Below are 42248 nucleotides of genomic sequence, written 5' to 3'. Positions count from 1 at the left end.
GGTTCCACTACTTACGTCGACCGTCAGGAGCCGCCCTTGTCCTGGAAGGCCTGTTGCCGTTTTTCCTCCACACCGGCTTCCGCACGGTGCTTCTCGGCTTCGGCTTCCTTCTGGGCGGCCTCGCGCTGCGATTCGGCGCGGCTCTGCTGAGCCTTGCCCTCCTCGCGCAGCTCGTCCTTTCCGAATACCTGACCGGCGGCCTCCTTGGCCTTACCCTTCGCGCCTTCCACGACGCCTTCGAGACCTTCGCGGCCTCCGCCCTTCTCGTGCTCCGACAAGGGATTCACCTCCAACACGTCGAAATCACTGACATCGGGCGCGATACCCGGCGACCCCGGCACGAAACGCCCGCCGACCGCTATTTCGGGCCGCTGTGGGCGCCCTCACCGCGTCTGGGCGCCGCGCCGCCGCTCCCGCCACGGATGGGCGAACCAGGTCAGGATAAACAGCACCGCGAAGCACACACCGATGACGGTGGCGGCGACCGCACCGGCCACCGTGTCGAAGATCAGCACCGCGACCCCGGTGAGCGCGATGCCGAGCAGCGCCAGCCCGACCAGCGCGAAGGTGTGGGCGGTGCGCACCACGCTGCCCAGACGATGCTGCCGGAACAGGATGCGGTGGGCGGCGACCGGCGCGATCAGGAAGACCGTCGCCGCGATCGAGGCGGTCACGACCGCCAGGTACAGCCCGCGCATCGGGGTGGACACCGTGGTGAACCTGGCCTGGAACGGCAGCGTCAGCAGGAAGCCCGTCAGCAGCTGCACACCCGTCTGCACCACCCGCAATTCCTGAATCAAACTGGTCAGATTGCGGTCCAGCTGTTCGGTTTCCGTCTCACCACGGACCTCGCGGTCCCATTCCCGATCGCGGTCTTCCCGGCCGCCGGCGGACTGCGCCTGCTCCATCCGACAACCCTATCCCGGGCGGATCGTCCCGAGAGATCAATAGTTTCGGCCATAATGGTGCCATGCACACCGTCGAGGCGCCCGAGGTCCGCACCTGGAATTTCCCCCGCGGGATCGCCAGCGTCGCGGTGATGATCGAATTCGCCACCGAACACGGGGTCGACAGCGCACGGCTGCTCGCCGGATCCGGTATCGCGCCGGCCACGCTCACCGACCCCGGGGCACAGATTCCGGCCGAGGCCGAACTGGCGGTGGTGCGCAATCTGGTCGCCGAACTCGGCGACATCCCCGCCCTCGGCGTCGAGGTCGGGCGGCGGTACCGGCTGAGCACCTTCGGCATCTTCGGCTTCGCCTGTGTCACCAGTCCCACGCTGCGCGAGGCGATTTCGCTGGCCATGCGGTACTACCGGCTCGGATTCGCCTTCTGCACACCGATCGTCGAGTATCGGCGCGACGATGTGATCGCCTGGATCCATCACGAGCTCATCCCGCCGGATGTGCAGACCTTCCTGGTGGAGCGCGACATCGTCGCCATGCATCGGGTGATGGCCGATCTGCTCGGCCACGACTTCTCCTTCGCCCGCATGGAATTCGGCTACGACGAACCGCCCTACGCCGACCGGCTCGAAGCCGTGCTCGGCGCGCGGCCGCGCTTCGGGCGCGCGCACACCATGTTCACCGTCGCACCGGAGATCCTCGCCCAGCCGCTACCTCAGGCGAATCAGCAGACGTGGGCGGTCTGTATCGCTCAGTGCCGGGATCTGGTGCAGCGCCGCAGCGCGCGCACGGGTATCGCGGCCGAGGTCCGGGAACGACTGCTGCCCGGCAGCGGCGCGACCGGTATCACCACGCCGCCGCCGATCGAGGCGGTGGCCCGGGAGCTCAACATGAGTGTGCGGACGCTGCGCCGCCGCCTCACCGAGGCCGGGACCAGTTACCGGGCGCTGCTCGACGAGGTGCGCCGCGCGCTCGCGCAGGAAATGCTCTCGGGGACGCCGCTGACCATCGACGACATCGCCATCCGGCTCGGTTACGCGGAGGCGACGCCGTTCATCCACGCCTTCAAGCGCTGGACCGGAACGACTCCGGCCGCCTACCGGCGTGACCGGAAGTATTGATTTTCTGGCCGTCGATCTCTGCGCCCACCCCCTGATCTGCCCATACGGTACGAGGGGACGATCGGGACCAGGAAAGGGCGCGGCGATGGGGTTCGACTACGACGTGGTAGTCATCGGGTCGGGATTCGGCGGCAGCGTGAGCGCGCTGCGCCTGACCGAGAAGGGCTACCGGGTCGGCGTCCTCGAGGCCGGCCGCCGCTTCGCCGACGACGAATTCGCGAAGAACTCCTGGCGGGCGCGGCAATTTCTGTGGGCGCCGCAGCTGGGATGTTTCGGCATCCAGCGCCTGACCCTGTTGAAGGACACCTTCATCATGAGCGGCGCCGGTGTCGGCGGCGGCTCGCTGGTGTACGCGAACACCCTCTACGAACCGCCCGCGAAATTCTTCGCCGACTCGCAATGGGCCCATATCACCGACTGGGGCGCCGAACTGGCACCGCACTACGACCAGGCCAAGCGCATGCTGGGCGTCACCACGAATCCGGCGACCACGGCCTCGGACCGGGTGCTGCGCGAGGTGGCCGAGGAACTGGGCGTCGGCGCGTCCTTCCGGCACACTCCGGTGGGAGTCCTGTTCGGCGGCAACGGCACTCGCGCCGGACAGGAGGTGCCCGATCCTTACTTCGGCGGTGTCGGCCCGTCCCGGCGCACCTGCACCCACTGCGGCGAATGCATGACCGGATGCCGCCACAACGCCAAGAACACGCTGGTGAAGAACTACCTGTATCTCGCCGAGAAGGCCGGGGCCACCGTGCATCCGCACACCACCGTGGTCGATGTGGTGCCGCTGCCGTCGGGCGGGTACCGCGTCGACACCGTCCGCACCGGACGCTGGGTTCGCAAGGCGCGCCGCAGCTTCACCGCCGAACAGGTGATCTTCGCCGCGGCCGCGCTCGGTACGCAGCGGTTGCTGCACCGGCTGCGCGACCGCGGGTCGCTGCCGCACATCTCCGCGCGGCTCGGCTATCTGTCGCGCACGAATTCCGAAGAGCTGCTGTCGATCCGGAGCCGGCGATCCGACACCGATTTCACCAAGGGGGTGGCCATCACCTCCTCGATCCATCCCGACGCCGACACCCATATCGAACCGGTGCGCTACGGCAAGGGCAGCAACGTGCTGTCGCTGATGACGACGGTGATGTACGACGAGGACGGCCGCACCTCGCCCGCCCGGCTGTGGTTGCGCGAGAACTGGCGGCGCCGCCGCGATCTGGCGAAGGTGCACAACCCGCGCCACTGGTCGGAGCGGATGATCGGCCTGCTGGTGATGCAGTCGGTGGACAATTCGCTCACCACCTACACCGAGCGCGGCCTGTTCGGCCGCCGGATGACCACCAAACAGGGTGAGGGACAACCGAATCCGACGTCGATCCCGGCCGGGCACGAGGTCGCCCGCCGCGTGGCCGACAAGATCGACGGCATCGCGACCGCCGGCATCACCAGCCTGTTCGGCATTCCGATGACCGGACATTTCATCGGCGGCTGCGTGATCGGCGATTCCCCGGAGACCGGTGTCGTGGATGCCTATCAGCGCATGTACGGCCATCCGGGCCTGCACATCGTCGACGGCTCGGCGATTTCGGCGAATCTCGGCGTCAATCCGTCGCTGACCATCACCGCACAGGCCGAACGAGCGCTGGCGCTGTGGCCCAACAAGGGTGAGCCGGATCAGCGGCCGGCGCTGGGTTCGCCCTATCGGCGGCTGGCCCCGGTCACCCCCAAAGCGCCCGTGGTTCCCGCCGACGCCCCGGGTGCGCTGCGGCTGCCGATCGTCGACATCACCTAGTCCGCGGCTGATCCGGCCGATCCGTACTCGCCACTACCGCCTCCGACGGCAGTTCGGGCGCGAGCGGTCCCAGTCGCAGCGAGGATTCCAGCAGCATCGCGTGCACGAACGCCTGGGGCAGATTGCCGCGCAACTGCCGCTGGGTGACATCGAACTCCTCGGCGAACAGCGCCGGGGTGCCGCACGAGGAGCGGTTGCGTTCGAAGAAGCGCATCGCGGTCACCGGGCGGTCGAGCTGGGCGGCCGCCATCGCCATCGTGAAACCGCACAGGAGGAACGCGCCTTCGCTCACCTCGAGCGGGCGATCGTCGTGGCGGTAGCGGTAGACGCAGTAATCGGTGGTCAGATCCCGCTGCACCGCGAAGAAGGTGGCGGCGTAGCGCGGATCGGAGACCGGGATCGCACCGCGGATCAACGGCAGCATCAGCGCGGCGTCCACACCGGGCTGATCGGGGGCGCGCTGCCAGCGGCCGGTCGGATGCACACCCGTGCGGGCCGCCTCGGCCACCAGCGTATCGGCAAGCGCACTGCAGTAGGCGGTATCGGCGCCGGTGTCCGGGCAGGCCGCGACCGCGCGCAATCCGGCCGCGCAGATCAACCGGGAATGAGTCCACAGCCGATCCTCGATCTCCCAGATACCGGCGTCGGGGCGGCGGTAATTGGCCGCGATCGCGGAAACCGCGATATCGACCGCGCGGCGATGATCGCCGCCGAGCCGGCCGTGGCGCGCGGCCGCGGCGAACAGCAACAGCGTCTCACCGAAGGTGTCGAGCTGGAACTGCCCGCGCACCCGGTTGCCGATCACCGGCCGGGCGCCCGGATATCCGGGGAGATCGATATCGCGCACCGCCGGCACGCTCTTCCCGTCGACGGTATAGGCCGGGGCCAGTGCGGGACCTTCGGTGAGCAGCCGGGCGGCGGTGAACCCGACCGCGTCGTCGAGCAGCGGATGCGGACCGGCGACGGCGATCGCCTGCCCGGCCAGGCATTGATCGCGGATCCAGACGTAGCGGTAGTCGTAGTTCTCGCCCTGGTCGGCGCGTTCGGGCAGGCTGGTGGTGGCGGCCGCGACCATTCCGCCGGTATCGGCGGTCATCCCGCGCAGCACCGCGAACGCGTGGGCGCTGTCGCGGGGCGCGGCGCTCGCACCGAAATCCGGGCGGTCGCGCCGCCACGCGTTTTCCGTTGCCTCCCAACAGGTATCGGGGTCGGGCAGCTCGCCGGGCAGGCCCTGGTCGGACAGTTCCAGAATCAGATCGTGACAGCGCCCGGCCGGAATCTGGAGGTGATCGGTCCACCCGCGGTCGGGTCCTCTCGGATCGAGTTCCGCCTTCGGCGCGCCGGTCCACCGCATCCGCAGCGCGCCCGCATGGGCGGTCCACACCCCGTCCTCGCAGTGCGGCCGACGGACCGATTCCGCGCCGAATCGCGCCATCGGCCGCAACACCACGTCGACCTCGGCGTCCTCCTGGACCGCCACGATCCGCCGCATCAGGATCGCGCGATGCCGGTCGCCGGGAAAGGCCAGCGCCTCCCGGCATTCGATCACCGCCGACCCGGACAGCCAGCGCGAGCGCCAGATCAGCGTGCCCTGCTCGTAGTAGCCGCCCCACACGAACCGGCTCGCGGGGGTGACGGCATACATTCCGGAACCTCCGAGCAGGGACGCGAAGACCGCGTCGCCGTCCCAGCCGGGCAGGCACATCCACGAGATGTCACCGCGCGGCCCGACCAGGGCGCCGCGCTGACCGTCGGCGATGAACGAGTACTCCCGCAGGACGTGGGGGGCGGCAGCGGAGTTCGCGATCATGGTTGGGAAATACCACGATCGCGGACGGTTAACCGCCCGCTCGCTCCCCTCGGCCCGGGCGGCTCCCGGCCGAGGGGGCTCGTGTTCGTGCGGACGGTCCGGTCAGGCCTTCCGCTGCGCGGAGGACCGGGCGGGATTGCCCTGACCGGCCGCTTTCGGATCCTTCTCGTCCTGTTTCGCCCGGACGCCGGATTCCACCCGGTCGCCCAGATCCTTGTCCACATTGCGCCAGTATTCGAAGGCGCGCGCCAGGACCGGCTCGGACACACCGTTGAGGAGATGGCCGACGATGTTGTCCACCAACCGTTCTCGTGCCGCGTCGTCGAGCACCTGGCGGACCAGTGTGCCCGCCTGACCCCAATCGTCGTCGTCGCGGCGCAGCGTGTAGGCCTCGCGCACCATTTCGCCGTCGGTGTACCAGCCGGCGGTCGGACCGGCCCGGCCGGGTTCGGCGTGCGGTCCACCCTTGGAATTCGGCACGTAGACCGGGTCGCCCGGATTGTGGTGCCGCATGTGGCCGTCCTTGGTGTAGGAGTGCGACGGCGACTTCGGCGCGTTGACCGGCAATTCCTTGTAGTTCGCGCCGATCCGGTAACGGTGGGCGTCCGGATACGAGAACCACCGGCCCAACAGCATCTTGTCCGGGCTCGGTCCCGTTCCCGGCACCGCGTTGCTCGGCTCGAAGGCGGCCTGTTCGATCTCGGTGTGATAGTCGGACGGGTTGCGGTTCAACGTCATCCGGCCGACCTCGTAGAGCGGATAATCGCCGTGCGGCCACACCTTGGTCAGATCGAACGGGTTGAACCGGTAGGTTTTGGCCGCCTCGAACGGCATGATCTGCATCTTCAGCGTCCAACTCGGGTGGTCCCCGCGCTCGATCGCCTCCCACAGATCCCGGATGTGATAGTCGGTATCCATCGAGGCCATCTGATCGCCCTCGTCCTGGGTGAAGAACTCCACACCCTGGTCGGTGATGAAGTGGTACTTGACCCAGTGCTTCTCACCCTCGGCGTTGACCCACATGTAGGTGTGGCTGGAGTAGCCGTTCATGTGGCGCCAGGTGCGCGGGATACCGCGATCGCCCATCAGCCAGGTGACCTGGTGCGCCGACTCCGGCGACAGCGTCCAGAAGTCCCACTGCATATCGTGGTCGCGTAAGTTGTTGTCCGCCCGGCGTTTCTGCGATCGGATGAAGTCCTGGAACTTCATCGGATCGCGGACGAAGAAGATCGGGGTGTTGTTGCCGACCAGGTCGAAATTGCCGTCCTCGGTATAGAACTTCAACGCGAATCCACGCGGATCACGCCAGGTGTCCGGGCTGCCCCGCTCACCGGCCACCGTGGAGAACCGGGCCAGCATCTCGGTCCTCGCCCCGGGCTGGAACACCTTCGCGCAGGTGTAGGCGCTCATATCCTGCGTGACCTCGAAGACGCCGAACGCGCCGCCGCCCTTGGCGTGCGGCTGACGCTCGGGTACGCGTTCGCGGTTGAACGCGGCCATCTTCTCGATCAGATACGCGTCGTTGAGCAGGATCGGGCCATCGGGGCCTATCGTCAGCGAGTCTTCGTCGCTGGCCACCGGAATTCCGGCGTCGTCGGTGGTGAAACCGCCGGCGCGAGTCTTCTCGACCATCTCTCTCCTCTCCCGAATCGGATCGGTGCGGCGGTCTCGCCTCCGCGGCGGGCCCGCCGCGTTCACACGCTGATCAGTGCCCCTGTCGCTGGTGCGGCTCCCACTGGTCGCGCGCCTGCGTGCGCTTGCTCTCCAGCGCGATCCACGTCACGCCGCCGATGAGGCACACCGCGCACACCACGCCGGCCACGATCGCCCACCCGCCGAAGCCGTATCCGGCAGCGGTCAGCGCGAGCGCCAGCGCGACGAAGCTCAACGCACACAGGATGATGCCCGGAATGTTGTAAGTGTCCTCGATTCCCTCACCGGCATGCTTGCGCGGTGCTCGCAGCATCCGTCGCCGCTGCGCCTGCTCCTGCGATGTGCTTCCACGCGCCATCCGCGGGTCCGTCATCATGGGCACCTCCGTTTCCCGGTTGCGGCCGCACAGGGCACACTCCTCCCTGCTTGCAGGCGTACTACCCGGGTTGGGCGGTTCGAATCAGGCGAATCCCACCGGACCGGGGCCGTTCATCCGATGGATTCGACGATCTTGACCACGACCAGCACGACGGCCACCAGCAGATATCCACGCAGGGCGAGCATGCCCGCGGTGCGCAGCGGGGTGAACGACGGACGCTCGAGGGTGTGCAGCGCCGGAGTGCGGAAGGTGTCGCGGTCCCCGGCGAGTTCGGCGCGTTCGGAGCCGCGGTCCAGTTCCTGCACCTGACCGGGGTCGAGGTCGCCGAACCGGGCCGCGGTCGCCGCGGCGGAGCGGCGCCGCGTTCGCCCGTGGGCGAGCAGGGCGACCGCGCCCCCGGCCAGACCGGCGAGCACGCCCGCACCCAACCCGAACTCGAGGGTCCGGGTGCTCAGGCCCGGGAAGAACGTGGCGGCGGTGAGCGCGGCCGAGAGCAGCACCAGCGCCCAGACGATGATCGCGGCGCAGATGTTCTGCCGCAGCGTATTCACCCACGGGCCGAGTACGTCGCGGTCGTTGCACAGCAGCACCAGGAATACCGTCGCCGAGGGCAGCAGCACCCCGGCCAGCGCCTGCACACCCTGCGTGATCAGGCCCAGCACGTGGTCGGGGCTGAACGAGATCGCGGCGGCGACGGCCAGCAGGGCCGCGTAACCGGCGTAGAAACCGGGTGCCTCGGACACCTTCCAATGCAGTGAATGCCGCCGCCCGAGCGTATCGCCGAGGGTGTAGGTCGTCGCCAGACCGACCGCGTTGGCGCCGATCAGCGAGGCGTCGAGCAGGACGATCGCGAACAGCGCGCCGACCACCGGGCCCGCGTGGGCGCGCAGGCCCGCCGCGACCGCACCGGCGTCGGTGAAGCCGCCGACCGGACCGGTTCCCGACAGTCCGTAGGCGGTCGCGGCCATGATCGCGATCGCGCCGGCCATCACCACCACGATTCCCAGCCACAGGTCGATGCGCTCGTAGCGGATCCAGCGCGGGGTGATGCGCTTGTCGACGATGTTGGACTGCTGGAAGAACAGCTGCCACGGTGCGACGGTGGTGCCGACGATCGCCACGATGATCAGCAACAGGGTCGACGAGAGCCCGCCCGGCAGCGACGGGATCAGCCCGTGCCCGGTGCCCGACACGCTCGGATGGACCAGCAATGCCATCGGGAACAGCACGATGTTCACCGCGATGAGCGTCATCATCAGGCTCTCCCACCGCCGGAACGACCCGCCCGCGACCACGGCGAACAGTGCGACCGCCGCCAGCGGCACCGATACCGCCTTCGGCAATCCGAAATAGCTCAGAGCCATTGCCACGCCGATGAATTCGGTGACGATGGTCAGCGCGTTGACGACGAAGAGATCGCCGACGCTGAACGCGCCCCAGAACTTCCCGAATCGCGCGAAGATGAGCCGGGCATGGCCGACCCCGGCCACCGCACCGAGCCGCACCACCATTTCCTGGTTGACGTACAGCACCGGAATCAGCAGCACGAGCGTCCAGAGCAGAGCCATGCCGTAGTTCTGACCGGCCTGGGCGTAGGTGGCCACGCCGCCGGCGTCGTTGTCGCCGACCATGACGATCAGGCCGGGCCCGATCACCGCCGCCAGCATGCGCAATCGCTGCATCCGGCTGCGGCCGGCGAGGTCGTCGTGCTGCCGGATCACGCCCAGCGCGCCGACGATATCGCCGACGTGGGCGTGATCGGCGACAGCGCCGGGCGGTGTGGCCGGGGTTCGGGTGTCGTCGGAGTAGGTGGTCATCGCCGCGCTCGCTTCCTGAAACTCTGTGCTCACCAGTTGTTTTCGAGTTCCGGGCTAGTGGAGTGCGCCCGGGCGGCGTTCGAGGTGAGCGCCGAGCGCGGCGGTGTGCACGGGCGCCGAGGGACGGCAGGAACGCAGGTTGTGGCGCTCGAATTCGGTCAGGCGGCGGCCGGTGAGTCGACGGAAGACAGTGCGGTACATGGGTTCTCCTCAGAGGTGAAACCCGGCTGCGGGCAGCCCGCGGCACCCCGGAACCCCGCACCGGCGACGCCGATGCGGTGGATCGGGGGTGAGTTCAGGCGGACAGGCAGCGAGCCGGGGACGATACGGTTCGCGAACTCGGATACGGACTATCTCCGGATGGCATCGCCCCTCACCTCCTCGCTGCCGGGACGCACGCGCACGTCGTTGTTCTGGTGATCGGCACCACGCGAGAGGGAGACCCGCCCGAACGGCGGATACGCACCCCTCTCGTCAGAGCTTCGGCACTGTACGACGTATCCCCTTGCGGGAGAAGCCACTTCGGATCATCCCTTAATCCGGGAAGATCTGTCCTAACCCTGGGCGTCTCTCGACGTCGTCGGATCAGTGGCCTGTGTTCGTACAGGAGCCTCGCCTAGCGAGGTGCTGACTGCAAAAGAGTGAACCCGGAATTCGCGATTGTCAAATCGGCGGCCACCGGCGGGGTTGCCAGGATCCGATAGGCGGTGTTCACTTCCCTCCCGGCGCCGCTGGCCGGCGCCGTTCTACGCGGGTCGTGTCCCGGAAGGAGGTGGTCGCTGTGCCCGACGACAGTCATATACGTCGTTTTGCCAAGAATTCACTCGGCGACCATTCTCGTGTCGACGCGACCGTGCCGATGTCGCGGTAGCCTGCGCGCGCGAGTTCTCGCCCTCCATCGAAGGGTTGTCTCATGTCGACTTGGGAGATGCTGCTGCGCCTGGCCACCGGTGTCGGTCTCGGTGCGGTGATCGGTTTCGAACGGCAGTACCGGGCCCGGATGGCCGGATTGCGGACCAACGCCCTGGTCTCCGCGGGCGCGGCGTTGTTCGTGCTGCTGTCCGCGCACGGCTTTCACGGCGGCGCCGCCGATCCGACCCGGGTCGCGGCCCAAATCGTTTCCGGTATCGGCTTTCTCGGCGCGGGTGTGATCATCCGCGACGGATTGAACGTGCGGGGGCTCAACACCGCCGCGACACTCTGGTGCGCGGCGGCGGTGGGCGCGCTCTCCGGCGCCGGGATGTACGGCACCGCGGCGGCGGGAACGGTCGCGGTGGTCATCGTCAATATCGCGTTGCGGGCGGCCGGGCGAGCGGTCGACCGCCAGCCGGAATCGGGTAACGAGCAGCCAGCGCACTACGCGTTCACCGCCGTCACCGACGACGCGCACGAAGCGCATGTGCGCGCGCTGCTGGTCCAGGCGTTGACGCGCACGGACTTCCGGCTCGTGTCGGTCGCCAGCGCCAACGCCGAGGATGCCGGCCGGGTGGAGGTGCGCGCGGATCTGGTCGGCGATCAGCGCGACGACCGGCAGATGGAATCGGCGGTCAGCCGGCTGAGCCTGGAACCGTCGGTGACCAGCGTCGGATGGCGCACGGTCGAACCGGTCGCGCCCGGGCTGTAGCTCTGACCTGCACCGATGCCTTCGATCACTATGCTGACGCCGTGAGCAGTGTCGCCCCGATGGTTCCCGTACCCGCCGACCCGGACACCGTGACCGCGGTGGGCCCCGAGGACGACCCCACCGTGGTGGGTCTGCGCCGAGGCGACGTCGAGGCGGTGTGGGAGTCGGTCCGCGCGTGGTACCGGATGGGAACCACTCCGGCGATCCAGATCTGCCTGCGCCGCCACGGCGCGATCGTGCTGAACCGGGCTATCGGCCACGGCTGGGGTAACGCCCCCGGCGACGGACCCGACGTCGAACGCATACCGATCACCGTCGACTCTCCGTTCTGCGGTTTCTCCACCGCCAAAGGCGTCGCCGCGACGGTGACGGCGATGCTGATCGAACAGGGCGCCTTCGCGCCGGAAGACCGGGTGTGCGACTACATTCCGGAATTCGCCGCGCACGGCAAGGGCCGCATCACCATCGCCGATGTGCTCTCCCACGCCGCCGGGGTGCCGTTCATGCCGGCGGGCTACCGCGGCTTCGACGCCGTCGTCGACGAGGAGGTCGCGGTGCGGGCGCTGACCGAGTTGCGGCCGAGTTGGCCGCCCCGGCGGTTTCGCGTCTATCACGCATTGACCAGTGGATTGATCCTGCGTCTGCTGGTCCAGCGCGCGACCGGCAAACGGATGCGCGACCATCTCGCCGAGCAGGTGCTGAATCCGCTCGGTTTCCGGTGGACGACCTTCGGGGTGAGCCCGGAGGACGTCGACCGGGTGGTGCCGAGTGTGCGCACCGGACCGCGACCCTCCCGGGCCTGGTCGGTGGTGGCCGGCAAGGCACTCGGCGGTGGAATGAGCGCCTCGACCTCGGCGGATTCGGTGCGCGCGTTCCTCACCGCGGAGCTTCCCTCCGGCAATCTCGTGACCACTGCCGCGGAACTCTCGCGCTTCTACGAAATCCTTTGTCGCGGTGGGGAACTCGACGGCGTGCGGATCCTGTCTCCCGACACTCTGCACAGCGCGATCGCACCCGCTCCCCGGATCCCCGGCATCGCCGGCCGGGTCAGTCGAGCCGGCTTCGAGCTGGGCGGGCGGCGGTCGAAATTCGGCGCCCACACCGAAAAGCATTTCGGCCGTAGCGGATTGACCACCCAGTACGGCTGGGCCGACCTCGACCGCGGACTGTCCGGCGCGATTCTGACCAGCGGTAAGTCGACCGTGGACACCGAGCGGCCCTGGCAGTTGTGCGCACAGATCTCGGCGGTCGTTCCCCGCTCGCCCGTCGCCCGGCCGTAGCGGCGGCATCCTCGCGGCTCCCGGCCGTCCGGCCGCTCCGGGTCTCAGCCCTGCGGCTCGGGAAGCCGAAGTCGTTTGAGCGACACCGCGTTCAGCGCGACGATGATACTGGATCCCGACATGGTCAGTGCGGCGATCTCCGGGCGGAGGGTGAATCCGAAGGCCGGTTCGAGCACGCCGGCCGCGATCGGGAGTGCGACCGCGTTGTATCCCACCGCCCACGCCAGGTTCTGATGCATCTTGCGCAGCGTGCCGCGGCCGATCCGTAAGGCGGTGGGCACATCGAGCGGGTCCGATCGCATCAGCACGACATCCGCGGTGTCGATGGCCACGTCCGTGCCGGCCCCGATGGCGATGCCGAGGTCGGCCCGTGCCAGCGCGGGCGCGTCGTTCACGCCGTCGCCCACCATCGCGACTTTCCTTCCGCCCGACTGTAATTGCGCGATGGTGTCGGCCTTGTCGCCCGGCAGCACCTCCGCGATGACGGTATCGATGCCCAATTCGGCCGCGATACGATCGGCCGTGGCGCGATTGTCGCCGGTCAGCATCACGACTTCCACACCCAGATCGTGCATTTCGCGCACCGCCGCGGCGGCGGTCTCACGGGGTTCGTCGGCGATCCCGACCACCGCGACCGCCTTGTCGTCGACCGCCACCAGCACGGCGGTCTGCCCGCCGTCCGCGATCCGGGCCCGAGCGTCGGCCAATTCGCCGAGTTCGATCCCCTCCCGATCCAGCAGTCGCCGGTTGCCGACCACGACACGCTGCCCGTCGACCGTCGCGACGGCGCCGTGTCCCGGCACGTTCTCGAACTTCTCGGCCCGCGCCGGCGCGGCGCCGCGCTCCTGCGCGTAGCGGACGATCGCCTGTGCCAGTGGGTGTTCCGATTCCCGTTCGACCGCGGCCAGCGCCGCGAGCAGCCGGGGCGAGGGCTCCGCCGCCGCGGTCACGAATTCGGTGACGGCCGGTTCGCCCTTCGTCAGCGTGCCGGTCTTGTCCAGCACCACCACGTCGACGCGCGCCGCCGTCTCCAGGGCCAGCGCGTTCTTGAACAGCACGCCCCGGCGAGCGCCCAGTCCGGTGCCGACCATGACGGCCGTCGGCGTGGCCAGGCCCAGGGCGTCGGGGCAGGTGATCACCACGACGGTGATGGCGAACAACATGGCCGTGGCGAAGGTGGCTCCGGCGAGCAACCATCCCGCCAGCGTGACCGCACCGCCGATCAGTGCGACCAGTACCAGCCAGAACGCCGCGCGGTCGGCCAGTTTCTGGCCCGGCGCCTTCGAATTCTGCGCCTGCTGAACCAGATTCACGATCTGCGCCAGCGCGGTGTCGGAACCGACCTTGTCCGCACGCACGCGCAGGGTGCCGTCGACGTTGATGCTCGCGCCGATCACCGGAGCACCCGGTTGCTTGTGCACCGGCAGACTCTCCCCGGTCACCATCGACTCGTCGACGTCGCTGTCGCCGTCTTCCACGACGCCGTCGACCGGGATCTTGGCGCCCGGCCGCACCAGCAGCAGATCACCGACGGCGACCTCGGCGGTGGGAATCTCCACCTCCTCGCCGTCACGCACCACCACCGCGCGCGGTGGCGCGAGGTCGAGCAGCGTGCGGATGGCGTCGGTGGCGCCGCCCCGGGCGCGCATCTCGAACCAGTGCCCGAGCAGCACGAAGGTGGCGAGCATGGTCGACGCCTCGTAGAAGACCTCGCCGCCGCCGGTCAGCGTGATCGCGAGCGAATACAGCCATCCCGCCCCGATGGCGACCGCGACCAGCACCATCATGTCGAGGGTCCGCGCCCGCAGCGCCTGCCACGCACCGGTGAAGAAGATCGTCGACGAATAGCCGATCACCGGCAGACTCAGGATCAGCGCCCACACATCCTGGCGTAGCCCGAACGGCACCGGCAGGTCGATGCCGAACATGTCCGTCGCCATCGGTGACCACACCATGACCAGCACCGAGAACACCAGCGCGACCAGAAATCGGTTGCGCATGTCGGCGGCCATCGCGGCCATCGACATGTCGTGGTGGTCGTGGGTGCCGTGGTGATCGTGCCTGGGCTCCGCGGGTTCGTGCCGGTGCGCGCCGTCGGGACGAGACGGGCCGGACGGCTCGGCCAGCGGATCGCAGACGTGCCGGGGAACCGATCGGCCGGAGCAGTGGATCCCGCAGTCGCGCAACCACTCCCGCAAATCGTGGACCGAGGTCCGGCCCGGGTCGAAGCTGACCGTCGCGGTCTGGGCGGCGGGATTGACCGTGGCCTCGAGCACGCCGGGGCGGCGTTGCAGGACCCGGGTGGCGACCTGCCGCCGGCTCGCCCAGTGCAGGCCGTTCAGATCCAGTACCACGGTTTCATGGCCGTTGCCGTCCATGTGCACGACTCCTCTCGACAGGCCGAGCGATTACCACGACCATATACCCACAGGGGGTATATGCCAAACGAGGCCCCTTCACCAGCCCTGGAAGGTCGCCGCTCGCCACCCACACGGGCCGTCGTTAACATGGTCGGCTCGGGGGCGACTATTCGGCGATGGACGTTTCGGGCGGCGGAGGTTCCGGTGAGGATTTCGAACTCCCGCGGCGGGCGCGACACCGTCGATATCGCGCTGGTGGTGCCCGGTAGCGGACCGGCGGGCCTGTTCGGCCCCTCCTGTGAGGCGTGCGCCGCGCTGGCGGTGGAGGACATCAATCGCGCGGGCGGAATTCTCGAGCGGCCGGTGCGATTGCACACGGTCGATTCGGGCGCACCGCTGCCACTGCTGGCCGAACGAATCGATCGCATGATCGGCACCGGCGCCGTCGACGGCGTGGTGGGCTGGCACCTGTCCAATGCCCGCCGGGTGCTGACGCCCCGCACGGCAGGGCGGGTCCCGTACGTCTACACCACGTTCTACGAGGGCGGCGAGAATTCCGACGGCGTGTACATGGTGGGCGAGACGCCCGATCATCAGCTCTTTCCCGCGCTGCGCTGGCTGCGCACGGAGCAGGGCATCCGCCGCTGGTGCATCGTCGGCAACGATTACGTGTGGCCGCGCGAAACCGCCCGGGTCACCCGCGAGGCGGCGGCATTCGGCGACATCGACATCGTCGGCGAGGCATTCGTCCCGCTCGGCAGCCGCGCCTTCGGTCCGGCCCTCGACCTGATTCGCCACTCCTCGGCGCAGGGGGTGCTGCTGTTGCTGGTCGGCGCCGACTGCGCGGCGTTCAATCGCGCCTTCGCCCGCGCGGGTCTCGACGAGCACCGGTTGCGGCTGAGCATGATGATCGGCGAGGACGTCCTGTTCGCGGGTGGCCCGGACAGCACCCGCGGATTATTCACCGCCTCAGGCTATTTCGAGAGTGTGGTCTCGCCCGAGGCGATGGATTTCGGCAGCCGCTACACGGCTCGGTACGGCACCTTCGCACCCGCGCTGAACAATATCGGCGAATCCTGTTACGAGGGCCTGCTGCTGTTCGCCTCGCTGGCGGAGGCGGCGCGCAGCCTCGACGTGCGCGCCATCGAACGCCATGCCGCCCGGGTTCGCTACGGCGGCCCGCGCGGTGAGGTGAAGGTGCGCGGCGCGCACACCACCCAGCCGGTCTACCTCGCCGATGCCGACGGCGTCGACTTCGCGGTGGTGAGCGAATTGCGCCGCGCCTGAGCCGGATTCGGCTTCTCCGCGCTGTCGGCGGCGTGCCGGCCGAAGGGATCGCCCGGCCGCAGCCGCCCGATGAGCAGCGCGATGGCGGCGCACCCGATGCCGATCCCGGCCGCGACGAGTCCCGGCACCGCGGTGACCGCGGCCTCCGCACTGCGGAACCAGGTATGCGAATATTCGATCCGGCCGAGGTCGCGACCCTGCAGAGCCACCCCCGCGGACGGCACGAACAGGATGACGATGCCGACGACCGCACTGGTCGCTCGCGGGCCGATGGCACATCCCAGCGCATATCCGGCGACCACCGCCAGTGCGATACAGCTCGGCACTGTTACCGCCGCGGTCGGGACGTCCACCAGCGACGAGCTCACCGCAGCGGCGATGGACAGCGCGACGGATCCGGCGACAGCCTGCAACGGCAGGCGAATGCGCCATCCGGCGTAGAGGCCGGCGCCCGCGGCCGCGACCACCAGCACGGTCGACCAGGCCGGCCGCGGAACGGTGAGCAGGGCCGACCCCGCGGAAGCGAAGGCCACCATCACCACCACCAGCATTCCGTCGCGTCCGGGAAGCAGCAGCGCCGCCACCGCGGTCGCGAGCAGCAGGAGCGCCCCGCCCACCAGAATCGATACCAGCGCGCCGCCGCGGGCCATCCAGACGGAGGTCCCCAGCGTCGCCGAGACGATCACGACCGCCGACACCACCGGTTTCAGCGGTACCACCGCACTGTCGTCGGGTTCCGGTCGCTGTTCTTGGCGAAAGAGCAGGGCCGTGCCGAGCATCAGGACGAGTGCGACGACAATCATCCAGACCGGAGGCGCCCCGCGCATTATGCCCTCCCCCGCGACGGTGGAGGCGAAATCCGGCGCCTGGGTGAGGTCGGCGAACAGAATCGAAGCCAGCGCACCGAACAGATACCCCCCGGCAGGGGCTCGCCGATGCCACACCGCCGCGGCCAGACAGCCCAGGATCACTCCGGCGAGCATGGAGTCGACGTAGTTGAGCGTCGACAGGGTCCGGGTCTCCAGCTTCACCAGCAGGGTGTGGTTCACCAGCATCGCCGAGGTCGCACAGAAGACCGCGCACCAGGCCAGGCGGCTGCTGCCGATCGCCGCCGACACCGAGACCGCGATGACGGCGATCAGCGCGCCGGCGGTGAGGGCCAGCGGCATATTGAAGATCAGCAGGTCGACCTGCAGCGCCGATCCCGGCGACAGCCAGGATTGGCTGATCGGCATCATCATGGCCAGCCCGGCGATCGCGGCGCTGACGCATGCGGCCGAGGTTTCCACGGCCACTCGCAGCCATTGCGCGTCGGTGATTCCGGCCGACAACCGATGTACGTGCCCCCGGATATCCGGGGAACCGAAAGTCACAGCACTCATGCCGGACTCCGTCCCCAGCAGGTAGCGCCTGGTTGTGACTTCCCCGCCGATTCGTTAGCCGAATGATTGCGGGACCGACATTACCGGAGCACGAAAGCCCTCTTTCGGCATCTGATCACCGTCCAAGAGCGAAAATCGGCAATTCGATGATGATTTGCTAACGGTTCGGTCGCGGCGGATATAGGTTTCGTATCAATTCCCGCCGCGACCGCGTGTCCGCGCCCGTTCACCGCGATCGCCGCCGGTGCGCACGGGCGCGCCCGTTGCCGGATCGTGTCCGTGATCCCGGACTGATCGACTACGGGCGCCGTGTGGATTACCGGGCTATATCGTCGGCGGGCGCCTCCCCGCCCTCGGGTCCGGCCGAGGAACTCGCACTGCGAAACAGCGGACGATGCGCCACCCCGCCGGCAGGTGCCGGCGTCTCGATGGGTACCGGACTGTGGCTGAACAGATTCGGCTGCTCACTCATATCGGATGTCCTTCAGACTCTCACCATCGACGGCCCGTCCGGCCAGCGAATCGGCCGCACCGCTCGCGCGCACAGCGCACTGTGCGATTACCGACAGGACTTACAGTACACCCCCGATAACCGACCGCGGGCGCGACGAGCCGAGACCGGTCGTTCGCGTCGTGGCACGGAATCGGTTCGGCGGGCACACATTCCGCGACCGCGTGGGCGTCAGCCGCGGCCGTGCCGCAGTTCGTACTGCTCGCGTTCGGCCGCCGCACGCTCCCGTTCGGCGATGTCGGCCAGTTCGGGATCGAGCCCGTGCTTGAGCAGGCGGTGCCGCCGATACACGTACATCAGCGCGATGGTGAAGTAGACCAGCGGGACGTACAGCAGCGCCGCCATCGACAATCCGATCCACAGCGGGCCCGGGACCAGCAGGAACAGGCACAGTACGGGGATGATCGGCACCAGGAATCGCAGCAGGTAGCGGCGGGCGGCGCCCGGGCCGGTCAGATCGCGAAGGACCCACTGCTGCATCGAGGGCGGCAGCGTGGCGCCGCAGATATAGCGCACGCGCTGAACCGGATTCGGCTTCTGCTCACTCATGGGTAGCTCCCTGGATATCGGCGAGCGCGGCTCGCCGGGCGGCCTCGTTGACGCGGGTCAGTACCTCGCGCAGTTCCTCCAGATCGGCCAGGCTCACGCCCAGCCGCCGCACGACCGCCGGGGGGATCAACTCGGCCTGGCGGCGCAGCGCCCACCCGGCTTCGGTCAGATCGATCAGCAGTGTGCGTTCGTCGCGCGGATCACGATGGCGGGTGATGAGGCCTGCCGACTCGAGCCGCTTGAGCAGCGGAGACAGCGTGGCGGAATCGAGTTGAATCGCCTCGGCGATGGCCTTCACCGACATCGGAGCCTCGCCCCACAGCGCCAGCATCACCAGATACTGCGGATGGGTGAGCCCCAAGGGCTCCAGCAGCGGGCGATACACCGTCAGCACCGATCGGTTCGCGACGGCCAGGGCGAAACATACCTGCCGGTCCAGCCGCAGCGGATCGTCGACGTCGGTCGTCATGCCCACCTCCTCGTGTCGAGGCCAGATTAGCGTGCTAATAGTTAGTGCACAAACTATTAGTGCGCCATCACACACTCGGCGACGCGAGCGAGACGCCTAACTCACGTGAGGTGATGTACTGTTCGCGACGATCGACCGAGCTCGTGGTGCCCGTGGGTGTGATCGACCGGACCGTCCATCCGGGCTCGTTCCGTCGTGGTCCCCAGTTCCCGTCCGCATGGAGCGAGCCCGGATTTTCACAAGCGGAGGCGGAGAGGGCGGAGCCGAGTGGCCGGTCCGCCGCACCCGTCACGGTCGGCAATCACCGTGCCGCACCGGTGGATTCAGATCAGACGAGGACCTTCTGTTTGCGGATCCGACGCTGCACATCTCGCATCATCATCTTCGTCCCGGAGAACCGAATGAACTTGGGGATGAAGCGGTTCACAAATCCCACGAACAGGAACAGATGCTCGAATCGGCGCTGGTCGGCCGCGCTCCACTCCACGCCCATCTGTTCGCGGAAATGCGGAGGCAGGAAGCCGGCGGTCAGGAAGCGCAGCAGCCCGCCGAAGAGCAGTCGCATGTACCAGTGGATCATCCGAAGATGCAGCAGGTCACCGATATACGCTCGGAAGGCGTCGTCGACGATCACCTGACGGCAGGCCTCGACCCAGTACTCGTCGAATTCGGCGCGCGTCTTCGGCCACATGTCGGGATGCACCTGCAGCGTGGTGCCGAAGGTGTCCGCGCCCTGATAGAACGCCTCGAGCTCCTCCGGTGACATCTTGCCGTTGATCAGCTGATGGGAGTCCTCGAAGCCGATGTAGATGCAGGCCGCGACATACAGCTGCAGATTGCGGTCGAAGGCGTTGTACTTCACCTTCGAGCCGGGTTTCGACCGCACCTGCCGGTGCGCGACATTCACCGCCTCACGGAACTCCTCCTTCTCCTCGGGCGTGCCGAGAATCGCCACCGCCAGATACGACGCCGTGGTGCGCAGTCGCTTCCACGGATGCACCATGAGCGCACCGGATTCCACGGTGCTCTCCATGACACCGGCCGCCACCGCGGGATGCGCGAACTGCATCGCGACGTTGGCCGCGGCGCCCGCGAACATCCAGAAATCCAGGGCGTCGGGCAGTTGCGCGGGGCGCTTGCGCGGTGAGCGATAGAAGTCCGGGATGTGAATGCGCGTCTGCTCCAGGGTCAGCGGCGGCGTCTGCGCGACGTCGGGCCGCACAGCTCGCTCGTCCTCCGCCCGGCCTCGCCCGACCGGCACGGATTCCTCCGGAACGTAGGAATCACTGTGCGGGTCGGTGTAATTCGGCTCCCAAGGCTGCGTTGCCGTTGTCATGCGAGTCCTCTCTCGGAACGTTTCGCCGGCGCGACCGGAGATGCGCCGGGCCCCGCGCTGCGGGGCGCGGGCGGTGCCGCCGGGATCGGCGGCACCATGCGACACGGGAGACCGAGGGGCCCGCCCGGCAGACCGGCTCGTCTCGGAGCCGACGCGACAACCACCGATGCGCGGTTACCGGCGCTCTCGCGGATTTCTCCCTCTGCCCCGGCGACACCCCCTCGTACACTCCTCAGGGTCGGCCCGGCCTCCATTATGTTACCCGTAATTCTCTCTCGATCAACGGGCCAATAACGAAATATCCCGTACTTGAAGCCGCATGCCGTCATCTAAGTTGTCACATATTCAAGAACCGCTACGCCTGTCGCGCAAGCCGTCCGAACAACGTCATCTCCATCAATCCGATCACCTGGGCTCGAGGGCAGATCTGCTGGTCGTTGCCGAACAGCCGCCCCAGACCGACGACGAGGCCGAATCCGGCATGGACCAGGATGCGGGCCTGCGCCCGCGCCAGCTCGGGCCGCGCATCGACCAGCAGTTCCACCCATTCGGCGACCACCAGCCGCTGGATATTGCGCAGCACCGTGCGCTCGTAGGCGCCGACATTGCCGAATTCGGCGTAGTAGACGAACGTCAGCTCGCGCTCGGCGAACGATCCCTCGACATAGAGGTCGATCAACCTCGCCAGCGCCTCCTCGGAGGTCTGTGACGCCTCCACCGCGGGTGCGATCGCGGCGGCCATCCGGTCGGCCACCCGCCGGAATGCCGCCGCCAGCAAGGCATCCTTACTGCGGTAGTACCGGTACACCGCCGAGGCCGCCGACAGTTCGGCCGCCGCCGCGATCTCCTCCACGCTCACATTCGGATAGCCGCGCTCGTGGAACAGCTCGACCGCCTTGTCGAGCAGCACCCGATGTTTGAACGATTGCGGAATCTCGTTCGCTCGCACAGGTTCCGGTGCGTCGGCGGCCACCGGCAGGTCGGCGCGGATCAACGACCACGCGGCCTCGCTCAGCAGCACCGCGAGCGATTTCGCCGGCAGATGCGCGTGGTGGTCGCCGATACTGCTCACCACACTGAAGATCGCGACGGCACGCACCAGGCCCGCGCGGCGGGACAACTCCGGGCGCAGTTCGCCGATCAGCGCCCGCAGCGCGGAGATCGCGGTCTCGAACCGTTCGTCGAAGGTCCGGCGATCGTCGCGATCGAGGTAGCGCGCCTCCCACCGGGCCAGCGCGGCCGTGGGGCGATTGGCGATGGTATCGGCCACGATGGCATCGATGACGAGTCCGAGTCGCGTTTCGGCGCTGTGGCTCTGCGCCTCCGCGGGCAGCGTCACCGCGGTCACCGCGGCTGTGGACAAGCGCAGCAGCTCCTCGCGGAACAGCGCGTACTTGCTCGGATAGTGCCGGTACAGCGCGGCCGAGGAAATCCCCAGCCGGGCGGCGATGTCCTCCATGCTCACGCCGTGATAACCCAGCGATCCGAAGGCCGCCGCCGAGGCGGAGGCGATCTGCGCCCGGCGGTTCTTGGGCCGGCGGCGGATCACACGCTCGGGGTTGTGCGTGGCCGGCGCCGTCGCCTTCGCACGCCCGTCCTGTGCGCGACTCACATTGTCCGCCAATTCTTTTCGCCGGGGAACCGCTACGACTGCGGCGGTAGCGGAGTCAGCGGCGTACTGATCTTGTCGACCAGCCAGCGATCGCCCTGCTTCTGCAGTCGCATGACCGTCGACAACTGGCCCGGTTCCGGTTTGCCCTGGGTGCCCAGGCTGGTGATGGTCTGGCCGATCACCACGATCGCCTCCGCGGAATTCTTGTCCCCGGAACGGATGGCGCACTGCACATCCGTCGACTTGGCGACGACCTCACCCTTGGCCAGGACGTCGCTGAGGTCCTTGCTGTTGGACTCGAACTGCTTCTTCCATTCACCGGACGCGCCGGCCAGCACATCGCGGACGTACTGGTCGAGGTGCTTGGAATCGTAGGTCGAGACCACCGGGCCGTAGGCGCAGGCGGCCTGGCGGGCCTGCGCCTGCGCCTCCAGCACCTCCTCGTGATCCTTGTTCTGCAGGTAGAAGTAGATACTGCTGCCGATCGCGGCGCCCAGGACCAGCGCCGCCGCCGCCCGCAGGCCGATCCGCACACCGCGTCCCCCGGCGGCCGGACGCAGTCGCGACAGCGGCGAAATCTCGGCTGCGGCCGTCGTTTCGGTGGGGCTCGACTCGGTGGTATCGGATGTCCCCGCCGCATCCGATCCGGCCGTATCGGACTCCGGGGCCGCCGCGGTCTCCGGTTCGTCGACGGTGTCGATCGTGGGTTCGCGCTCCTCGGCGCCTCCGCTTTCCTTGTCGCTCATCGCGTTCGCTTCCTAGTTGTCGGGTATGGGGCCGGGCGGGATGGGCCGCGACAGTTCGTTACCGGTGACGCCCGGCGGCGGCCCGGACCCGTTGTCGGGGATGTTCGGCCGCGGCGCGTTGGCCGAACCACGCACCTGCAGTGCGGGATCGGCGGTGAGGCAGTAGTTGTACAACCGCACCCGGGTGTCGGTCATGACCTTGGCCGGGGACACCGGAATCGTGTCGTAGTCGCAGGTGGGACGCGGCCAGAAGTCGGCGAGCGTGTGATAGGCGCCGTCGTGGGCGGGCACCCCGAGCGCTTGAATACCTTGGCGCAGTGCGGGAAACAGCGCCTCGATCGCCGGCTGCCGCAGCTTCGCCGCCTTGGTGATGGCGACGAAATTGGTGACCAGATCGGTCAGCGGATCCTGATTCTTCGCCACCACATCGCCGAGTGTCGCGAGCTCGCCGGGCCCCTGGTCGAGGAATTTCCGGATCTCGTTGTCGGCGGCGGTGGCCTGCTGGAACAGTGCGCTGCCCGCCGCGGTCAGCGTGCTCAGATCGGGCTGCGCGTGCGAGGTGGTCTCCGCGATCACCTGCAGGTTCTCGAGCAGCTGCTGGGTCTGCGGCAGCAGATCGGACAGCCCCGCCATCGCACGACTGATCCCGGAGATCATGTTGCGCAATCGATCCGGGCCGCCGCCCAGCGCCTTGTCCAGCTCGTCGACGACCACGGTGAGCCGGTCCGGATTCATCCCGCCGATGAATCCGCTGAGATCGGTGAGCAGATTCTGCACCGGAATCGGCACGCTGGTGCGTGCGCGCTCCACGACGGCGCCGTCGGACAGATACGGCCCGGTGTCGGCGTCGGGCCGGAAGTCCAGATACTGCTCACCCGCCGCGGACAATCGGCCGACGTGCACCGCGCCCCCGACGGGAATCTTCGCGCTGTCGTCGATTTCGGCGATCGCGTCGATTCCGTCGCCGGAAACCCGCACATCGGCGACCTTGCCGACCCGGGTGCCGCGGAAGGTCACGTCGTTGCCCGGAAGAATGCCACCCGAGGTGGCGAGTTGCACGGTGACGGTGAAGGTGTGCGGAAAAGGATTGAACCGCAGCACATATCGGGCCAGATATCCGGAGCCGATCACCAGCACCACGATCAGGCTGAGGTTGGCCAGGGCGATGCGCCGGCGCACCACCCAATTCCACAGCGGCGTATTCATCGCTCACCACCCTGCTGGGAAGGTTCGGCCGGCGTGCCGGGCGCTTCCGGCGGCGCCGCACCCGGCACCGGTTGCGGCGGACTGATGACCCGGCCGAACACTTTCTCGAATACCTGCGCCAAACTGCCGGCGAACGCCGGAACGTCACCGATTTCGGGCCACCGGCTGCCGTGCGGATCGCTGAGCGCACCGATGCTCAGATACGAAACCACCGGCATGACGGCCAATCCCGAACCCCGCAGGCTGGCCATGAGCGGCGGATAGATGTCGTTGAGCCCGTCGAGCGCCTCGGTGAGATTGCCGCCCATTTCCGTGAAGCCCGACATCAATTTCTGGATGCTGTCGAACAGGCTCAGGAACTGCGGGCTGGTGGTGTCGGTGAAATCGCCCAGCGCCGCCATGGTGGTCGATACCTTGGTGGTGAGATCCACGATGCGCTGATTGTTCTCGTTCACCAGTCCGAGCAGTTGCGGGAAGGTATCGGCGGCCGCGCCGAGTTCCTTTTTGCGCCTGGCCAATTCCCCGGACAGCGTATTCAATCCCTGCAGGGTGGCGTCGATATCGCCGGTGCGCTGGTTGAGCGCGGCGATCACGCTGGTCATCTCGCTCAGCAGATGCGCCAATTGCGGTCCCCGCCCGGCGAACATCGAATTCATCTGCGTGGTGATCTGTGCGGCCTGGTTGATACCGCCGCCGTTGACCAGCATGGCCACCGACATCATCAACTGCTCGACGGAGGCCGCGGTGCCGGTGTGGTCGGTGCCGATGGTGTCTCCGTCGCGCAGCGGCGGGCCCGCCTCCTGCGCGGCCGGCAGGGTCATGGCAACCGACATGTCGCCGAGCGGCGTGGCCTGACGCAATTCCACCGTGGTCCCGCGTGGCAGCACGATGTCGGAGCGGATCTGCATCCGCACGTCGGCGATGAAATTCGTGGTCTCGATACCGGTGACGGTGCCGATATCGGTGCCGCCGATCCGCACGTGGGCGTGATCGGGCAGATTCAGCACATCGGTGAACGCGGCATGAACGGTATAGCCCGGACCGTCGATACCCGGCTTGGGCATCGGCACATTCTCGAGGGTCGGGCCGCATCCGCTGATACCGAGTGTGGTGGCGGTCGCGACGGCGGTGAAAACGATGCCGCGGCGAGATGTTCTGCGCTGTGATCGTGTCATTTTCCGCTGATCCCCAGAAGTGCTGCGGTGAGTCCGAAATCGGGCCCCAGATCGGCGATCCTCCCGGTCCGGCAGCCGTCCAGGCGCATCATCACCCGCTCACAGAAGGTCGAGAGCGCTTCACCGTCGAGCACCGATTTATCGAGCAGGCCGTGCAGGCGCAGCGCCTGATGTTCGTAACTGGTGGCGTTGGCGAGGTTTTCGAACATCAGCGGCGCGACATCCACGATTTCGGTGAGATTGCGGGCATTGGCACGCATCTGATCGCTGATCGCGACGAACCGGCTCAGTGCTCCGGCGAGCTGATCCTTGTTCTGCCCCACCACCGTGGCGGTATTGGCGACGAAATCGTTGAGCTGGGTGAGCACCGCCTGCAAGCCGGGCGCCTGATCGCCCATCAACTTCAGCAGTTCGGTGAGCCGGCCGCTGAAATCCCGCACGGTCTGATCGTTCTGGGCGATGACCTGAGTGATGTCGTTGAGTTTGACGATCGTGTTGGAGATCTGGTCCTTGTTGGCGAAGGTCGTCTCGAACGCACCCGAGAGCGCGTCCAGCGTCGCGCGCAGTTTGTCGCCGTTGCCGTCGAGCAACGGGAACAACACCCGGCTGGCCATCGGCCCGGTGTCGCTGTCACCCTTCAGAGACGCACCCAGCTGGTCGAAGGTCTGCATGATGCGGTCGAGCTCCACCGGTGTCCTGGTGCGCGGCAAGGGAATATGCGCGCCGTCGGCCATGGTGGGCCCGGTTCCGTCGTAGGCCGGCGCCAGTTCGACGTGGCGGTTGGTGATCAGCTGCGGATTCACCAGTGCGGCCATGGCGTCGGCGGGCAGCTTCACGCTCTTGTCGACCTTCATGACCACCTGCACGTAGGTGCCCTTGGCCTCCACCGATTCGACCGTGCCGACCGGCACACCCAGCACATCGACCTCGTTGCCGGCGTAGAGCCCTGCCACATTGTCGAAGTCGGCGCTGATGCGCATGTTGTCGCCGAGCGCCTCGTCGGCGGCGGTGCCGAGCGAACCCGGCAGCAGCGAACAGCCCGAGCCGGCGGAGGCGACCAGGCACACCGCGGCCAGTTGGGCCAGCGCGCGCAGTTTCATCACTTACACCCCTGAACGACCTGTGCGAAACAGATCCAGTTGTCGGGGAACAGCCCCCACGGCACATACACATCGCCGTACGGTCCGTTGCCCAATACGTTGTTGAACTGCCGCAAGGTCACCGGCATGATCTCGTAGAGCCGGTCGAGGTTGGCCTTGTTCTTCTCCAGCCCCTCGGACATGGTGTTCAGATCCCGGATCATCGGGCCGAACTGGTTGTTGTTCTCCAACCCCATGTCCTGCAACAACTTCGACAGTGAGGCGACATTGTCGAGCAGGCTCTTCAGCAGCTGCTGGCGCTTCTGCACCGCCTGGCCGATGGCCTCGCCGCGGGTCAGCAGCATCAGCACGCTGTTCTGATTGTCGGCGACCAGCTGTGAGACCTGATCCATCCCCTTCAGCAGGGTGTCGACCTCGTCGCGGCGGTCGTTGATCACCTTGGCCAGCGAGCCGATGCTGTCGAGCGCCTGCACCGCCAGCTGCGGCGAATCGCCCATCTGCTGATTCATGGTGTCGAGGGCCTGGCGCAACTTCTGCGGGTCGATCCGCTCGATCCGTTCGAACGATGCCTTGTACTGCGGGTCCTGGATCACCTTGCTCAGGTTGTAGGGCACGCTGGTGTGGTCGAGCTTGATCCGGTTGTCCGGCAGTCCTTTTCCATTGCCGGGAACGAGATCGACATGCAACCGCCCCAGGATGGTCGACATCTTGATCGCCGCGCGCGCGTCCGGGCCCAGTCGCAGATCGCGGCGCACCTTCAGGTCCGCGACCACCTTGGCGCCGTCGAGCCGCACCGCCCGCACCGCGCCCACCTCGATCCCCGAGACGTCTACGGTCGCACCGGCGCGCAGCCCCGCGGCCTGTGCGAATTCGGCGTGAATCATCTTGTCCCCCAACCGCGCCTGGGTCAGCGCGCTGGAGCCGAGCAGCAGGATCAGCACGGTCGCCGAGGCGATCAGGCCGAGCCGCAGATACCGGTTGCGCAGGAAACCGAACACTTTCGGCAACCTCGGTCGCGAGAACCTCGCCATCATCGGCACACCTCCGAATGCGCGTTGCCACCGATCTGGGAGAACAGGCCCGGCGGCAGCAGCACGCCCCACAGCGAGACGTCGAGACCGCAGAAGTAGGCGTTGCCGTAGGCGCCGTAGCTGGAGAACTGGGCCACGCGGTTCAGCACGTTCGGCAGTTGCACCGCCGCCCGGTCCAGCGCCGCGCCGTTGAGCAGCAGCAGCGCCACGCCGGTGGTGGCCTTGTTCTGTGCGGCCGCGATACCGGGTTTGACCTGGGCGACCAACCCGACCAGCGCATCGGTCGAGGTGGCGACCTGGTCGACCGACGACTTCAACGCCTCACCCTGGGCGTAGAGCCCGTCCATCAGCGAACGGGTCTGGGTGATCAGGGTTTCCAGCTCGTTGCTGCGATGCGCGAGGCCCGCCATCACACTGCTGAGGTTGGAGACCACATCGCCGAGGATCTTGTCGCGCTGGCCGAAGGTTCCGGCCAGCTGCGCGGCCTGGGTGATCAAGGTGCTCAGCGAGACCTGGTTGCCTTGCAGCGCCTGAATCAGCGTCTCGGACAGCGAATTCACCTGATCCGGCTGCAGCACCGAGAACAGTGGTTCGAAGCCGGACAGCAAGGCCGACACATCGAACGACGGCTCGGTGTGCTCGAGCGGAATGCGCCCGCCCGCCGGCAACTGCCGGCCCGCGTCCTTACCCGGCGCCAGCGCGACGTAGCGCTGACCGATCAGATTCTGGTACCGCACCATGGCCTTGGTCGTGGTGGTCAGATGTTGATTGCTCCGGATGCTGAACTCCACCCCGGCCTTGTAGTCGCCGACGAAGTCGATCTTGTCCACCCGGCCGACCCGCACTCCGGCCATCCGCACGTCGTCCCCGACGCGCAGTCCGAGCACATCGGAGAAGACGGCCGAATATCGAGTGGTCGAGCCCGGCACCGTGCGTTGCAGCGTGCCGTAGATGGTGGAGGTCAGCGCGATCGCGATCACCGCGAAGATTCCGAAACCGATCAGTGCCTTCGTCGATTTCATTGCGTCACACCCCCTTCCGGCATCTCGCCGACGGTCAGATAGCCACCGGCGAGCACCGGCCCCAGCAGCAGGAGCTGCGCCAGATTCGGCGGACCCCCCACCACCGCGGCGACCGCGGCGGGTCCACGCAGCGCGGCGGGACGGGGGGCCGCCGGATCTGCGGGCGTGGCGTGGTAGGCGGCCGGTGCGGTGATGCCGGGGATCAGCGGCAGACTCGGCAGACCGGGCAGCGCCGGAACTCCGGGCAGAACCGGCAGACCGGGGATCAGCGGCTGCTGCGCGGGCGCGGTCGGCACCACGGCCGCCGGCGTCGGCCGAGGCCCGGCCGCGTCGAGCCAGCGGGGCAGTTGCTGCGGTGGATAGTTCTGGGGCGGCGCCACATTCGGCACCGTCGCCCCACCGCAGCGCGGGCCGTACTCGTCACCATAGTGCGGGCAGTCCTGCGCGGTGTACTGCTGGAACGGTGTGAGCGAGGCGTCCATCGCCCACACCATCTGGTGTTTGGGGCCCCAGTGGAACGTGGTCTTCAAACGCTGCAACGCCGTATTGAGGTTGGCGGCGGTGAACGGAATGGCCTCGGGATCCTTGGCCAGACCGCCGAACAGATCGTCCAGACCGGCGACGAGGAATTTTCCCGAATCCGGATTGCGCGCGAACAGGTGGTTGACCGAATCGACGGCGCCGCCCGCATTCGTCAGCAGCGCAACGAGATTCGAGCGCCGCTCGGTGAGGGTGCGAGCCGTCGTCACCGAATCCGACAGCACTCCCACCAGTTCCGGTGCCGACTGGCTCAGCGCGGTGGCAGCCCGGCCCAGATCACCCAGCAGGTCGCCGATATCGGGAATGTCGTGCACCTGGGTGAGCCAGGTGTCGAGCCGCTCCACGGTCGAACCCGGCACCCGCGCCGAGGGTTCCAGCGCCGCGGACAGCGTCGCCAGCACCCGGCCGAGCTTCTCCGGCTGGATATTGCTCAGCACATTGCGCAGCACGTTGAGCGTGGTCTGCAATTGGATGGTCGCGGTGCCGGTGTCCTGGGAAATGGTCGAGCCGGAATGCAGTTTCGCGGTGTCGGGCCCGTTGTCGACCAATTCGATCGCGGTCACGCCGAACAGGTTGTTGGGGATGACACGGGCGGTGACGTTGGCCGGAATCGCATCGGCGACATGCGGTTTCAACGCGATATCGGCGCGCTGCCGCTCCCCTTTCGCCACCACCTCCACCGAATCGACGGTGCCGACGACCATGCCGCGGAATTTCACGTCGGCATGTTTGGGCAGGCCGTCTCCGGTACTGGTCAGCACGGCGTGGACGGGCACCTTCTCGGTGAAGCGACCGGTGTAGCGCAACGCCAGCAGATACAGCAGCGCGGCCACCACGAGCAGCATCGCGATACCGGCCAGCGTGAGCTGGCGAGCGGTCGCACCGCGGCCACTGGGATCGAGAATCACGAACGACACCTATCCTGAGATCCGGAATCCGGGGTCGATGCCCCAAATCGCCAGGGTGAGAAAGAGATTCGCGAAAACCATCACGACGATCACCATCTTGATCGCCCGCCCGGCCGCGACCCCGACGCCCTCCGGGCCGCCGCTGGCGACATAGCCGTAGTAGCACTGGATGAAGGTCGCGAGCAGCGTGAAGATCACGACCTTCAGCAGCGAATAGAAGACGTCCGGCCCGATCAGGAACTGGAAGAAGTAGTGGTCGTAGGTCCCCGCGGTAGTGCCGCCGAGGAACAGCACCGTCAGTTTAGTGGTCAGGTAGGCGGCGGCCAGACCCACGCTGTAGAGCGGCACGATCGTCACCGTCGCGGCAATCATCCGAGTGCTGACCAGGTACGGCAGCGGCCGGATCGCGCACGATTCCAGCGCGTCGATCTCCTCGGAGATCCGCATCGAGCCCAGCTGCGCGGTGAACCGGCAACCGGATTGGATCGCGAAGGCCAGGGTCGCCAGGATGGGCGCCAACTCCCGGGTGGTCGCGAATCCGGCGATGGCGCCGGTCAGCGGGCTCATGGTCAGGAGGTTCAACGCCGTGAAGGACTCCATTCCGACGATGATGCCGCCGAACGAGCACAGGATGAACACCACGCCGATGGTGCCGCCACCCACGATCAGCGACCCGTTACCCCAGCTCACATCCGCGGTCAGCCGGGCAAGTTCCTTCCGATAGTGCTTGACCACGAACGGAATCGCGGCCACCGCCTGGAAGAAGGTGATGGTCTGATGCCCGAGACGCTGGTTCGCGTGCACCGGTGCGAGCGCGGCGTTTCCGACGGCCCGCAGCGGCCGGGCTACGGGCGGGGTGTAGGAGCTGGCCATCTCACGCGACCTTCGTCGGGAGCAAGGTATTCGACAGCTGAGTCAGAATGATGTTGGTGGCGAACAACATCAACGCGGAGCTGACCACCGCGGAGTTCACCGAATTCGCGACTCCGGCCGGGCCGCCGCTGGTGTGCAGGCCCACATCGCAGGCGATGATCGCCGTCAGCGCGCCGAAGATCGCGGCCTTGGTCAAGGCGATCAACAGGTCGCTGGCCACCGCGAACGACGCGAACGATCCGATGAAGGATCCGGGGGTACCGGACTGCGCGTACACATTGAACATGTACGCCGTCGCGAATCCGACGAAAACGATGAAGCCGCACAGCAATACGCTCACCAGCACCGCCGCGGCCAGGCGGGGGGCGACCAGCCGGCGCACCGGATCGACACCCATCACCCGCATGGCGTCGATCTCCTCGCGGATCGTCCGGGAGCCGAGATCGGCGCAGATCGCCGAACCCACCGCACCGGCGATCATCAGCGCGGAGACCAGCGGCGCGCCCTGCCGGATGATTCCCAGTGCGGCAACGGAACCGATGAACGTCGTCGCGCCGACCTGGTTCACCAGGGCACCGACCTCGATGGACACCACGACGGCGATGGGAATGGCCACGAACACGGTCGGCGCGGCCGAGACGTTGGCCATGAAGGCGCACTGTTTGATGAATTCCTGGTACGGAAACCGGCGCTTGATCATCGCGACGAAGAGCTGAACGAATGCCTCCCGCCCCAGCGCGACCTGCCGGCCGAGGGTCTCCAGCGAGCGTTGCGGATGCCGGCGCCAGAGGCCGCCGGCCGCATCGACAAGTCGCTGCAGCTCACCCTCGTCGGCGGTCCGCCAGGGCGGAACCGGCGGGTCCGGCCGATCGGAGGCTCGGGTCGACGTCACAGCGGTCGTTCCTTTCTCACGCTCACCGCTTGTCGCAGACAGCGGCAACCAGGCCGCCCGGCGTTGAGCGTGTGAAGTGTTACACACCGTTTCGGTGCGACACAAGATAGTAAGTTATCGACTGTTCTCGAATCGGAGAACCCGACAGGATGCGACGGAAGTACGGTCCAGACCCTGGAACCGACGCGTCAAGTTACGTAATATTCCGAGCTTGTGCAGCCGTCACCCGGATCATCCCGGGAGGTTCTCCAAGTAGTGCTGCAGCAGCACGAGCAACGCCCCCAGGAGTGCGATCCCGGCGCCCACGGCACACAGCACCGCGACCCACAGGCCGAATCGGAGAACGGGATTGACCTTGATTCGCCCACCGAGGATCTTGACTCCGATCACCACGATGTCGATGAGCCACACCAGCGCCATCATGACTAGGTCATGCAGACGTTCGAGAAGGTGAGCACGGGCCAGCACACGATCGATCCCAGGAACGAGATGATCACGTCGATGCCGTGCATCTGCTTCAGGTGCGAGGTGTGCGTCAGGGTCCAGATGACCCCGATGATGCCGTACGGCACGGCGAGGATGATGAGTGTCCCGAGGAATTCGGACACCTTCATCTCGTAGCTCAGAAGCCGATCGAGTCGCTTCAGCATTGCGACACAGGTCCTTTCACCCATCGGCCGGACATCCGGTGCCCGCACCTCCCGCACGCACCGGATGCGGGCACCCTTGCCCGTCGGCCGCGGCGCCCGGTCATCCGCGGGGCCGCGAGAGCGTATGTTACTCCATATTCACAGTTTTGGAAGACGTAGCCCAGCACCTGTCGAACGACGGATATTCGGTGCTCATACGGACTATGGTTTGCTCTGGGACTTGTCACAATGCACGCAGAAGTTATGATGAATTCATGCCAAATGCAGCGCTCACGACTTAGCATGGAACGGTGTCGTCGACCGTGGAACGGTCCCCATGCGGCGTGACCAGGACGGACTCGGCACGACCGTTGCATGAGCCCGGCGGTACCGCAGGGGGATCGCCGGTCTCGGCAGCGGATCCACCGGGACACGGCCGGCTCGATTGTCGGTCACCGGCACCGCCGCGTCCGCCGAATCGAAGGATCACCGTGCACAGCGAAATCCCCCAGCCGAGCGGCGTATCCGGACGGCGCAGCATCGCCGCTGTCCGATCGCGCGAAATTCTCAACTACTTCGGCAAATGCCAAGCCTGCGGCTACCCGGCGCAGGCCGTCCTGCGGACTACGCTCTACAGCGACGGCACCATCACCGACGCGGTCATCGCGACCTGCGCCTCGCCGTGCGGGTGGTCCGGCACGGCAGCGCCCACGGTGATGACGGTGCGCACCGAACTATGACGTCGAACGCTCTGAGCGCCAATGCATTTCGCTCGTCAGCATGCCGGCGGTGCCACCCACCGCAGGGCCGCGGCCGGGCAGAGTTTGATCGCCTCGGTGGCGAGCGCGGGGTCCGGTTCGGCGGCGCCGAGCACGGGGTAGCCCCAGTCGTCCAGGACGATCTGCTCCGGCAGGATGTGGGCGCAGATACCGTGGCCGGTGCACGCGATCCGATCGATCGCCAGCGCGCCGGAGGTGGGTCGTGCGATGCCGAGGGCCCGAGCTGTGAGGGACACGATTCATCCTTGTCGTGCGGTCGGAAAACGTTTGCTACCAATACTTTCGACGAGTAACGAGCTACCGAAGACGTCCAAGGCGGAGGCCAGGAACCGGGCCACTCCGTCGGGAAAGCGGCACGCACCTCGCCCCGGAACACGGGGGAGCCTACGGAGGAGCCGCTCGGCGGTGTCGGCCGGAGCTCGCCGGTCCAGCAGGTCGATCAGATCGTCACGCAGGGCGGGCAATCCGAACATGCACGGGCCGCACTGGCCGGCCGATTCACCCGCCGCATAGGTCAGCGCGGACAGCACCACCTGCCATGGATCGCTGCCCGCGGCGACGACACGAAATACGCCGACGCCGGTTCCGATTCCGAACGGCGCCAGAGCATTTCGCGACCACAGCGTATGACGCGCCTCGGCGGGCAGGAACCCACCGCTCAAACCGTTCACCCACAGGGCCTGCGGGCCGACGGTGAGACCGCCCGCCCGATCGAGAATTTCGGACAGGGGCAGGCCCGCCTCCGCGCCGTGCACACCCGGATTGCGGACGCCGTCGGCAACTGTCACCAGCCGCGGGCCGGGCTCGTCGGGCGTTCCGTAGGAGCGGAACCAGCCCGGACCGTACTCGGCGATCTGCTGAATCCGCCAGACGGTTTCGACGTTGAGCACCAGGGTCGGCGCCAGCCGCCGCCCCCTCGGGTCCCGGCCGCCGACGGTGATGGGTTCGAACCGCATCACCGGTCGCGCCGGACCACCGTGCGCCAGCCGGACCAGCGCCGACTCCTCCGACGACACGTATCGCCGTGGTACCGCGAGCGTGTCCACGCCGGCCGCGTCCAGGAGGGCGAGCGTCTCGGAGCCGCGATGCGCGGCCACCCGCACCCGCTGCGCCGTAATTCGGCGGGCGCCGTCGAGCACTTCGGAGAGATGGTGCGCGACGACCCATGCGTCCTTGGACGAATCCATCTCTCCGTCACAGGCATTGACGATCAACTCGGCCCGGTGACGGGCCGCGAGTTCGAGTTTGGCGGCGGTGGGAAAGTTCGCGCCGCCGCGGCCGCGCAACCCCGCGGCCCTCAGCAGGTCCGCCGGCCCGGTCATGTCCACTCCTGAGAAGCGATGTCGGAGCGGCGATGCCGCTGTGCGTCGGGAACGGCCCACCGCCAGACGGCACCGACCGCCAGCGCCGCACCGCAGCCCACGGTGACGGCGAGCAGCGCCGGATCCGCGGCCGAGGACATCGTCACTCCGTGTACCACCGCCAGCGGCGCCATCGCGTACGCGAGCAGGTGCACCGCACGCCACATCCGAGTCGGCAACCGGTGGCGCAGCAGCGATGTCGCGACGACCGCCAGGACGATGTCCACGGCGAGGGTTCCCAGCGCGACCCACTGCCGCTCGTAACCGGCCGTGAACGGCACCACCGTCGACAGCCATCCGAGATCGACATACGTATCGACCGCCGCGGTGCCGATATGCGCGGTCAGGAAGACGATCAGGCCCAGGGCGAGCGTGCGATGCAGTCCCATCGCCACGGCCGATACGGCGAGCCGGGGCCGCACCCGCGCGGCCGTGAACATCCCGAGCAACGCCACGACAGTCAGCAGTACGAGAGTGACCACGCCGGCGGCGCGCGAGACGTACCACAGCCACGGACTGGTCATGACACGTGCCGCTTCCGCGCCGCGGTCGGGGCGGGCCAGCCCGGAGTCGTCACCACCTCGTGGTCGACCGTCATCAGGCTGGCGGGCACGCCGCGATCGGTCAGCCAGCGCGGCGCCTGATCGTCGAGAACGATCGCGGCCGTCGACGCCGCATTGGCCTGCACCGCATCGGGTCCCGCGCAGGTGACCTGCGCCCACCGCGTCCGGGCGGAGCGTCCGGTGCGCGGATCGATGATGTGATGGCGGCGTACGCCGCCGCGCATCCACGTGCGCAGCCGCGTCGACGACGTCGCGAACGCCTGCCCGGTCGAGGTGACGACCTGCACCACGACGTCGTTCCAATCCTTCACCCCGATGGACCACCCGTACTGCGGGACGGCGCCCGCGACGGCGATGTCACCGCCCAGATTCACCAGATATCCACCCGGTCCGGTCGCGGCCAGCTCGGCGGCGATCGTGTCCGCCGCCCACGCCTTCGCACTCGCGCCCAGATCCAGTGCGGTTCCCGCCGGCAACGTCACCTCCCACCGCTGCTCGTCGAAGATCATGTGCCGCAACGGAACCGAGCTCGGATCACATGCGGCCGGGCCCACGTCACCGCGGGCGCGCACCACATCCAGATCGTCGTCGTAGCCACAGGCGATCAGCGCGGCCCCCAGGGAGGCCGAGACCAACCCCGAGGTCAGGCGCTGGGTACGCATCGCCGCCCGCAGGCACGACCCGAGGGTCGGGCCGACCGGAATGCGCAGCTGCTCCGACCGGCCCCGGCGGGCCGCGTCGGCGCTGCGCGAGTTGATCACGGCGAGTTCGGAATCCGCGCGAAAGCGCGAGGCGGCACGATCGAGTTCGTCCAGTCGCGCGCGGACCAGGCCGACCGCGCGCGCCAGCTCCCGGGTATCGGTGCAAACCACCACGACCGATGTTCCGATCGCCGGAAACGTCTCCGAGGCCGCCACCGCGCCTCGCCCGGTGCTCATGACCCGGCGGTGTGCTCGTGCGGATCGCTGTCGGAATGCTGCACCGGCGGCGTGGGCGTCCACTCCCCCGGCCGGCCGCTTTCCGGTTGCGGCGCAGGAGAAGTCGGCGCCGAGACCGGATCGGCCGTCCGCACGTCCACGGGCACCCGTTCCACGGTTCCCGCGGGTTTCGCCGCATGGCCGATGGTGCCGCCCTGCACCGCCAGTTCCACGGCGAGTCCACCGACGGCGACCGTCGCGGCGACGAATATTCCGGTTGCGCCGCGCCGGATACGTGAGAGATTCGGATTCGTTGTCATTTCTGTTCCACCTTCGCCTCCGGTATCGCTTGTCGCCCGCGAAGTCGGCGAATCACCTGTTGGTCTGCGGGATCTCGATGCTGAGCGGCATCCGCAGTTCGGCCATGTACCACAGCACGAACTGCCGCAGGAATTCGTCGAACAGCCAGGTCGCGTCCGCGGTCGGCGGGATCACGCCCATCACGCCCTCGCGCACGGCGACGAACGGGCCCCAACTGAACTTCAGCAGCGGATCCCACACCGGTTCCCGCGCGATCCGCAGATCGTCGGCGATCTTGTCGCCCAGGATGAATCGGGTGAACGCGCCCAGAATCGGCTTGCTGAGCAGCGTCAGATCGAGGTCGAAGCCCAGGTCCATGAGGTTGTGCGCGAGCTCGATCCCCTCCGGCGTCGCTTCGATGATCGGGTCCAGTTGCTGCTTGGCCTGAGCATCGGCCTGCTCCCACGTCGCGGGAATGTATTCGTCGCGAATGCCGAGGAAGTGGCCGGCCAGCTGCCAGGTATGCAGGTAGCCCTCCGATTCGACCTGCGGAATCTGCAGATTCCAGGCCCGGAAGGTCCGCATGATGGTCGTGGCGAGGCTGTGCCAGGTGACCATCTTGTCGTCCTGGCTGATCGGGATATGTTCGGTCGGCCAATGCGGCGACTGCGGCAGCAGATGCCGGACCGCGGCATGAATGATACGAGTCTTGACGCAGGTCACGATCATTTCGCCGCCCGGCTGGTAGGCGTTGACCGTGCCGATGTCGTAGCCGAATTTCGCGGTCTTGGCGATGCGGTCCTTCAGATGCGAGCCGCCCCGCGAGTAGTACACCGCGCGCGCCTCGTGCGGAATGACGTTCGCCATCATGCCGCTGGCGAAGGCGTAGAGCACGCCCAGATAGGTTCCCCGCTTCTTGTTGAATTCGAAGCCGGCCGCCATCTTGGCCTCGTCCGCCCACGACGGCAGCTGCCGCGCGTACTCCATGAAGTCGCGCATATTCTTCGGCAAGCCCTCGGGAATGGGCTGCTCGTTGCGCACCCAGGTGCGGAGCAGATTGTTGATCCGCGGGATGTCCTCGTGGTCCATGACGTCGGCGATCACCGGATCGGCCTCCGGATCCCACATCGTCAGCGGGTCCGCCCCGCCGCCGCTGCCGACCACGGAACCGCTCGGCGACCACGTCCATGGATCCGCGCGCGCCGTTCGCGCGCCGAGTGCGAGCGCCCCCGCCGCACCGAGTAATCCACCGCCTGCTCGCAGGGCGTCGCGCCTGCTGAGACCCAGTCCGTCCATGCTATTGTCCCTCTTCATTGAGAAGCAGATACAGAGATACACACTCTGTATCTGAGTATCTTGATGAGACCACACCGTGGCCGCGATCACAAGAAGTTGTCAGGATTTTCGAAACGAAACGCGTGAGAGGACACCGTGAAGTTGGGATCACCGCCCTCGAAGGGTTCAGGAAACGGCACGTCACCACTCGAACGCGCCTATACGGATGCGGTCGACCAGGTCGACGAGGGCGACGACATCCGCGCGCGCATCCTCGACGCGGCGGTCGAACAGTTCGGTGCCCTCGGCGTTCGCCGCTCGACGATGGATGACGTGGCCCGGCGGGCGAACGTTTCCCGCATCACCGTCTACCGTCGTTTCGCGACGAAGGACGCCCTGGTCGAGCAGGTGATCGTGCGCGAATATCGGCGCTGGTTCGACCGCTTCCTGGTCGACATCCGGCACGCGCGCACCGCCGCCGACCGGGTCGTCCTCGGTTTCGTCAGTTCATTGCGGGCGATCCGCGAGAACCCGATCATCGGTGGCCTGCTCGCCGCCGAACCCGACATGCTGCTCGGATCCATGATCGGCGATCAGGGCCACACCGTCGCCATGGTGCGCCGGTTCGTGGCCGACCAGCTCCGCCGCGAGCAGCGCGCCGGCCACGTGGCGCGGGAGGTCGACGTCGATCTGGTGGCCGAGTTGATGGTCCGGATCTCCGCCTCCTATCTCGCGCTTCCCAGCCAGGTCATCGATCTCGACGACGACGAGCAGGTGGCGGCCCTGGCCCGACACTTTCTCGTGCCGATGCTCGAGCCGCCACGCGACTCCGGCGCGGATGCGCCCGCTACTGGGCGCTGATCCCCGCGGACCCGAGATCGAGCTGATTGAGCAGATTCTGAATCAGGACATAGGGGTTCATCGTCGAAGCCTCCGTCTCCACGGTGAGCGGGCGGCTGCCGCGAGCAGTGCGGGCCCAACGGTCGGGCCCACCTCTTGGCAGCTCAGAATATTGATTAACATACATAACTAAGCCCAGGGATGTCTACAGTTTCGACGAAGAATGGCGAGCAACTTAGTGGCGGCACAGAAGCCATGGGCGGGGAGTCGAGAACCGGTCCGGCACAGCAGGTGAGCGACCGCCATCGCGCGCCCCGGAGCCGGCCGAGCAACCAATGCGCGACCACGGAATCGGGGGCGACGTCAACGGCACATAGAGAGGGCACATAGAGAGAGGGGCATCGCAGGGCGAGAACGGAACCGACCGATGCCCCGGAGGATTCAGCACCCGGAAACGACTGTGGGCCAGGATGGAAATTCCATCCTGGCCCACAGATGAGTGGAGCTAAGGGGACTCGAACCCCTGACCCCCACACTGCCAGTGTGGTGCGCTACCAGCTGCGCCATAGCCCCAGGTTTTCGCACCTCGGGGGTGTTCCCCGCGTGCTTGAAAGAAGTTACACCACCTGGACTCGGCGTACCAAATCGCCTGCGTACAGGGGTGGTGGAACACACGTTCGAACGATAGACTCGAACACATGTTCGATGGCAGAGAGCTTCAGGCGATGAGCGACGAGGGGCTGGTCGATGCGCTGCGACGGGCACATGGGGCGGCGGCATTCGCACAGGCGGCGGAGGTGCGGGCGGTGCGCGAGTTGTATCGGCGGCATCGCGCCGGCAACGCCGCGCCCGGACCGGGCGGGGTGCGGGCGGGAGAGTTCGCCGCCGCGGAGGTCTCGACGGCGGTACAGATATCCGAGCAGGTCGCGGCCGCACTGATCGATATCGGGCTGGCGCTGGACACCTTGCCGCATACCCGGGAGGCGTTCGGATCGGGCCGCATCGATCTGTCGCGGGTGCAGGTGATCGTCGACAACGTCCGCGGACTGTCCAGCGATCTACTCGCCGATGTGGAAGTTCCGCTGGTCGAGGCCGCGGCACGAACCACACCGGCCCGGCTGCGGCAGACCGCACGTCGCTGGTTGAGCCGGGTGGACGGCCCCGGCGAGCAGCGCCGGCGGGAACAGCGCGAGGACTGCCGCGATATCCGCCTGACCGCGGTCCAGGACGGCGCGGCGGTCGTGGCGGGGCTGCTGCCCGCGGACGGGGCCCAAACGGTCGCGATGCGACTGCGGGACATGGCATACGAGGTCTGCTCCGAGGACCCGCGCACCATGCCGCAACGCCGCGCGGACGCACTCGTCGCCCTCGCCGAGGGCGCGGAGCGACTCGATTGCGCCTGCGGACGGGGAAAGCGCTGCACCGCAACAGGTTCCGAATCATCCGCATCGAATGTCCCACGCAGGTCCGGGCGAGCCCGGACTCGCCGCCCGCTGATCCAGGTCGGTGTCAGCGCCGAAGCCCTGAGCGGGGAGAGCGAGGAGCCCGCCTATCTGGCGGGCTACGGGCCGATCGACGCGGAACTTGCTCGGCGGATCGCCGAACGGGGTGAATCGGTCACCATCGCCGAATCCGCCCTCCGAATCGACGGACTGTGCGCATTCCCGGGCTGCGTAATGCCCGCGGTGGCAACCGATATGCCCGTGCCGGAGGGGAGCACGGGCATTACCGATGTGGATCGGTCCGGCGATACCGTCCACGGCTCGAGACATCGGCGTGGCGCCCCCGGACGGTTCACGTTGTGTCCCCATCATTCCCGCTTGGCGCTGCTCACCGTGCAGCACAAGACTCGCTGGGAGGTGCGGCGGCTCGATGCGGACCGGCTGCGGTGGACGAGCCCGACCGGGGATGTGCACACCACGGTCGACGAGATAGGCCGTTATCTGTTTCCGCACCGGGATTCCGAAACGCCCGTCGTCGGTTCCGGCCCGGTCACCACATCCGTTGCAGCAGCGCCTGTTTCGACACTCGACCCGGCCTACCCGATCGGAGAACACGCTCTGGTGCATCGACGACTCGCGGAGGGCACTCCGGAGGACTGTCTCCTGTCCGGTGAAAGTTACCGCCGCTGAACAACTTTCGTTCCACTACTACTGCCCACCCCAGTGATCGGAGGACACCGCGAACACCATGACTTGCCAGGATCGTCCACCCGCGCCGACCGTTATCGACGCCGGTGTGGAACGGGAACGGATCGCCGCGCTCGAGAAGTTGCGGCTCCGGCTGGAATCCGAACTCGACCGGACGGCCGCGGGCGCCGGATATGCCGCCATGGCGGGACAATTGCGTGACACCGTGAACGCGATCGCGGACGCCCGCAATCGCATCTACGAGGTGCTGCTCGGCGACGACGAAATCTGTTGAACGCCGGCTCTACGACTCCGGCCCGGGCGGTTGGGGATACCGTCCGGGCCGGGACCTCGACCAGCGCGACATCGCCGCGCGACTGCGATCAGCTCACGAGCTTGGTGACCCAATCCGAATTTTCCACATCGACATTCTTACCGCCGTCGAGCACGGTGGGTGTCTGCACCTGACCGACCGCATCCTTCAACGCCGCCAGCGACGACTGGGCGTGGTTGCGCGCGGAATCCACCCGGTCGCCCTTGGCGATACAGGACTGCACCTCCGCTGACGCACCGGAATCCTTGGCGATCGCGGCCAATTCATCGTTGGTCAGATTGCCGCCATCCTCACTGGGCTGCTTCGTGGTGAACAGCGCCATGTGGAACTTCGAAAACACCGGTCCGTCACCGGCATCGGCCACACATTCGCTCGCGGCCACCGCGCGGGTCGAATAGTCCTTACTGCTGGACTTGGGATCCAGGAAGTTCACGAACCGATAGCGCACCGCGAGCTTTCCCTGGTCGATCGCTTTGGCGATCTGCTGTCCGTAGTAATGCTCGAGCGCCCCGCAGGACGGGCACATCGGATCCTCGAACATATCGATGGTCTTCGCGGCCGAAGTCTTACCGAGCACGATCGCGCCGTCGGAATCCAGTAGTGCCTGGACCGCCGGATCGTGCGCGGCGCCGTAACCGTCCTCCTGCACCGTCAGACCATGGTCGCTGTTCCAGCGCACGACGAGCACCACGATCACCGCGACCACGACCAGAGCCACCGCACCCAGTGCGTAGGTGGTGCGGTTCGACATCGGTCGCGGGGTGTATTTCGAATCCGAGGAATTCACGGCGTCCACTCTGCCAAAACCGGTCCGTCGCCGGAATCCGGCCGTCAGATTTCCCGGCAACCGGATTTCACCCGCCTACGCCCGCGGTTCCTCCGCCTCGCTCGCGGGCACGCCGACCAGCCCGTAGAGGACCAATTCCTCGAGCGACCGGGCGAAACCCTCCGTATCGTCGATATCCCGGATACACATGGCGAACAAGGCGGCACCGGCAATCATGTCCAGCACCGTGTCGGAGTCGATTCCGCCACGCACGGCCCCGGAATCGAGATACCGCGCGAGTTCGCGCCGGGTCGGCGTATCCAGTCGTGCCGAAAGTTTCTGGTACAGACCGGAATCCGCTCGCATCTCGGTCATCAACCCGGGCATCGCCTCGCGCGCGGGCCGGGCCCCGAAGAGGTGAATCGTGCCCCGGATAACCGTGCGGATCTCCTCGATCAGATCGCTCGCCTCGTCCTCGCCGCCCACATCCGGAAAGACCGCTCGCGCGATCAGATGCGCCTTCGACGGCCAGCGCCGGTAGATGGCGGGCCGGCTCACCCCGGCCCGGGTGGCGATCGCATCGATCGAGACGGCGGCATAGCCGCGTTCCACCAGCAGCTCGCGTGCGGCCTCGAGGACCGCTCGATCCACCTCCGGATCGCGATGCGGACCGAGTCGATGGCGAGCGTTCACGACACAACCGTCCTTGTCAGCGCGAGCATCAGTCGTTACAGTCTGTCACATCTGAGTCGTTACATTCTGTAACTGCTGAATCCGAGGAGAAGTCGTGTCCACTACCGACCAGCCGATCGCCACCGCGGATACGTACCGGCCACTCCCCCTGCTCGAGGGCAAGGTTGTCGTGCTGTCGGGTGTCGGCCCGGGCCTGGGCCGCGCACTGGGCGCCGAGGCCGCCCGGATGGGCGCGGATCTGGTGCTGGTCAGCCGCACCGAACGCCGGCTGGAGAAGATGGCCGAGGT

At 67.4% G+C, this 42248-nt stretch carries 42 protein-coding genes, 1 tRNA gene, 1 pseudogene and 1 riboswitch; of the genes and pseudogenes, 10 read left to right on the top strand and 34 right to left on the bottom strand.

The window, feature by feature from the left end; translation table 11 throughout:
- Window positions 1-23 precede the first annotated feature (23 nt).
- Together mbp1 and NN2_RS28840 are read right to left on the bottom strand one after the other, a co-directional pair.
- Window positions 24-278 (bottom strand): microaggregate-binding protein 1, encoded by a 255-nt coding sequence (mbp1, locus tag NN2_RS28845; RefSeq protein ID WP_030515620.1) that lies wholly within the window; start codon window positions 276-278, stop codon window positions 24-26.
- A 105-nt stretch (window positions 279-383) separates the two neighbouring features.
- Complete coding sequence (locus NN2_RS28840) at window positions 384-908, bottom strand: DUF6328 family protein (protein ID WP_063017586.1); 525 nt, start codon at window positions 906-908, stop codon at window positions 384-386.
- A gap of 62 nt (window positions 909-970) precedes the next feature.
- Between NN2_RS28840 and NN2_RS28835 the strand changes: the two genes are divergently transcribed.
- Complete coding sequence (locus NN2_RS28835; RefSeq protein WP_063017585.1) at window positions 971-2026, top strand: AraC family transcriptional regulator; 1056 nt, start codon at window positions 971-973, stop codon at window positions 2024-2026.
- Window positions 2027-2111: 85 nt separating this feature from the next.
- Window positions 2112-3812 (top strand): FAD-dependent oxidoreductase, encoded by a 1701-nt coding sequence (locus NN2_RS28830; protein ID WP_063017584.1) that lies wholly within the window; start codon window positions 2112-2114, stop codon window positions 3810-3812.
- Here NN2_RS28830 and NN2_RS28825 read toward each other — a convergent pair.
- From NN2_RS28825 to NN2_RS37480, 5 genes are all read right to left on the bottom strand, one after another.
- On the bottom strand, window positions 3805-5622 hold the full coding sequence (locus NN2_RS28825; protein ID WP_063910904.1) for a glycoside hydrolase family 15 protein: 1818 nt from the start codon (window positions 5620-5622) through the stop codon (window positions 3805-3807). The genes NN2_RS28830 and NN2_RS28825 overlap by 8 nt on opposite strands.
- 102 nt (window positions 5623-5724) lie before the next feature.
- On the bottom strand, window positions 5725-7254 hold the full coding sequence (locus NN2_RS28820; protein ID WP_063017579.1) for a catalase: 1530 nt from the start codon (window positions 7252-7254) through the stop codon (window positions 5725-5727).
- 73 nt (window positions 7255-7327) lie between these two features.
- Complete coding sequence (locus NN2_RS28815; RefSeq protein WP_227462835.1) at window positions 7328-7651, bottom strand: hypothetical protein; 324 nt, start codon at window positions 7649-7651, stop codon at window positions 7328-7330.
- A 113-nt stretch (window positions 7652-7764) separates the two neighbouring features.
- Window positions 7765-9471: an NRAMP family divalent metal transporter gene (locus tag NN2_RS28810; protein ID WP_063017608.1), complete on the bottom strand. Its 1707-nt coding sequence runs from the start codon at window positions 9469-9471 to the stop codon at window positions 7765-7767.
- A gap of 54 nt (window positions 9472-9525) precedes the next feature.
- On the bottom strand, window positions 9526-9672 hold the full coding sequence (locus NN2_RS37480) for a hypothetical protein (protein WP_156511499.1): 147 nt from the start codon (window positions 9670-9672) through the stop codon (window positions 9526-9528).
- Window positions 9673-9930: 258 nt separating this feature from the next.
- Window positions 9931-10102, bottom strand: a riboswitch (M-box (ykoK) riboswitch).
- Window positions 10103-10384: 282 nt separating this feature from the next.
- Between NN2_RS37480 and NN2_RS28805 the strand changes: the two genes are divergently transcribed.
- Both NN2_RS28805 and NN2_RS28800 read left to right on the top strand, forming a co-directional pair.
- The gene (locus tag NN2_RS28805; RefSeq protein WP_062963286.1) at window positions 10385-11095 is read left to right on the top strand and encodes an MgtC/SapB family protein; all 711 of its coding nucleotides are present in this window, start codon (window positions 10385-10387) and stop codon (window positions 11093-11095) included.
- Between the two features lie 41 nt (window positions 11096-11136).
- The gene (locus NN2_RS28800; protein WP_231982791.1) at window positions 11137-12375 is read left to right on the top strand and encodes a serine hydrolase; all 1239 of its coding nucleotides are present in this window, start codon (window positions 11137-11139) and stop codon (window positions 12373-12375) included.
- Between the two features lie 44 nt (window positions 12376-12419).
- Here the strand turns inward: NN2_RS28800 and NN2_RS28795 are convergent, their stop codons facing one another.
- On the bottom strand, window positions 12420-14753 hold the full coding sequence (locus tag NN2_RS28795; RefSeq protein ID WP_063017577.1) for a heavy metal translocating P-type ATPase: 2334 nt from the start codon (window positions 14751-14753) through the stop codon (window positions 12420-12422).
- Window positions 14754-14939: 186 nt separating this feature from the next.
- Here NN2_RS28795 and NN2_RS28790 point away from each other — a divergent pair, with 186 nt between their 5' ends.
- Complete coding sequence (locus tag NN2_RS28790) at window positions 14940-16022, top strand: substrate-binding domain-containing protein (RefSeq protein ID WP_063017576.1); 1083 nt, start codon at window positions 14940-14942, stop codon at window positions 16020-16022.
- Here the strand turns inward: NN2_RS28790 and NN2_RS28785 are convergent.
- The 17 genes from NN2_RS28785 to NN2_RS28710 all read right to left on the bottom strand — a co-directional run bounded on the left by NN2_RS28785 (window position 15962) and on the right by NN2_RS28710 (window position 32024).
- Window positions 15962-17404 (bottom strand): hypothetical protein, encoded by a 1443-nt coding sequence (locus NN2_RS28785; protein ID WP_146098651.1) that lies wholly within the window; start codon window positions 17402-17404, stop codon window positions 15962-15964. The genes NN2_RS28790 and NN2_RS28785 overlap by 61 nt on opposite strands.
- 316 nt (window positions 17405-17720) lie before the next feature.
- A complete protein-coding gene (locus NN2_RS37475) occupies window positions 17721-17876 on the bottom strand; it encodes a hypothetical protein (protein ID WP_156055636.1) in 156 nt (51 codons plus the stop codon).
- A gap of 210 nt (window positions 17877-18086) precedes the next feature.
- Window positions 18087-18464 (bottom strand): DUF5313 family protein, encoded by a 378-nt coding sequence (locus NN2_RS28780; protein ID WP_063017571.1) that lies wholly within the window; start codon window positions 18462-18464, stop codon window positions 18087-18089.
- Window positions 18457-18933 (bottom strand): MarR family winged helix-turn-helix transcriptional regulator, encoded by a 477-nt coding sequence (locus NN2_RS28775; RefSeq protein WP_030515606.1) that lies wholly within the window; start codon window positions 18931-18933, stop codon window positions 18457-18459. Before NN2_RS28775 ends, NN2_RS28780 begins: the two co-directional genes overlap by 8 nt.
- A gap of 328 nt (window positions 18934-19261) precedes the next feature.
- On the bottom strand, window positions 19262-20269 hold the full coding sequence (locus tag NN2_RS28770; RefSeq protein ID WP_082857351.1) for an oxygenase MpaB family protein: 1008 nt from the start codon (window positions 20267-20269) through the stop codon (window positions 19262-19264).
- Between the two features lie 355 nt (window positions 20270-20624).
- Window positions 20625-21881, bottom strand: coding sequence for a TetR/AcrR family transcriptional regulator (locus tag NN2_RS28765; RefSeq protein WP_063017599.1), 1257 nt, complete (start codon window positions 21879-21881; stop codon window positions 20625-20627).
- A 32-nt stretch (window positions 21882-21913) separates the two neighbouring features.
- Window positions 21914-22627, bottom strand: a complete 714-nt coding sequence (locus tag NN2_RS28760; RefSeq protein WP_156511498.1) for an Rv1363c family protein — start codon at window positions 22625-22627, stop codon at window positions 21914-21916.
- A gap of 12 nt (window positions 22628-22639) precedes the next feature.
- A complete protein-coding gene (locus tag NN2_RS28755) occupies window positions 22640-23833 on the bottom strand; it encodes an MCE family protein (RefSeq protein WP_063017569.1) in 1194 nt (397 codons plus the stop codon).
- Complete coding sequence (locus NN2_RS28750; RefSeq protein ID WP_082857350.1) at window positions 23830-25008, bottom strand: MCE family protein; 1179 nt, start codon at window positions 25006-25008, stop codon at window positions 23830-23832. Before NN2_RS28750 ends, NN2_RS28755 begins: the two co-directional genes overlap by 4 nt.
- Window positions 25005-26108: an MCE family protein gene (locus NN2_RS28745; protein ID WP_063017567.1), complete on the bottom strand. Its 1104-nt coding sequence runs from the start codon at window positions 26106-26108 to the stop codon at window positions 25005-25007. The genes NN2_RS28750 and NN2_RS28745 overlap by 4 nt, the downstream gene beginning before the upstream one ends.
- Window positions 26108-27142: an MCE family protein gene (locus NN2_RS28740; RefSeq protein WP_063017591.1), complete on the bottom strand. Its 1035-nt coding sequence runs from the start codon at window positions 27140-27142 to the stop codon at window positions 26108-26110. Before NN2_RS28740 ends, NN2_RS28745 begins: the two co-directional genes overlap by 1 nt.
- Complete coding sequence (locus NN2_RS28735) at window positions 27139-28161, bottom strand: MlaD family protein (protein ID WP_030515598.1); 1023 nt, start codon at window positions 28159-28161, stop codon at window positions 27139-27141. The genes NN2_RS28740 and NN2_RS28735 overlap by 4 nt, the downstream gene beginning before the upstream one ends.
- A complete protein-coding gene (locus NN2_RS28730; protein ID WP_063017589.1) occupies window positions 28158-29609 on the bottom strand; it encodes an MlaD family protein in 1452 nt (483 codons plus the stop codon). Before NN2_RS28730 ends, NN2_RS28735 begins: the two co-directional genes overlap by 4 nt.
- 9 nt (window positions 29610-29618) lie before the next feature.
- On the bottom strand, window positions 29619-30482 hold the full coding sequence (locus tag NN2_RS28725; RefSeq protein ID WP_030515596.1) for an ABC transporter permease: 864 nt from the start codon (window positions 30480-30482) through the stop codon (window positions 29619-29621).
- Between the two features lies 1 nt (window position 30483).
- The gene (locus NN2_RS28720; protein ID WP_036524691.1) at window positions 30484-31302 is read right to left on the bottom strand and encodes an MlaE family ABC transporter permease; all 819 of its coding nucleotides are present in this window, start codon (window positions 31300-31302) and stop codon (window positions 30484-30486) included.
- Between the two features lie 303 nt (window positions 31303-31605).
- Complete coding sequence (locus NN2_RS28715; protein WP_063017565.1) at window positions 31606-31797, bottom strand: hypothetical protein; 192 nt, start codon at window positions 31795-31797, stop codon at window positions 31606-31608.
- A gap of 2 nt (window positions 31798-31799) precedes the next feature.
- Window positions 31800-32024: a hypothetical protein gene (locus NN2_RS28710; RefSeq protein ID WP_030515593.1), complete on the bottom strand. Its 225-nt coding sequence runs from the start codon at window positions 32022-32024 to the stop codon at window positions 31800-31802.
- Between the two features lie 470 nt (window positions 32025-32494).
- Here NN2_RS28710 and NN2_RS28705 point away from each other — a divergent pair, with 470 nt between their 5' ends.
- Window positions 32495-32743 (top strand): hypothetical protein, encoded by a 249-nt coding sequence (locus NN2_RS28705; RefSeq protein ID WP_030515592.1) that lies wholly within the window; start codon window positions 32495-32497, stop codon window positions 32741-32743.
- A gap of 35 nt (window positions 32744-32778) precedes the next feature.
- Here the strand turns inward: NN2_RS28705 and NN2_RS28700 are convergent, their stop codons facing one another.
- From NN2_RS28700 to NN2_RS28675, 6 genes are read right to left on the bottom strand one after another with little or no spacing between them, the layout of a single operon-like run.
- The gene (locus NN2_RS28700; protein ID WP_063017561.1) at window positions 32779-33018 is read right to left on the bottom strand and encodes a ferredoxin; all 240 of its coding nucleotides are present in this window, start codon (window positions 33016-33018) and stop codon (window positions 32779-32781) included.
- Window positions 33019-33021: 3 nt separating this feature from the next.
- Entirely contained in the window at window positions 33022-34104 is a 1083-nt protein-coding gene (locus tag NN2_RS28695; RefSeq protein WP_063017560.1) for an NADH-ubiquinone oxidoreductase-F iron-sulfur binding region domain-containing protein, read from the bottom strand.
- Window positions 34101-34667 (bottom strand): ferric reductase-like transmembrane domain-containing protein, encoded by a 567-nt coding sequence (locus NN2_RS28690; protein ID WP_063017559.1) that lies wholly within the window; start codon window positions 34665-34667, stop codon window positions 34101-34103. Before NN2_RS28690 ends, NN2_RS28695 begins: the two co-directional genes overlap by 4 nt.
- Window positions 34664-35644, bottom strand: a complete 981-nt coding sequence (locus NN2_RS28685) for an FAD:protein FMN transferase (protein WP_063017557.1) — start codon at window positions 35642-35644, stop codon at window positions 34664-34666. Before NN2_RS28685 ends, NN2_RS28690 begins: the two co-directional genes overlap by 4 nt.
- Window positions 35641-35943: a hypothetical protein gene (locus NN2_RS28680; RefSeq protein ID WP_063017555.1), complete on the bottom strand. Its 303-nt coding sequence runs from the start codon at window positions 35941-35943 to the stop codon at window positions 35641-35643. Before NN2_RS28680 ends, NN2_RS28685 begins: the two co-directional genes overlap by 4 nt.
- A 52-nt stretch (window positions 35944-35995) precedes the next feature.
- Window positions 35996-37219, bottom strand: a complete 1224-nt coding sequence (locus NN2_RS28675) for an oxygenase MpaB family protein (protein WP_063017553.1) — start codon at window positions 37217-37219, stop codon at window positions 35996-35998.
- Between the two features lie 135 nt (window positions 37220-37354).
- On the opposite strand from NN2_RS28675, the gene NN2_RS28670 reads away from it, so the two are divergent.
- On the top strand, window positions 37355-38059 hold the full coding sequence (locus NN2_RS28670) for a TetR/AcrR family transcriptional regulator (protein WP_063017551.1): 705 nt from the start codon (window positions 37355-37357) through the stop codon (window positions 38057-38059).
- Window positions 38060-38538: 479 nt separating this feature from the next.
- On the opposite strand, the gene NN2_RS28665 is transcribed toward NN2_RS28670, so the two are convergent.
- Window positions 38539-38611, bottom strand: a tRNA-Ala gene (locus NN2_RS28665).
- A gap of 125 nt (window positions 38612-38736) precedes the next feature.
- Here NN2_RS28665 and NN2_RS28660 point away from each other — a divergent pair.
- Together NN2_RS28660 and NN2_RS28655 are read left to right on the top strand one after the other, a co-directional pair.
- Window positions 38737-40170 (top strand): DUF222 domain-containing protein, encoded by a 1434-nt coding sequence (locus tag NN2_RS28660; RefSeq protein WP_082857348.1) that lies wholly within the window; start codon window positions 38737-38739, stop codon window positions 40168-40170.
- 58 nt (window positions 40171-40228) lie between these two features.
- Entirely contained in the window at window positions 40229-40462 is a 234-nt protein-coding gene (locus NN2_RS28655; RefSeq protein WP_063017548.1) for a hypothetical protein, read from the top strand.
- An 88-nt stretch (window positions 40463-40550) separates the two neighbouring features.
- On the opposite strand, the gene NN2_RS28650 is transcribed toward NN2_RS28655, so the two are convergent.
- Window positions 40551-41288 carry a DsbA family protein gene (locus NN2_RS28650; protein ID WP_307617971.1) on the bottom strand — a complete coding sequence of 246 codons (738 nt, stop codon included), beginning with the start codon at window positions 41286-41288 and terminating at the stop codon, window positions 40551-40553.
- A 75-nt stretch (window positions 41289-41363) separates the two neighbouring features.
- Window positions 41364-41960, bottom strand: coding sequence for a TetR/AcrR family transcriptional regulator (locus NN2_RS28645; RefSeq protein ID WP_063017546.1), 597 nt, complete (start codon window positions 41958-41960; stop codon window positions 41364-41366).
- A gap of 148 nt (window positions 41961-42108) precedes the next feature.
- Here NN2_RS28645 and NN2_RS37470 point away from each other — a divergent pair.
- A pseudogene (locus NN2_RS37470) lies at window positions 42109-42248 on the top strand (SDR family oxidoreductase); the annotation flags it as partial.

The organism is Nocardia nova NBRC 15556 (assembly GCF_001613005.1).
Taxonomy (GTDB): Bacteria; Actinomycetota; Actinomycetes; order Mycobacteriales; family Mycobacteriaceae; genus Nocardia; species Nocardia nova.
This window is presented reverse-complemented; position numbering and strand designations above follow the sequence as displayed.

What these genes read in the sequence shown, in the direction of transcription:
- NN2_RS28840 (WP_063017586.1), bottom strand. Translation starts at nt 908, where the DNA reads ATGGAGCAGGCGCAGTCCGCCGGCGGCCGGGAAGACCGCGATCGGGAA.
- NN2_RS28835 (WP_063017585.1), top strand. Translation starts at nt 971, where the DNA reads ATGCACACCGTCGAGGCGCCCGAGGTCCGCACCTGGAATTTCCCCCGC.
- NN2_RS28830 (WP_063017584.1), top strand. Translation starts at nt 2,112, where the DNA reads ATGGGGTTCGACTACGACGTGGTAGTCATCGGGTCGGGATTCGGCGGC.
- NN2_RS28825 (WP_063910904.1), bottom strand. Translation starts at nt 5,622, where the DNA reads ATGATCGCGAACTCCGCTGCCGCCCCCCACGTCCTGCGGGAGTACTCG.
- NN2_RS28820 (WP_063017579.1), bottom strand. Translation starts at nt 7,254, where the DNA reads ATGGTCGAGAAGACTCGCGCCGGCGGTTTCACCACCGACGACGCCGGA.
- NN2_RS28815 (WP_227462835.1), bottom strand. Translation starts at nt 7,651, where the DNA reads ATGATGACGGACCCGCGGATGGCGCGTGGAAGCACATCGCAGGAGCAG.
- NN2_RS28810 (WP_063017608.1), bottom strand. Translation starts at nt 9,471, where the DNA reads ATGACCACCTACTCCGACGACACCCGAACCCCGGCCACACCGCCCGGC.
- NN2_RS37480 (WP_156511499.1), bottom strand. Translation starts at nt 9,672, where the DNA reads ATGTACCGCACTGTCTTCCGTCGACTCACCGGCCGCCGCCTGACCGAA.
- NN2_RS28805 (WP_062963286.1), top strand. Translation starts at nt 10,385, where the DNA reads ATGTCGACTTGGGAGATGCTGCTGCGCCTGGCCACCGGTGTCGGTCTC.
- NN2_RS28795 (WP_063017577.1), bottom strand. Translation starts at nt 14,753, where the DNA reads ATGGACGGCAACGGCCATGAAACCGTGGTACTGGATCTGAACGGCCTG.
- NN2_RS28785 (WP_146098651.1), bottom strand. Translation starts at nt 17,404, where the DNA reads ATGAGTGCTGTGACTTTCGGTTCCCCGGATATCCGGGGGCACGTACAT.
- NN2_RS37475 (WP_156055636.1), bottom strand. Translation starts at nt 17,876, where the DNA reads ATGAGTGAGCAGCCGAATCTGTTCAGCCACAGTCCGGTACCCATCGAG.
- NN2_RS28780 (WP_063017571.1), bottom strand. Translation starts at nt 18,464, where the DNA reads ATGAGTGAGCAGAAGCCGAATCCGGTTCAGCGCGTGCGCTATATCTGC.
- NN2_RS28775 (WP_030515606.1), bottom strand. Translation starts at nt 18,933, where the DNA reads ATGACGACCGACGTCGACGATCCGCTGCGGCTGGACCGGCAGGTATGT.
- NN2_RS28770 (WP_082857351.1), bottom strand. Translation starts at nt 20,269, where the DNA reads ATGACAACGGCAACGCAGCCTTGGGAGCCGAATTACACCGACCCGCAC.
- NN2_RS28760 (WP_156511498.1), bottom strand. Translation starts at nt 22,627, where the DNA reads ATGAGCGACAAGGAAAGCGGAGGCGCCGAGGAGCGCGAACCCACGATC.
- NN2_RS28755 (WP_063017569.1), bottom strand. Translation starts at nt 23,833, where the DNA reads ATGAATACGCCGCTGTGGAATTGGGTGGTGCGCCGGCGCATCGCCCTG.
- NN2_RS28750 (WP_082857350.1), bottom strand. Translation starts at nt 25,008, where the DNA reads ATGACACGATCACAGCGCAGAACATCTCGCCGCGGCATCGTTTTCACC.
- NN2_RS28745 (WP_063017567.1), bottom strand. Translation starts at nt 26,108, where the DNA reads ATGAAACTGCGCGCGCTGGCCCAACTGGCCGCGGTGTGCCTGGTCGCC.
- NN2_RS28740 (WP_063017591.1), bottom strand. Translation starts at nt 27,142, where the DNA reads ATGATGGCGAGGTTCTCGCGACCGAGGTTGCCGAAAGTGTTCGGTTTC.
- NN2_RS28735 (WP_030515598.1), bottom strand. Translation starts at nt 28,161, where the DNA reads ATGAAATCGACGAAGGCACTGATCGGTTTCGGAATCTTCGCGGTGATC.
- NN2_RS28725 (WP_030515596.1), bottom strand. Translation starts at nt 30,482, where the DNA reads ATGGCCAGCTCCTACACCCCGCCCGTAGCCCGGCCGCTGCGGGCCGTC.
- NN2_RS28715 (WP_063017565.1), bottom strand. Translation starts at nt 31,797, where the DNA reads ATGATGGCGCTGGTGTGGCTCATCGACATCGTGGTGATCGGAGTCAAG.
- NN2_RS28710 (WP_030515593.1), bottom strand. Translation starts at nt 32,024, where the DNA reads ATGCTGAAGCGACTCGATCGGCTTCTGAGCTACGAGATGAAGGTGTCC.
- NN2_RS28695 (WP_063017560.1), bottom strand. Translation starts at nt 34,104, where the DNA reads ATGACCGGGCCGGCGGACCTGCTGAGGGCCGCGGGGTTGCGCGGCCGC.
- NN2_RS28690 (WP_063017559.1), bottom strand. Translation starts at nt 34,667, where the DNA reads ATGACCAGTCCGTGGCTGTGGTACGTCTCGCGCGCCGCCGGCGTGGTC.
- NN2_RS28685 (WP_063017557.1), bottom strand. Translation starts at nt 35,644, where the DNA reads ATGAGCACCGGGCGAGGCGCGGTGGCGGCCTCGGAGACGTTTCCGGCG.
- NN2_RS28680 (WP_063017555.1), bottom strand. Translation starts at nt 35,943, where the DNA reads ATGACAACGAATCCGAATCTCTCACGTATCCGGCGCGGCGCAACCGGA.
- NN2_RS28675 (WP_063017553.1), bottom strand. Translation starts at nt 37,219, where the DNA reads ATGGACGGACTGGGTCTCAGCAGGCGCGACGCCCTGCGAGCAGGCGGT.
- NN2_RS28660 (WP_082857348.1), top strand. Translation starts at nt 38,737, where the DNA reads ATGTTCGATGGCAGAGAGCTTCAGGCGATGAGCGACGAGGGGCTGGTC.
- NN2_RS28655 (WP_063017548.1), top strand. Translation starts at nt 40,229, where the DNA reads ATGACTTGCCAGGATCGTCCACCCGCGCCGACCGTTATCGACGCCGGT.